Origin of the sequence: Actinoplanes aureus (assembly GCF_015704865.1) — a bacterium.
In the GTDB taxonomy this organism is placed as follows: domain Bacteria; phylum Actinomycetota; class Actinomycetes; order Mycobacteriales; family Micromonosporaceae; genus Actinoplanes; species Actinoplanes aureus.
Genome location: NZ_JADQTO010000039.1, coordinates 1 through 57671, shown reverse-complemented (window position 1 = coordinate 57671; position 57671 = coordinate 1). Strand labels below are relative to the sequence as shown.

Annotated in this window: 48 protein-coding genes (1 of these 48 running past the window's edge); 26 read left to right on the top strand and 22 right to left on the bottom strand. The window is 71.0% G+C overall.

Annotated elements, in window-relative coordinates:
- The 7 genes from I4J89_RS44510 to I4J89_RS44480 form a co-directional block, all read left to right on the top strand.
- Positions 1–86: the final stretch of a LacI family DNA-binding transcriptional regulator gene (locus tag I4J89_RS44510; protein WP_309238759.1), read on the top strand. 913 nt of this gene lie to the left of the window's left edge; the window shows 86 of its 999 coding nt (coding positions 914–999); its start codon lies beyond the left edge, outside the window; it ends in the stop codon at positions 84–86.
- Positions 87–185: 99 nt separating this feature from the next.
- The gene (locus I4J89_RS44505; protein WP_230860650.1) at positions 186–2312 is read left to right on the top strand and encodes a CBM35 domain-containing protein; all 2127 of its coding nucleotides are present in this window, start codon (positions 186–188) and stop codon (positions 2310–2312) included.
- An 11-nt stretch (positions 2313–2323) separates the two neighbouring features.
- Positions 2324–4417, top strand: a complete 2094-nt coding sequence (locus tag I4J89_RS44500; RefSeq protein WP_196420278.1) for a glycoside hydrolase family 36 protein — start codon at positions 2324–2326, stop codon at positions 4415–4417.
- An 11-nt stretch (positions 4418–4428) separates the two neighbouring features.
- Positions 4429–5730, top strand: coding sequence for an ABC transporter substrate-binding protein (locus tag I4J89_RS44495; protein WP_196420277.1), 1302 nt, complete (start codon positions 4429–4431; stop codon positions 5728–5730).
- Complete coding sequence (locus I4J89_RS44490) at positions 5727–6617, top strand: carbohydrate ABC transporter permease (protein WP_196420276.1); 891 nt, start codon at positions 5727–5729, stop codon at positions 6615–6617. Before I4J89_RS44495 ends, I4J89_RS44490 begins: the two co-directional genes overlap by 4 nt.
- Positions 6614–7423 carry a carbohydrate ABC transporter permease gene (locus I4J89_RS44485; protein WP_196420275.1) on the top strand — a complete coding sequence of 270 codons (810 nt, stop codon included), beginning with the start codon at positions 6614–6616 and terminating at the stop codon, positions 7421–7423. Before I4J89_RS44490 ends, I4J89_RS44485 begins: the two co-directional genes overlap by 4 nt.
- A 67-nt stretch (positions 7424–7490) precedes the next feature.
- Positions 7491–8852, top strand: a complete 1362-nt coding sequence (locus I4J89_RS44480) for a glycoside hydrolase family 6 protein (protein WP_196420274.1) — start codon at positions 7491–7493, stop codon at positions 8850–8852.
- Positions 8853–9121: 269 nt separating this feature from the next.
- Here the strand turns inward: I4J89_RS44480 and I4J89_RS44475 are convergent, their stop codons facing one another.
- A complete protein-coding gene (locus I4J89_RS44475; RefSeq protein ID WP_196420273.1) occupies positions 9122–9625 on the bottom strand; it encodes a zeta toxin family protein in 504 nt (167 codons plus the stop codon).
- 57 nt (positions 9626–9682) lie between these two features.
- Between I4J89_RS44475 and I4J89_RS44470 the strand changes: the two genes are divergently transcribed.
- Positions 9683–10006, top strand: a complete 324-nt coding sequence (locus tag I4J89_RS44470; protein ID WP_196420272.1) for a nuclear transport factor 2 family protein — start codon at positions 9683–9685, stop codon at positions 10004–10006.
- A 347-nt stretch (positions 10007–10353) separates the two neighbouring features.
- Here the strand turns inward: I4J89_RS44470 and map are convergent, their stop codons facing one another.
- Positions 10354–11172, bottom strand: coding sequence for a type I methionyl aminopeptidase (gene map / locus I4J89_RS44465; protein ID WP_196420271.1), 819 nt, complete (start codon positions 11170–11172; stop codon positions 10354–10356).
- Between the two features lie 90 nt (positions 11173–11262).
- Here map and I4J89_RS44460 point away from each other — a divergent pair, with 90 nt between their 5' ends.
- Entirely contained in the window at positions 11263–11529 is a 267-nt protein-coding gene (locus I4J89_RS44460) for a helix-turn-helix domain-containing protein (protein ID WP_196420270.1), read from the top strand.
- Positions 11530–11713: 184 nt separating this feature from the next.
- On the opposite strand, the gene I4J89_RS44455 is transcribed toward I4J89_RS44460, so the two are convergent.
- From I4J89_RS44455 to I4J89_RS44430, 6 genes are all read right to left on the bottom strand, one after another.
- Positions 11714–12478 (bottom strand): sulfite exporter TauE/SafE family protein, encoded by a 765-nt coding sequence (locus I4J89_RS44455; RefSeq protein ID WP_196420269.1) that lies wholly within the window; start codon positions 12476–12478, stop codon positions 11714–11716.
- 6 nt (positions 12479–12484) lie between these two features.
- A complete protein-coding gene (locus tag I4J89_RS44450; protein ID WP_196420268.1) occupies positions 12485–14176 on the bottom strand; it encodes an aldehyde dehydrogenase family protein in 1692 nt (563 codons plus the stop codon).
- The gene (locus tag I4J89_RS44445; RefSeq protein ID WP_196420267.1) at positions 14173–15300 is read right to left on the bottom strand and encodes an L-talarate/galactarate dehydratase; all 1128 of its coding nucleotides are present in this window, start codon (positions 15298–15300) and stop codon (positions 14173–14175) included. The genes I4J89_RS44450 and I4J89_RS44445 overlap by 4 nt, the downstream gene beginning before the upstream one ends.
- 5 nt (positions 15301–15305) lie before the next feature.
- Positions 15306–16628 (bottom strand): enolase C-terminal domain-like protein, encoded by a 1323-nt coding sequence (locus tag I4J89_RS44440; RefSeq protein WP_196420266.1) that lies wholly within the window; start codon positions 16626–16628, stop codon positions 15306–15308.
- Positions 16625–17542, bottom strand: a complete 918-nt coding sequence (gene kdgD / locus I4J89_RS44435) for a 5-dehydro-4-deoxyglucarate dehydratase (protein WP_196420265.1) — start codon at positions 17540–17542, stop codon at positions 16625–16627. The genes I4J89_RS44440 and kdgD overlap by 4 nt, the downstream gene beginning before the upstream one ends.
- Positions 17543–17605: 63 nt before the next feature.
- Positions 17606–18493, bottom strand: coding sequence for a LysR family transcriptional regulator (locus I4J89_RS44430; RefSeq protein WP_196420264.1), 888 nt, complete (start codon positions 18491–18493; stop codon positions 17606–17608).
- Positions 18494–18594: 101 nt separating this feature from the next.
- Between I4J89_RS44430 and I4J89_RS44425 the strand changes: the two genes are divergently transcribed.
- The 5 genes from I4J89_RS44425 to I4J89_RS44405 all read left to right on the top strand — a co-directional run bounded on the left by I4J89_RS44425 (position 18595) and on the right by I4J89_RS44405 (position 23096).
- A complete protein-coding gene (locus I4J89_RS44425) occupies positions 18595–19584 on the top strand; it encodes a Bug family tripartite tricarboxylate transporter substrate binding protein (protein WP_196420263.1) in 990 nt (329 codons plus the stop codon).
- The gene (locus tag I4J89_RS44420) at positions 19581–20051 is read left to right on the top strand and encodes a tripartite tricarboxylate transporter TctB family protein (RefSeq protein WP_309238758.1); all 471 of its coding nucleotides are present in this window, start codon (positions 19581–19583) and stop codon (positions 20049–20051) included. The genes I4J89_RS44425 and I4J89_RS44420 overlap by 4 nt, the downstream gene beginning before the upstream one ends.
- Positions 20052–20054: 3 nt before the next feature.
- Entirely contained in the window at positions 20055–21707 is a 1653-nt protein-coding gene (locus tag I4J89_RS44415) for a tripartite tricarboxylate transporter permease (RefSeq protein ID WP_196420261.1), read from the top strand.
- Positions 21708–21771: 64 nt separating this feature from the next.
- Positions 21772–22161: a universal stress protein gene (locus I4J89_RS44410; protein WP_196420260.1), complete on the top strand. Its 390-nt coding sequence runs from the start codon at positions 21772–21774 to the stop codon at positions 22159–22161.
- 470 nt (positions 22162–22631) lie between these two features.
- Positions 22632–23096: a hypothetical protein gene (locus I4J89_RS44405; RefSeq protein ID WP_196420259.1), complete on the top strand. Its 465-nt coding sequence runs from the start codon at positions 22632–22634 to the stop codon at positions 23094–23096.
- 11 nt (positions 23097–23107) lie between these two features.
- Here I4J89_RS44405 and I4J89_RS44400 read toward each other — a convergent pair whose 3' ends face one another.
- Positions 23108–24271: a winged helix DNA-binding domain-containing protein gene (locus I4J89_RS44400; RefSeq protein ID WP_196420294.1), complete on the bottom strand. Its 1164-nt coding sequence runs from the start codon at positions 24269–24271 to the stop codon at positions 23108–23110.
- A gap of 70 nt (positions 24272–24341) precedes the next feature.
- Between I4J89_RS44400 and I4J89_RS44395 the strand changes: the two genes are divergently transcribed.
- From I4J89_RS44395 to fxsT, 6 genes are all read left to right on the top strand, one after another.
- Positions 24342–25760 (top strand): protein adenylyltransferase SelO, encoded by a 1419-nt coding sequence (locus tag I4J89_RS44395; RefSeq protein ID WP_309238757.1) that lies wholly within the window; start codon positions 24342–24344, stop codon positions 25758–25760.
- Between the two features lie 349 nt (positions 25761–26109).
- Positions 26110–26295, top strand: coding sequence for a hypothetical protein (locus tag I4J89_RS44390; protein WP_196420257.1), 186 nt, complete (start codon positions 26110–26112; stop codon positions 26293–26295).
- Between the two features lie 57 nt (positions 26296–26352).
- A complete protein-coding gene (locus I4J89_RS51860) occupies positions 26353–28176 on the top strand; it encodes an HEXXH motif domain-containing protein (RefSeq protein WP_196420256.1) in 1824 nt (607 codons plus the stop codon).
- A gap of 99 nt (positions 28177–28275) precedes the next feature.
- The gene (locus tag I4J89_RS44380) at positions 28276–28875 is read left to right on the top strand and encodes a hypothetical protein (RefSeq protein ID WP_230860648.1); all 600 of its coding nucleotides are present in this window, start codon (positions 28276–28278) and stop codon (positions 28873–28875) included.
- The gene (locus tag I4J89_RS44375; protein ID WP_196420255.1) at positions 28835–30997 is read left to right on the top strand and encodes a VMAP-C domain-containing protein; all 2163 of its coding nucleotides are present in this window, start codon (positions 28835–28837) and stop codon (positions 30995–30997) included. Before I4J89_RS44380 ends, I4J89_RS44375 begins: the two co-directional genes overlap by 41 nt.
- Entirely contained in the window at positions 30994–34725 is a 3732-nt protein-coding gene (gene fxsT / locus I4J89_RS44370) for an FxSxx-COOH system tetratricopeptide repeat protein (RefSeq protein WP_196420254.1), read from the top strand. The genes I4J89_RS44375 and fxsT overlap by 4 nt, the downstream gene beginning before the upstream one ends.
- Positions 34726–34728: 3 nt before the next feature.
- Here fxsT and I4J89_RS44365 read toward each other — a convergent pair whose 3' ends face one another.
- The 8 genes from I4J89_RS44365 to I4J89_RS44330 form a co-directional block, all read right to left on the bottom strand.
- On the bottom strand, positions 34729–36003 hold the full coding sequence (locus I4J89_RS44365; protein ID WP_196420253.1) for an ABC transporter permease: 1275 nt from the start codon (positions 36001–36003) through the stop codon (positions 34729–34731).
- Positions 36000–36692 (bottom strand): ABC transporter ATP-binding protein, encoded by a 693-nt coding sequence (locus I4J89_RS44360; RefSeq protein WP_196420252.1) that lies wholly within the window; start codon positions 36690–36692, stop codon positions 36000–36002. The genes I4J89_RS44365 and I4J89_RS44360 overlap by 4 nt, the downstream gene beginning before the upstream one ends.
- Positions 36689–37684 carry an efflux RND transporter periplasmic adaptor subunit gene (locus I4J89_RS44355; protein ID WP_196420251.1) on the bottom strand — a complete coding sequence of 332 codons (996 nt, stop codon included), beginning with the start codon at positions 37682–37684 and terminating at the stop codon, positions 36689–36691. Before I4J89_RS44355 ends, I4J89_RS44360 begins: the two co-directional genes overlap by 4 nt.
- A gap of 105 nt (positions 37685–37789) precedes the next feature.
- Positions 37790–38557, bottom strand: a complete 768-nt coding sequence (locus I4J89_RS44350) for an NYN domain-containing protein (RefSeq protein WP_196420250.1) — start codon at positions 38555–38557, stop codon at positions 37790–37792.
- Between the two features lie 181 nt (positions 38558–38738).
- Complete coding sequence (locus I4J89_RS44345) at positions 38739–39047, bottom strand: hypothetical protein (protein WP_196420249.1); 309 nt, start codon at positions 39045–39047, stop codon at positions 38739–38741.
- A gap of 28 nt (positions 39048–39075) precedes the next feature.
- Positions 39076–39897, bottom strand: coding sequence for an NAD-dependent epimerase/dehydratase family protein (locus tag I4J89_RS44340; RefSeq protein WP_196420248.1), 822 nt, complete (start codon positions 39895–39897; stop codon positions 39076–39078).
- Between the two features lie 85 nt (positions 39898–39982).
- Complete coding sequence (locus tag I4J89_RS44335; protein ID WP_196420247.1) at positions 39983–40339, bottom strand: hypothetical protein; 357 nt, start codon at positions 40337–40339, stop codon at positions 39983–39985.
- Positions 40340–40358: 19 nt separating this feature from the next.
- The gene (locus I4J89_RS44330; protein ID WP_196420246.1) at positions 40359–46394 is read right to left on the bottom strand and encodes a polymorphic toxin-type HINT domain-containing protein; all 6036 of its coding nucleotides are present in this window, start codon (positions 46392–46394) and stop codon (positions 40359–40361) included.
- A gap of 167 nt (positions 46395–46561) precedes the next feature.
- Here I4J89_RS44330 and I4J89_RS44325 point away from each other — a divergent pair, with 167 nt between their 5' ends.
- A complete protein-coding gene (locus I4J89_RS44325; protein ID WP_196420245.1) occupies positions 46562–47734 on the top strand; it encodes a hypothetical protein in 1173 nt (390 codons plus the stop codon).
- Here I4J89_RS44325 and I4J89_RS44320 read toward each other — a convergent pair.
- The 5 genes from I4J89_RS44320 to I4J89_RS44300 form a co-directional block, all read right to left on the bottom strand.
- Positions 47620–48255, bottom strand: coding sequence for a hypothetical protein (locus I4J89_RS44320; RefSeq protein WP_196420244.1), 636 nt, complete (start codon positions 48253–48255; stop codon positions 47620–47622). The genes I4J89_RS44325 and I4J89_RS44320 overlap by 115 nt on opposite strands.
- Positions 48252–48860: an RNA polymerase sigma factor gene (locus I4J89_RS44315; protein WP_196420243.1), complete on the bottom strand. Its 609-nt coding sequence runs from the start codon at positions 48858–48860 to the stop codon at positions 48252–48254. Before I4J89_RS44315 ends, I4J89_RS44320 begins: the two co-directional genes overlap by 4 nt.
- Before the next feature lie 122 nt (positions 48861–48982).
- Entirely contained in the window at positions 48983–50410 is a 1428-nt protein-coding gene (locus tag I4J89_RS44310) for a hypothetical protein (RefSeq protein ID WP_196420242.1), read from the bottom strand.
- A gap of 233 nt (positions 50411–50643) precedes the next feature.
- The gene (locus I4J89_RS44305; protein WP_196420241.1) at positions 50644–53013 is read right to left on the bottom strand and encodes an ABC transporter permease; all 2370 of its coding nucleotides are present in this window, start codon (positions 53011–53013) and stop codon (positions 50644–50646) included.
- A gap of 52 nt (positions 53014–53065) precedes the next feature.
- On the bottom strand, positions 53066–53746 hold the full coding sequence (locus I4J89_RS44300; RefSeq protein ID WP_196420240.1) for an ABC transporter ATP-binding protein: 681 nt from the start codon (positions 53744–53746) through the stop codon (positions 53066–53068).
- A 132-nt stretch (positions 53747–53878) separates the two neighbouring features.
- Between I4J89_RS44300 and I4J89_RS50555 the strand changes: the two genes are divergently transcribed.
- From I4J89_RS50555 to I4J89_RS44275, 5 genes are read left to right on the top strand one after another with little or no spacing between them, the layout of a single operon-like run.
- A complete protein-coding gene (locus I4J89_RS50555; RefSeq protein ID WP_309238756.1) occupies positions 53879–55126 on the top strand; it encodes a sensor histidine kinase in 1248 nt (415 codons plus the stop codon).
- Complete coding sequence (locus I4J89_RS44290; protein WP_196420238.1) at positions 55123–55809, top strand: response regulator transcription factor; 687 nt, start codon at positions 55123–55125, stop codon at positions 55807–55809. Before I4J89_RS50555 ends, I4J89_RS44290 begins: the two co-directional genes overlap by 4 nt.
- Positions 55809–56372, top strand: coding sequence for a P-loop NTPase family protein (locus tag I4J89_RS44285; protein ID WP_196420237.1), 564 nt, complete (start codon positions 55809–55811; stop codon positions 56370–56372). The genes I4J89_RS44290 and I4J89_RS44285 overlap by 1 nt, the downstream gene beginning before the upstream one ends.
- Before the next feature lie 3 nt (positions 56373–56375).
- Positions 56376–56978 carry a hypothetical protein gene (locus tag I4J89_RS44280; RefSeq protein WP_196420236.1) on the top strand — a complete coding sequence of 201 codons (603 nt, stop codon included), beginning with the start codon at positions 56376–56378 and terminating at the stop codon, positions 56976–56978.
- Positions 56975–57508, top strand: coding sequence for an isochorismatase family protein (locus I4J89_RS44275; RefSeq protein ID WP_309238755.1), 534 nt, complete (start codon positions 56975–56977; stop codon positions 57506–57508). Before I4J89_RS44280 ends, I4J89_RS44275 begins: the two co-directional genes overlap by 4 nt.
- Positions 57509–57671 lie beyond the last annotated feature (163 nt).

Below are 57671 nucleotides of genomic sequence, written 5' to 3'. Positions count from 1 at the left end.
AGATCACCGGCGAGCCGCAGCCGCTGATCAGCCTGGAGGAACCGCAGCTGGTGATCCGGGAGTCGTCGGGCGCACCAGTCTTATAACAGAACGGTACCGGGGGCTCCCGGTACCTCCGTGTGACCGGTCACACTCGACCGAGCGTGTGACCGGTCACACGCCATCCCCCGGAGGTGATGCGCCACATGAGAGCTCCCCTCGCCGCACTGACCCTGCTCGCCGTCCTGGCACCGGCCGTCCCCGCGGCCGCCGCCGCGCCACAACTCGTCGCCGACCTGGCCGTCTCCACCGGCGCGCTCAGGTACGGCGCCACCGGCTTCCTCTACGGCCTCGGGGACGAGGGCATCCCCGACGAGACCATGCTCGCCGCCCTGAAGCCGCAGGTCACCGCGCAGAAGGCGCCGGACGGGCTGCAGCACCCGAACGGCGACGCCCTGAAGATCGCGCCGATGTTCAAGCGCACCGGCGGCCGCGACATCCAGATCTACATGCAGGACATCTACCAGCAGTGGCCGTACGAGAACCGCGGCCTCGCCGACTACCTGGCCAAGGTCGACACGATGACCCGCCAGGTGGTGGCCGACCCGTACCGCTCGTCGTACGTGTACGTGCCGTTCAACGAGCCCGACCTCATCTGGTACCAGAACAACCTCACCGGCCTGATCGCCGACTGGCGCACGGTCGTCCAGCGGATCCGCTCCATCGACCCGCGGGCCCGGGTCGCCGGGCCGAACTTCGCCAGCTACCGGGCCGCCGACATGCGCGCCTTCATGACCGCCGCCAGGAACAACGGGGTGCTGCCGGACGTCACCACCTGGCACGAGCTCGGCGACGACTTCTTCTCCGGCTGGTACGGCCACCACGACGACTACCGGGCGATCGAACGCGACCTCGGCATCAGCGCCCGCCCGATCAGCATCAACGAGTACGGCCGGTTCTCCGGGGACCTCGGCGTCCCCGGCAACCTGGTGCAATACGTGACCCGGTTCGAGAACAGCAAGGTGGACGGCTGCCTCGCCTACTGGACCACGGCCGGCGGGCTGAACGATCTGGTGACCCGCAACAACCAGGCCACCGGCGCGTGGTGGCTGTACAAGTGGTACGGCGACCTGACCGGCAACACCGTCGCGGTCACCCCGCCGGCCCGCAACGGCCCGCTGCAGGGTGTGGCCGCGCTGGATCCGGCGAAGAAGCAGGCCCGCCTGGTGTTCGGCGGCAACCTGGACGTGAACGGCACGTACGCCACCGACGTGGTGGTCAGGAACGTGACGTTCGGTTCCCGGGTGCACGTGACGGTGTGGGGCGTGGACAGTTCGGGGCTCAACCCGAACGGCGGGCCGTACCTGGTCACCGAGGGCGACTACACGGTCGGCGGCGGGCAGATCACCGTGCCGCTGAGCGGGCTGAAGGGCTCCTCGGCGTACCAGATGATCGTCACGCCGGACACCGACCGGACTACCGCCGCCCGATACGAGGCCGAGTACGCGGCCCTCGGCGGGACCGCCCGGGTCACCTACGGCAGCAACACCGGCTACTCCGGCACGTACTTCACCGAGGGGTACGGAGCGAGCACGAACGCGGCCACGAAGTTCGTGGTGACCGCCGCGAACGACGGCTACTACAACGTGGGCCTGCGGTACTCGGCGGGACCGTACTCCGGTGCCCCGGCCAACCGGTCGGCGCGCATCGCGCTGAACGGCACCACCCTGACCGACCTCGCGCTGCCCGGCACCGCCGACTGGAACACCTGGAACACCGCGACCGCCAGGGTGTTCCTCAAGGCCGGCATCAACCGGATCGACGTGAGCGCCTACGCCACCGACGACCGGGACGCGATAAACGTCGACTACCTGGACGTCACGCCGGCGACCGGCACGATCACCACCTACCAGGCCGAGGCCAGCGGCAACGTCCTGTCCGGCACCGCGGTCGCCGTCAACGACAGCGCCGCCGAGGGCGGCCGGTACGTCGGCTGGCTCGGCGCGGGCGCCGCCAACACGCTCACCTTCACCAACGTCGTGGTGCCCACCGCCGGCCGCTACCGCATGGTCGTCGGCTACGCGAACGGCGAGCTGGGCCCGGGCGCCACCAACTACAACTCCAACATCGTCGACCGGTACGCCGACCTCACGGTCAACGGCGTCAGCGCGGGCCGCACCTACTACCGCAACACGCTCGGCTGGTCGAACTACCGCACCCGGGTCGTCGACGTGACCCTCGCGGCCGGCGCCAACACCATCCGCTTCGGCAACGCCTCGGCCGGCTACGTGCCGAACCTCGACTACATCCGCATCGCCGCGCCAATCGTTTGAGGAGTCACCACTTGAGTACGCCAGAGAACGCCGTCACCTGGGGACATCGGGCGTTGCGGCTGGTCGTCGACGTGACCCCGGGCCGGCCGGTCACGGTGCGCGACCTCTCCCCCGGTGACGGCGCCGTGCCGCCGGCCCGGTCCGGGCAACCGCTCGTCGAGCTGCTCACCCCCGGCCACGGCCGGGCGCAGGTCTCGCAACGGTTCTCCGGCACCGCGGCCGGGCGGCGCCTGGCGTACGCCGGGCACCGCCGGCACCGCGACGGCGACTGGCACGAACTGCGCCTGGACCTGTACGACGCGGTCGCCGGCCTGGCCACCCGCACCACCTTCCGGTCCCGGGACGGCGTGCCCGCCTGCCAGGTGACGACGACGGTACGCAACGACAGCCCGGAACCCGTGCTGCTGCTCGGTGTCACCTCGTTCGCCATGGCCGTTCCCGGGCCGGCCGGAAGCCTGGACCTGCTGCACGCCGGCAGCGAATGGCTCGGCGAGGGCCGCTGGCGGCGGGAACGGCTCCGCGACAGCGCGGCCGTCGACCTGAACCTGCCGCTGCACGGGCAGGACGGCCGGGGCGGGTTCCGGGCGGTCAGCACCGGCACCTGGTCGACCGGCCGGCGACTGCCGACCGGCGGCCTGCTCGCCGACGACGGCCGGGGCTGGCTGTGGCAGGTGGAACACAACGGACCGTGGCGGTGGGAGACCGGCGAACAGCTGGGCGGCGTCTACTTCGCGCTGCTCGGGCCCACCGACGCCGACCACCAGTGGCGGCATCTGCTGGAGCCGGGTGGGGAGTTCGCCGGCGTACCGATCTCGATCTCGGTCAGCGCGAGCGGCGGCCTGGCCGGCGCCGCCGCCGCGATGACCGCACACCGCCGCGCCCTGGTCCGCGACCACCCGGACCGCCGGCGGCTGCCGGTGGTCTTCAACGACTACATGAACACGCTGATGGGCGATCCGACCACGGCGAAGCTGCTGCCGCTCATCGACGCCGCCGCGGACGCCGGCGCCGAGGTGTTCTGCGTCGACGCCGGCTGGTACGACAACGGCGACGACTGGTGGGACAGCGTCGGCGAGTGGCAGCCGTCGCAGAGCCGGTTCCCGCGCGGCATCGAGGAGGTGCTCACCCACATCCGCGACCGCGGCATGCGGCCCGGCCTCTGGCTGGAACCCGAGGTGATCGGCGTGCGCAGCCCGGCCGCCGACAAGCTGCCGGCCGAGGCGTTCCTGTGCCGCGACGGCGTCCGGATCGTCGAACACGACCGCTACCACCTGGACCTGCGGCACCCGGCGGCGGTCGCGCACCTGGACGAGGTGGTCGACCGGCTCGTCGAACAGCTCGGCGTCGGCTACCTCAAGCTCGACTACAACATCGACCCGGGACCGGGAACCGACCGCGACGCCGACGGTGCCGGCGCCGGCCTGCTCGGCCACAACCGGGCGCATCTGGCCTGGCTGGACGGCATCGCCGGACGGCACCCGGAGCTCACCCTGGAGAACTGCGCGTCCGGCGCGATGCGGATGGATTACGCGCTGCTCTCCCGCATGCAACTGCAATCCACCAGCGACCAGCAGGACTGGTGGCGCTATCCGCCGATCGCCGCGGCTGCGCCGCTGTCGATCCTGCCCGAACAAGCCGCCAGCTGGGCATATCCCCAGCCTGACATGACCGAAGAACAGATTGCGTACGCGCTGAGCACCGGAATGCTGGGCCGCCTCTACCTGTCCGGTCGCCTCGACGCGATGACCGCGAGCCAGCTGTCCTCGGTTCGCGCGGCGGTGGCGGCGTACCGGCGGATCCGCGCCGACCTGGCCCGGTCGGTGCCCGTGTGGCCCTCCGGCCTGCCGGGCTGGGACGACCCGTGGGTCAGCCTGGCCCTGGTCGCCGGCGACACCACCTATCTGGGGGCCTGGCACCGGGCCGGTCCGGCGTCCACCACACTCCTGCTGCCGCATCTGCGCGGTCACGACGTACGCCTCGATGTGCTCTATCCCGTCCACCTCCCGGCCTGGACCCTTCGCTGGGACCGCTCCACCGGCGTCCTCGACATCGGTGCCGCAGGCACCGAGCCGGCCGCCCGCATCCTCGCCCTGCACACCAGATAGGAGCCACCACCATGCGCAGATGGACCCGAGCCACCGCGGCAGCGGCGGCGTTGCTGCTCGGCCTGGCCGGTTGCAGCGACCCGTCCGCGGAAGGCCCCGCCGCCACCGCCACCACCTGGCCGCAGCCGACCGCCAGGCTGGACGGCGTGAACCTGACGATCTGGGCCGCGCAGAACAGCAACACGGTGCCCAAGCAGGTGATCACCGCCTTCCAGCAGGCGACCGGCGCGGCGGTTCAGGTCGTCACCATCCCGGACCCCTACGAGCAGGGCGTGCAGACGAAGGTGGCCACCGGCGACCGGCCGGACCTGGCGTTCTGGCAGCCCACCGCGTCGATGCTGACCGCGCTCAACGCGCGCACCAACCTGCAGCCGCTCACCGGCGCGCCGTGGCTGCCGCAGGTCGACCCGGCGCTGCGCGACATCACCGGCATCCTCGACGACACCCGGTACGCGGCGCTGATCACCAGCCCGGCGGTCGAGGGCGTCTACTACAACAAGGAGGTCTTCGCAGCGAACGGCATCACCGCTCCGCCGTCGTCCTTCGACGAGATGATCGAGGTGGCCCGGGGGCTGAAGAAGAAGGGCGTGACGCCGTTCTTCGAGATGGGCGGCGACCGCTGGGCCACCCAGTGGTGGGTGCAGGTGCAGCTCGCCGACGCCGCGAAGGCCGGACTCTGGGACCGGATCAACTCCGGCGCCGCGACGTTCGAGAGCCCGGAGGTCGTCGGCGCGATCCAGAAATACCAGGACCTCATCAAGGAGGGCCTGTTCAACAGCGACATCAAGACCGCCACCTTCGACGACCAGGGCGCCGCGCTGCTGGGCGGCAAGGCGGCGATGGCGATCCAGGTGAACTCGTTCTTCGGCCAGTTGCAGGCCAAGGCGGACACCGCCACGCTGGACGCGAAGATCGGGTTCTTCCCGATCGCGCCGTCCGGCAACGTCGGCACCTTCATCCCGGACCAGTCGAACGCCCTGGTCGCGTTCCGCACCGGCGACGAGAAGCGGGAGGCGGCCGCGCGGCAGCTGCTCGCGTTCTGGCTCGGCCCGAACTACGCGGCGTTCGTCGCCGACCGCAAGACCGTGTCGCTGCAGCCCGCCGTCCCGAACCCGGCCGGGGTGCCCAAGGCGCTCGTGGACGTGCACGCCGCCCTGCCCACCTCGGTCGGCTCGATGCAGGCCCTCGCCGTCGCCAACCCCGATCTGTACCTCAACCTGGCCGACATGATCAACGGAACCATGACGCCCGCGCAGGTCGCCGCCGCCACCCAGAAACAGTTCGCGCAGCTCGCCAAGGCCGCCGGATCATGACCGCTGTGCTGCAACGGCCGGCCCCGCCGGCCGTTCCGGCCACCAGGTCGCCCGCCCGCTCCATCGCGCGCCGCACCCATCCGCTCTGGTTCCTCATCCCGGCGTTCGTGCTGCTCGGCGTGTTCTTCCTGCTGCCGACGCTGTTCAACTTCATCTACGCGTTCACCGACTGGTCCAGCTTCAAGGCCGCGATCAATCCAGTGGGTTTCGACAACTTCAGCGACCTCGCGCTTCTGAGCGCGGTGCGCATCACCCTGGTGTACGCGGCGCTGGTCGCGATCTTCCAGAACGTCTTCGGGTTCGGGCTGGCCGTGCTGCTGGAACGCGACACCACGGTGAACCGGATCCTGCGGGTGGCCTTCCTGATCCCGGTCCTGATGTCCGCCCTCGCCGTCGGCTACGTCTTCCAGGCGCTGTTCAAGCCGGGCGCCGGGCTCGGCTTCGAGCACGCCTGGCTCGGTGACACCACGTGGACGATCGTGGTGGTCGCGCTGATCCACGCCTGGAAGTGGATGGGCCTGTCCATGCTCATCTACCTGGCCGGGCTGAAGACGATCCCGGCGGAGGTGATCGAGGCCGCTCACATCGACGGCGCGTCCCGCTGGCGATCGTTCTGGTCGGTGCGGTTCCCGCTGCTCGCGCCGGCGGTCACCTTCAACGTGGCGACGGCGCTGCTCGGGTCGATGAACGGTTTCGACATCGTGCAGGCGACCACCGGCGGCGGACCGGCCCGGACCACCGAGATCCTCAACATCTTCATCTACCGGACCTTCGGTCAAGGGCTGTTCGCCCAGGCCACCGCCATGAGCCTGGTGCTGTTCCTGCTGGTGGCGCTGCTCGCGTTCCCGGTCATCACTCTGCTGCGTCGCCGGGAGGAAGTGCTGTGACCCGTCTTCAGCCGTGGTTCGCGGTGCTCCTGGCCGCCGCCGTTCTCGGTTTTCCGCTCTGGCTCGTGGTAGCCACCGCCGGCAAGTCACAGAGCGAGGCGCTGACACCGGACCTGTCGCCGCCCTCCGACTGGCGGCTGGTGGAGAACCTCGGACAGGTGTGGACCCAGGGCCGGGTGCCGGCCGCCTTCCTCGGCAGCCTGCTGATCGTGGTGCCCACCGTGCTCGTCGCGCTGGTCGTCGGGTCGATGGCGGCGTGGATCCTGGCCCGGCGCAGCTCTCTCCTGATCGCCGGCTGCTACGCCTTCGCGATCAGCGGGATCGTCCTGCCGCCGGCCGTGGTCACCGTGGTACTGCTGCTGCGGCACCTCGGGCTGGCCGGGACGGCGGTCGGGATGATCGGGGTTTACCTCGGCATCTATCTGTCCACGGTGATCTTCTTCGTGACCGGGTTCGTGCGGACCGTACCCACCTCGATCGAGGAGGCCGCGCTGATCGACGGCGCCGGGCCGATGCTGGTGTTCCGCCGGGTGGTGCTGCCGATGCTGCGGCCGGTCCTCGCCACCGTCACCGTCCTGGTCTGTTTGTACGTGTGGAACGACGTGTTCTACGCGTTCTTCGTGGTGGGCGGGCGGATGGACACGCTGCCGCTGAACCTCTTCGAGGTGGCGAGCGCGGGCCTCTACCTCAACAACTGGCACCTGATCTTCGCGTACGTGATCCTGATGAGCCTGCCGCCGCTGGCCGTGCTCGCCGTCGCCCAACGGCAGCTGATCTCCGGCATCACCAGCGGGGCAGTCAAGTGAGGTTGCTCCCGGGCATCGATGAGGTTAACTTGGGAGCGCTCCCACTACCCGTCCCCAGGAGTAGCCCATGTCCCCAACCCGTTCCCTGGTCGCCGCCGCGGTCGCCGGTGCGACCGCGGCGGCCGCCGTCTGGTTCGCCGTCGGCACCGCCTCGGCCGGCACGATCAGCGGCACCCTCTACCGCTCAGCCGACACCGCAGTCGCCCGCTGGGTGCAGGCCAACCCCAACGACTCCCGCGCCGCGGTGATCCGCGACCGCATCGCCAGCCAGCCCGCCTCCCAATGGCTGTCCAACTTCAACCAGTCCACCATCCGCGGCGAGGTCTCGACCTACGTCAACGCCGCGAACGCCGCCGGGCAGATCCCGGTACTGACCGTCTACGGCATCACCAACCGTGACTGCGGTGGCGCCAGCTCCGGCGGGGCGCCCGACCTCGCGCAGTACCAGACCTGGGTCAACGGCATCGCCCAGTCACTCGGCAACAAGACCGTGATCCTGGTGCTGGAGCCCGACTCGATCGCCCTGCTCACCTGCCTGAACAGCTCGGAGATCGCGGCACGCAACCAGGCGCTGCGCACCGCCACGCAGACGCTGAAAGCGGCCAACCCGAACGCCAAGGTGTACCTCGACGCCGGGCACTCCGCCTGGAACAGCGCGGCGGAACAGGCATCCCGCCTGGCGGCGGCCGGAATCGCGGCCGCTGACGGGTTCTACACCAACGCCTCCAACTTCCAGCCGACCTCGGCCGAAGCGGCGTACGGCCGGTCGATCATCAGCGCCCTCAACGGTCAGGGCATCAGCGGGAAGCGGCAGGTCATCGACACCAGCCGTAATGGCGGGGCCAGCGGGGACTGGTGTGGTGACGACAACACCGACCGGCGGATCGGGCAATATCCGACCGTCAACACCGGCGACGCGAACATCGACGGGTATTTGTGGGTGAAGCCGCCTGGTGAGGCGGACGGATGCCGGTACTCGGCCGGGTCGTTCCAGCCGGACCTGGCGTACAGCCTGGCCAGCTCGGCTCCCAACCCGCCGTCGTCGCCGCCGCCGTCTTCTCCGTCGTCCTCGCCATCGTCCTCTCCGTCGTCCTCGCCGTCGCCGTCCGCTTCTAGCTCGGGGCCGGTTGTGACCGGGCCGTGTGCGGCCACCTACCGCACCGCCAGCTCGTGGCAGGGTGGTTTCCAGGGCGAGGTCACGGTGAAGGCGGGCAGCGGCACGCCTAGCGGGTGGACCGTGTCCTGGACCCTCGGGGCCGGGCAGTCGATCACTCAGGTTTGGAGCGGTGTGCTCAGCACGTCCGGGTCGACGGTCAGTGTGCGCAACGCCGCATGGAACGGGAATCTGCCGGCGGACGGTTCGACTACGTTCGGGTTCATCGGGTCTGGTGCTGTTGGTACGCCTACGCTGACCTGCACCAGCCCGTAGGCCGGGAGCCGGGCGCGGGGGTGTTCTCGCGTCCGGCTTTCCACCGCCTGGCGGGCCTCTTCGAGAGGCCACCTGGCCGGTTCGTCAGGTCGCCCAACAGGCCGCCTCGCCGCTTCACCAGACCACCGGGCCGGCCGCTCAACGGATCAAGAGCCACCTTGCCGGCGTTCTTCCGCTTGCCGGCGTTCTTCCGCTTGCCGGCGTTCTTCCGCTTGCCGGCGTTCTTCCGCTTGCCGGCGTTCTTCCGCTTGCCAGCGTGGGCGACCGGCCTACCAGCCGACGGCGCTGCTTACCGCTGCGGCCGCCTGCGACAAGGAGGCGGTCGTGGTGTCGACGACTACATCTTCGACCTTCTCCCGCTCCAGGATCCTGTCCAGCTCGGATGCCCTGTCCAGAAACCAGGGCTGGTCCGGATTGCGGCGGCGCAGGCGTTCGCGGACCACCGTAAGGTCGACGCGGAGGCGGCAGACCGTAAGCGGCATACTCAGCGCATCTTGATGGGCGTCGCGTTCCGCCCGGCTCTCGATCACCCCGGCCAGGATCAGTCGCCGCGCGCCGGCCACGACGAAGTTCTCGGCCATGGCCCGCAGGTTGCGCAGGGTGATGGCGCCGTTGAACGGGTCGCCAGGCGGTGCCGGCCACATGCACCGCAGCCAGTCGAGGTCGATGACGGCATGCGGCGTACCCCGCTCCGCCAGCAGATCCCCCAGCGCCTCCGCCACCGACGTCTTGCCCGCTCCCACCGTGCCGGTGATCAACAAGGCCTCGTTCATGCAGGCCACGGTAGCGATCTCCTGGAATTGTCATACCCCGTGCCTAGAGTGACGTGCATGACGGAGGCAGCGGCCCGAGCCCACATCACTCGCTTCAACAACGCGGTGACCAGCGGTGATTGGTCCCAGTTCATCGCCGCCCTGCACCCCGACGCGGTGATGACGTTCATCGGGCCACCCATCGGGCCGTTCCATGGCCGGGACGCCATCGCGCGGGCCTACGCCGCTGACCCACCCACCGACACCCTCAAGGTCGTCGACATCCGCTCCGAGAGCGAGACCGACCTGATCACGTTCGAGTGGTCTCGCGGCGGCACCGGGACGCTCACGCTGCATCACGCCGCCGGTCAGGTCAACGCCCTGACGATCCGCTTCGATTGACCCCGGCCGCCGCCCGGCGGGCCAGGCATGCGCAGGTGCCGCTCAGCGCCGGCCAGTTCCGGCCCGGCCCCGGCCGCCGCCCTGCCGGTGACCCGGGAGTTCACGGCCACTCGCACGATGATCCGCCAACTCAACCCCAGCCCGACCGGCGGCAAGTCAGCAATACACGACCACCCGCACGGTTCTCCGCTCAGGCCAGGCCGGGCCCGTCGCCTCAGGAGCGGAGGTCACGTCCACCTGCACGAAATCCGGCCACCACAACCCCAAGCCCGACCGACGGCAAATCAGCAACACCCGACCACCTGGACGGTCCTCCGCTCAGGTGAGGCCAGGCCGGGCGCGGCGGCTCAGGAGTTGGCGGCCGCCTGCTTGATTTGGCTGGCTGCGCCCTCGCCCGGCTCGGGGCGGCGGGTCAGCACTCGCGGCCCGGTCTCGGTGATGGCGATGGTGTGTTCGGAGTGGGCCGTGCGGGAGCCGTCCGCCGAGCGGATCGTCCAGCCGTCATTGTCGAACTTGATTTTGTCGGTGGTGGCGCAGAACCACGGCTCGATCGCGATGGTCAGGCCCGGCTCGAGCTTCATGCCCCGACCGGGACGGCCGTCGTTGTAGATATGCGGCGCCTCATGCATGGTGCGACCCAGGCCGTGCCCGCCGAACTCGCCGTTGACCTTGTAGCCATAGCGGCGGGCGACAGCACCGATCGCCGCGGAGATGTCGCCGAGGCGGTTGCCTGGCCGGCCGGCCTCGATGCCCGCCTCAAGCGCCACCTCGGTGGCCTCGATCAGCTTCAGGTCGGCCGGATCCGCGGTGCCGACCACGACCGACACAGCGGAGTCGGCCACCCAGCCGTCGATCCCGACGGCCATGTCGATGCTCAATAGATCGCCATCGCGCAGGACATAGTCGTGCGGCAGACCGTGCAGCACCGCGTCGTTGACCGACAGGCACAGGACATGGCGGAACGGACCGTTGCCGAACGACGGAGCGTAGTCCCAGTAACAAGACTCAGCACCGCGCTCCTTGATGCGCCGACGGGCGTGGTGTTCCAGGTCCATGAGATTGACTCCGACGGCCGCGACCCCGCTCAGCTCCCCGAGCAACCCTCCGACGAACTGGCCGGTCACGGCCATCCGCTCGATCTCCCCAGGCGACTTGAGCTCGATCACGACGACCCCTCCCTCTCCATGCGGTATTTTTATACCACGTCGGCCCGGTCGCGTTGCCGCGCAGGGAAGGCGGCTCCTAGACTGCTGGTCATGGTTCGCCGACCGCTCACTCCTGGACAGGTAGCAGCCGGTCAACGTCTGGGCGCCGCGTTGCGCGTAGCCCGGGGCGGCCGCAGCATCGTCGAGGTGGCCCTCGCCGCCGGGATCTCCCCAGAAACCCTGCGCAAAATCGAGGTCGGCCGCCTGCCTGCGCCAGCCTTCGGCACGGTGGTCTGCCTCAGCGAGGTCCTCGACGTCCCGCTGAGCGACCTGGCCGCGGTCTGGCTGGCCGCCACCCCCGCACGCGCCGCCTCCTGAGCACCCGGCACCGACCAGACCGAATGTCGCCCCCGGTATGCAGCAACCCGCATTCACCGGCCCGGCCCCTGGGTCTCCCGGCGGGTCAGCCTCACCCAAAGCCGCCCAGACTGCACGCACGGCCGGCATCAAGCGCCCAGTCGGCCGGACTCGCTCAAGGCCCGCCCAGACCGCACGGCCGGCATCAAGCGCCCGGCGGGCCGGGGCTGCCCAGGTCCTGCCAGAGGTAGACGGCGAGGGACAGCGCGGCGATCGCGATCGCCATTCGGAGCGGGCGTTCCGGGGTGCGGCGCACCAGGGCCGGGCCGAGCCAGCTTCCGAGCAGGCAACCGCCGGCAAGTAGGGCCGCGGCGCTCCAGTGCACGGGGGCGATCAGGGCGTACAGGATCGCGGCGGCCAGGTTGGCGGCGCCCAGGACGACGCTCTTGACGGCGTTGGTGATCGCCAAGGGTTCGGTGGCGGCCAGGGAGAGGGCGGCGAGCAGGAGTACGCCGGCCGCCGCGCCGAAGTAGCCGCCGTATATGGCGATCAGGAAGACCGCTACGCCCAGCGGTGGGCGGAAGCCGGGTTTCGCGTACCAGACTCGCAGCGGCTCCCGGAGCAGCAGCGTGACCGCGCCGAGGGCGATGAGCGCGGGGACGATCCGTTCGAACGCCGATGAGGGCGTGCTCATCAGCAGCACCGCTCCGGCCGTCCCGCCCATGGCGGCGATCCCGCTCAGCCGGAGGATCCGGCTGCCCTGCCCGCGCAGTTCGCGGCGGGAACCGGCGGCGGCTCCGGCCGCGCTCGACAGCAGCGCGACGGTGTTTGTCACGTTCGCGGCGACCGGCGGGATGCCGACGGCGAGCAGAACGGGGTAGCTGACGAGCGAGGCGAGTCCGGCCATTGATCCGGTCAGGCCGGAGCCGATGCCGCCGAGGACGAGCAGCACGGCGTGATCAGGAGTCACGCGGTGTCACGGTATCGGATGGAACCGGCCGTCGACCCGGCGTGGAATGCTGTCGAATTCGTCACGTAGCTCGGCGGGGAGCAAGTCGGCGGGTGCGTTCTGCCAGGTCACCGGGCGCAGGAAGCGGCGGATGGCGGACGTGCCAACCGAGGTGTGCTGTGTGTTGGTGGCGGGCCAGGGGCCGCCGTGGTGCTGTGCCCAGGAGACCGCCACGCCAGTCGGATAGCCGTCGTAGATGATGCGGCCGGCGTGCTGCCGCAGACGCCGGGTGATCTCGGCGGGCAGCGCGGTCTCGCCGGGGCCGCGGTGCACGGTGGCGGTGAGCGAGGACGGCAGGGTGCCGAAGGCGGCGAAAAGGTCGGCCTCGCCGGTGTAGCGGGCGATGATCGCGACCGGGCCGAAGCATTCCTCGGTCGCCTCGCGGGGCAGGTCCGCTGCGGTGGTGGTGAGCAGCGTTGGCGTGCCGCGGAAGCCGACGGTGGCAGCTTCGCCGAGCGAGGCGGGCTCAGCGGAGCCCGGCCGTGTTTCCAGAGGCCGGCCAGGCTCTGCCGAGCCCGAGTCGGCGCTAGCAGCCGGGCCGGCCACGGCGGACTGCCCCGCCGCGGCCGAGCCCGGGACGGCGCCGACAGGAGAGCCGGGCACCGCGCCCGGGGCAGCCTCCACAGCAGAGCCGGATGCGGCGAGTTCAAGGCCGGGTGTCGCTCTGAGGGCGGCGGTACCGCGATGATACGAAGCCGCGATACCGGCGTTCAGCAGGACCATCGGCTCAGTGGCGGCGATGGTTTCGCGCACGGCCGCCACCAGGGCGTCGCCGTCCGGTCCGGCCGGGATGAAGGCGAGTCCGGGCTTCGTGCAGAACTGCCCGGCTCCGAGGGTGAACGAGCCGGCGAGGTCAGCGCCGATCCCAGCGGCCCGGTCGGCGGCCGCCGCGGGCGTCACCACCACCGGGTTGAGGCTGCTCAGCTCGCCGTAGAACGGGATCGGGTCGGGTCGCTTCTCGATGATCGCGAGCAGGGCACGCGCCCCGCCGGTCGAGCCGGTGAACCCGACCGCCCGGATCGCCGGGTGCGCGACCAGGTCGGCCCCGGCCTGCTGACCGTGCACGATGCCGAGCGTGCCCTCCGGCGCGCCGGCCTTGCGGGCAGCCGCCACGAGCACGTCGAAGACCAGCTGCGACGTCGCCGGGTGCGAGCCGTGGGCCTTCACGACGACCGGGCAGCCGGCGGCTAGCGCCGAGGCGGTGTCACCGCCGGGAACGGAGAAGGCGAGCGGGAAGTTGCTCGCGCCGAAGACCGCGACCGGCCCGATCGGTACGAGCATCCGCCGCAAATCCGGCCGCGGCCCCATCGGCGTGTCCCCGGCATGGTCGATGGTGGCCTCGAGATATCCGCCGTCGGTCAGCACCTCGCCGAAGAGCCGCAGCTGATACGTGGTCCGGGTGAGCTCACCATTGAGCCTGGTCGTACCGAGCCCGGTCTCCCGGTCGGCGACCGCCACGATCTGTTCGCGGGCCTCCTCGAGAGCCTCGGCGAGGGCGGAGAGCAACGCGGCCCGCCCATCACGGCCCAGCCCCTCCAGCGGCTCCGCGGCGGACAGCGCGGCCCGACAGAGCCGGTCCACCTCGACAGTGGTCGTCTCCGGCGCCACGAGCTCCACAGTCTCGCCGGTACGCGGATCGATGCTGGGTACCTCGGTCATTGAGTGCCTCCGATGTCAGCGCGGTCGACGGTCCAATCGCGAACCCGGTCGCTGAGGGTCACGCCGAGCCCTGGCCGTGGCGAGAGGTGGATCCTCCCGTCGCGAATCTCCAGCCTCTCGTTGAAGAGCGGATGCAGCCAGTCGAAATGTTCGACCCACGGCTCGTGCGGGTACGCCGCCGCCAGGTGCACGTGGATCTCCATGGCGAAGTGCGGCGCGAGAATCAGGTTGCGGTGCTCGGCAAGCGTGGCCAGCCGCAGGAACTGGGTGATGCCGCCGATCCGGGGCGCGTCCGGCTGGATGACGTCGACCGACCCGTTCTCGATCAGCCGGTAGTGCTCGGCCACACTGGTGAGCATCTCCCCCGATGCGATCGCCGTGTCCAGGCTGCGGGCCAGCGCGGCGTGCCCCTCCGCGTCGTACGCGTCGAGGGGCTCCTCGATCCAGACCAGACCGAACTCCTCCAGAGCCCGCCCCACACGTTGCGCGGTGGGCCGGTCCCACTGCTGGTTGGCGTCCACCATGAGCGGCACGTCGTCGCCGAGGTGCTCTCGGACCGCCCGCACCCGCGCCAGGTCCACCGCCGCCGACGGATGCCCCACCTTGATCTTGATTCCGCCGATGCCCGCTTCGAGGGACGCGGTGGCGTTGGCCTTGATCTGCTCGACCGGCTCGTGCAGGAACCCGCCCGAGGTGTCGTAACAGCGGATCGCGTCCCGGTGGGCGCCGAGCAGCTTGGCCAGCGGCAGTTCGGCCCGTTTCGCCTTGAGGTCCCAGAGCGCCACGTCGATCGCCGCGATGGCCTGGGTGCTGGCACCGCTGCGGCCGACCGACGCGCCGGCCCACACCAGTTTGGTCCAGAGCCGGGCGATGTCGCTGGGGTCCTCACCGATCAGCTCGGGAGCGACCTCGCGGGCGTGGGCGAACTGGGCCGGCCCGCCGGCGCGTTTGCTGTAGCTGAATCCGACGCCTTCGTGGCCGCCCTCGGTGCGAATCTCGGCGAACAGGAACGCGACCTCGGTCATCGGACGCTGCCGCCCGGTGAGGACCTTGGCGTCGCTGATCGCGTTCTTCAGCGGCAGGGTGACCGAGGAGAGCGTGACCTCGGTAATGCGATCGGACATCGTGATCACCGCACCAGACAGGGGCGCTTGGGGTCGAAGCGCCAACCGGGAAAGAGGAATTGCATGGCGACCGTGTCGTCCCGGGCGCCGAGGCCGTGCTCCAGGTAGAGCTCGTGCGCGGCGGCGAGCGCGTCACGGTCGACCTCGACACCGAGGCCCGGCCTGGCCGGTACGGCGATCCGGCCGTCCCGGATCCGCAGCGGGTCACGAGTGAGCCGCTGCCCGTCCTGCCAGATCCAGTGCGTGTCCAGGGCGGTGATCTCTCCGGGCGCCGCCGCGCCGACGTGCGTGAACATGGCCAGGGAGATGTCGAAGTGGTTGTTCGAGTGGGAGCCCCAGGTCAGCCCGAAGTCGTGGCAGAGCTGCGCGACACGCACCGAGCCGCGCATGGTCCAGAAGTGCGGGTCGGCGAGGGGAATGTCGACGGCGTGCGAGCGTACGGCGTGGGCCATCTGCCGCCAGTCGGTGGCAATCATGTTGGTGGCCGTACGCAACCCGGTGGCGCGTCGGAACTCGGCCATGGTCTCCCGGCCGGACATGTCGCCCTCGGCACCGACCGGATCCTCCGCGTACGCCAGCACCCCGCCCAGGTCACGACAGAGGCGCACCGCGTCGGCGAGCAGCCAGCCGCCGTTGGGGTCGAGGGTGATCCGCGCCCGCGGGAACCGGGCGGCCAGCGCACGCACCGCCTCGATCTCCTGCTCACCGGCGAAGACACCGCCCTTGAGCTTGAAGTCGGTGAACCCGTACCGAGCCTGTGCGGCCTCGGCGAGCGCCACGATGGCGGACGGGGTGAGGGCCGGCTCGCGGCGCAGCCGCTCCCAGTCGTCGGCCGGATCCTTCTCCACGAGGTAGGGCAGGTCGGTCGCCGACCGGTCGCCGACGTAGAACAGATAGCCGAGCATCGGGACGCTGTCCCGCTGCTGTCCCTCACCGAGAAGCTCGGCGACCGGCACACCGAGGTGCTGGCCGAGCAGGTCCAGCAGCGCGGACTCCAGAGCGGTCACCGCATGGATCGTGACGCGCAGGTCGTACGTCTGCTGTCCACGCCCTGCGGCGTCCAGGTGAGCGTGGGTGGCGGCGATGCTGCGCAGCAGCGAGCCGTACTGGGCGATCGAGCGGCCCAGCAGGAATTCGCCCGCCGCCTCCAGCGTGCGCCGGATGGCCTCGCCGCCCGGCACCTCCCCCGCCCCGACGTTTCCGCTGCTGTCCGTGAGGATCACGACGGTACGGGTGAAGAACGGCCCGTGCGCGCCGCTGAGGTTGAGCAGCATGCTGTCGTGACCGGCGACCGGGACGACCTCGACCCGCTCGACGGTGGGCGTCATGACCGGACCTTGTCGATCAGCGCAGCGAGGGCCGCACGCTCGTCCGGCTGAAGCTCGGTCAGCGGAGGCCGCACCAGGCCGCCGTTGCGCCCGACCGCGTCGAGGCCGGCCTTGATGATGGAGACCGCGTAGCCGCGAGAACGGTCGCGGATGTCGAGGTACGGGATGACGAAGTCGTTGAGCATCCCGTAGACCGCGGCGCGGTCCTGCGCCCGGACCGCGGCGTAGAAGCGCAGCGCGAACTCGGGCAGGAAGTTGTAGAGCGCTGACGAATAGGTGCTGACGCCGAGCTGGAGCAGCGGCAGCGCGAACGTCTCGGCGGTCGGCAGCCCGCCGACGTAGATGAGCCGGTCGCCGACCTTGGCATAGGTGCGGGTCATCCGCTCGATGTCGCCGATGCCGTCCTTGAGGCCGATCAGGTTCGGGTTGCGCTCGGCGAGCTCGGCGACGGTCACGTCCTCGAGGACGGCGTTGGCCCGGCTGTAGACGACGACACCGAGGCTCGTGGCCCGGCAGACCGCGTCGACGTGCGCGATCAGGCCGGCCTGGCTCGCCTCGGTGAGATAAGGCGGGAACAGCAGGATCCCGGCGGCGCCCGCGTCCTCGGCGGCCCGGGCCTGCTCCACCGCCTGGGCGGTGCCGCCGGTGGCCGGCGCGACGACCGGAACCAGGTGGCCGACCTCGTTCACCGCGGTCCGCACCACGGTGTCGATCTCGGGTGTGGTGAGACTGAAGCCCTCTCCGGTCCCGCCGGCGGCGAACAGGCCGGCGACGCCGAAACTCGCCTGCCAGGCGAGGTGCTCACGGTAGCGGGACTCGTCGAAGTTCAGGTCGTCGTCGAAGTGGGTCACGGGGAACGACAGCAGTCCGGAGGCGAGCCGGGCGGCGAGGTCGGTCGGGGGAATCTGCGTCACCCGGCCACCGTAGGAACGTTCGGTGATGCCTGTCCAAGAGTGTTTCAGCATTGCTTGATACCTTCACGGCATCAGATGCTCGAGGGCCGCGAGAACCCGCGGGAGTGCGGGATTTCGCGACTGACGCGGCCAGAGCAGGTGCAGTTCGACCGGTTCCTCGATCGGGGTGAGGATCTCCAGGTAGGCGACATGAGGGACGCCGATCCGGGTAGCCGACGCCGGCACGAAGGCCACCCCGCGCCCGGCGGAGACCAAAGACAGCATGGTCATCACCTGGCTGACGGCGTGCACCACGTTGCCCTGATCCACCGGCACCATGCTGACGATCAGGTCGTAGAAGTATCGGGCCTTCTGCTGGGAGTGGAAGATCAACGGCTCCCGGATCAGGTCAGCGGCCACCAACGGCCGGTCCAAGCCGGCCAGCCAATGATCATCACGCACCGCCAGGAGCAGGGCTTCCCGGTGCAGCAGCCGGGATTCGAACAGCTCCGGGTCGAACGGCGGGCGGGCCAGGCCCAAGTCGAGGTCGCCGGCGGCGAGGGCCGCGACCTGCTCCCGGGTGACCATCTCGAACAGCTCGATGTGCACCTCGGGCAGCCGCGACTCCAGCTCGTTGAGCAGCCGGCCGAGGATTCCGAACGTGGAGGCCGAGGTGAACGCGAGCCGGACCAGTCCGTAGTAGCCGGACGACACACGCTGGGCCAGCTCCGGGGCCGACTCGGCGATCGCCAGCATGCGGCGCGCCTCGACGAGGAACGCCTCGCCCGCCGGCGTCAGGCTCACCCGCCGGTTGTCCCGGTCCAGCAGGTGCACGCCTACACCGGACTCGAGCTTCTGGATCTGCCGGCTCAGCGGAGGCTGGGTCATCCGTAACCGGGCCGCAGCACGACCGAAATGCAACTCCTCGGCCACGGCGACGAAGCCGCGCAGTTGTTCGAGCGTGTAGGCCATACCGAAAAGGTATCAGTCGATGCACGAATGGGCTTGGACATGCATAACAGGGCAGCCATAGGCTCGCCGCACCAGTGACCCCCCTCACAGCGGGAGACCGCATGAACAAGAAACTCCCCGCGCTCGGCCTGGCGACCGTGCTCGCCCTGGCCGGTTGCGGCGGCAACCTTGAATCCGACGACTCCGGCTCGGCGGCGGCGGCCTACCCCGAACGCGCCGTCACCATGCTGATCGGCCAGGACGCCGGCGGCAGCACCGACCTCATCGGCCGCGCTCTGGCCGACCCGGCCAGTGCCGACCTCAAGCAACCGATCACCGTGCAGAACCGGCCGGGTGCCAACGGCGCGGTCGCGGCCAAGGAGCTCGCCGCCGCCAAGCCGGACGGCTACACGATCATGGTGTTCGTGGGATCGCTCGCGTACATCACGCCGCTCGCCGTCCCGGCCGACCAGGCCGTCGACATCAACAACTACGAGGTCGTCACCGGTATCTCGCAGGACGACTACGTGCTGATCGCCAATCCGAAGACCGGCTTCAAGGACGTCCAGGGCATTGTCGCCGCCAAGCGGCCGATCAAGTACGCCACCACCGGCGTCGGCACCGGCAGCCAGCTCACCTCCAGCCTGCTCTTCGCCCAGGCCGGCGTCGACGCCACCGCGGTGCCGTTCAACGGTGGCGCGCCGGCGCTGACGGCGGTGCTCGGCGGTCAGGTCGACGTGGCCGCGGTGCAGCTCGGCGAGGCGAAGGAGCAGATCGAGGCCGGCAAGGCGGTCCCGATCGTCACGTTCGCCGAGAAGCGGCCGACCTACATGCCGGACACCCCGACCGCCGCCGAGGCCGGCTACAAGGTGCCGGTCCAGCAGTCCCGGGCCGTGGTGGCGCCGAAGGGCACCCCGGAGGAGGTCGTCGACCGGCTGCGTACCGCTTTCCAGAAGTCGTTCGGCGAGCAGGCGTACAAGGACTTCAACACCCAGCGGCTGCTCACCCCGAACGAGGTGGACGGCGCGACCCTGCTCCAGCAGTGGAACGGCTCGCTCCAGACCTACAAGGACCTGGTGGCGGAGCACAAGATCAACCTGAGTGGCAAGTGAGCACCGAACCCGTCGACGAGCGGCCGCCTTCCGCCGGACCGCTCAGCAACCTGATCGCCGCCGCCGTCGTGGTCATCCTCGGCGGCGCGGCGATCGCCGGCTCGCTCGCGCTCGGCGCCGGCAGCCCTTCCGAACCCGGTCCGGGCACCTGGCCGTTGATCATCGGGGCCGTTCTGGTGGTGCTCGGACTCGCCCTCGCCGTCCGTGCCCGGGACACCGGCGAGGCCGAACGCTTCACCCGCAGCGGGCTGCTCGTGGCCGCCGCCGTGGCCAGCATGATCGCGTTCGTCGCCGTGATCGCCACCATCGGCTTCGAGATCCCCACTCTGCTGCTGGCCTTCGTCTGGCTGCGGTTCCTCGGCCACGAGTCCTGGCGCACCTCGATCATCACCAGTGTCGGCATCGTCGTCGTCTTCTACGCCCTGTTCGTCGGCGCGCTCGACGTCACCATCCCCCACCTGTTCTGATCCATGGGAGGACCGTTGTCCTCGGTGCTCGACGGCTTCGCCGTCGTTCTCGAGCCGACGAATCTGCTCTACTGCCTCGTCGGCGTCGTCATCGGCATGCTCATCGGCGTCCTGCCCGGCCTGGGCCCCGCCGCCACCATCGCCATCCTGCTGCCGATCACTTTCGGCCTCGAGCCGGTCACCGCGATCATCATGCTGGCCGGCATCTTCTACGGCGCCCAGTACGGCGGCACCATCACCTCGGTCCTGCTGCGCCTGCCCGGCGAGGCATCGTCAGTGGTCACCGTCTTCGACGGGCACGCCCTCACCCGGCAGGGCCGGGCCGGCACCGCCCTCGGCATCGCGGCCATCGGCTCGTTCGTCGGCGGCACCCTCGCCATCATCGCGCTCACCTTCGTCGCCCCGCTCGTCGCCGACTTCGCCCTGGACTTCGGCCCACCGGAGTACACGGCGCTGGCTCTCCTCGGCATCCTGCTGGTGGCGACGATCAGCAGCGGCGGCCGGCTGCGCGCCCTCACCGCCGCGGCGATCGGTCTGCTGCTGGCCACCGTCGGCCGCGACGACTTCACCAGCGCGGAACGCTTCACCCTCGGCAACCTGAACCTCGCCGACGGGCTCGACTTCGTCCCGATCGCGATGGGCCTGTTCGGCCTCGGCGAGATCCTCTACAACCTGGAGGAACGCCACCGCAAGGTGCAGGCCCCGGCCACCGTGGCCAACGTCTGGCCCAGCCGCGCCGACCTGAGGCAGTCCAGTGGCGCCATCGGCCGCGGCTCGGTCCTCGGCTTCTTCCTCGGCATCCTGCCGGGCGGCGGCGCCGTGCTCGCCTCGCTGGCCGCGTACGCGCTGGAGAAACGGCGATCCAAGCACCCCGAACGGTTCGGCAAGGGCGCCATCGAAGGTGTCGCCGCACCCGAGACCGCCAACAACGCCGCCGCCACCTCGTCGTTCATCCCGCTGCTGTCGCTCGGCATCCCCGCCAACGCCACCATGGCCGTCATCTTCGGCGCCCTGCTCATCCAGGGCGTCACCCCCGGCCCGCAGCTGATCACCGAGAACCCCGAGCTGTTCTGGGGCGTCGTCAACTCGATGTACATCGGCAACATCCTGCTGCTGATCATGAGCATCCCGCTGGTCGGCCTCTTCGTCCGCATCCTGCGGGTCCGCGCCACCATCCTCGCGCCGATCACCGTCCTGATCACGCTGGTCGGCGCCTACACCGTCAACAACAGCGTCTTCGACATCGGCCTGGTCATCGCCTTCGGCGTCATCGGCTACCTGATGAAGAAGCTCGGTTTCGACCCAGGCCCGATGGTCCTCGCCTTCGTCCTCGGCAGCCTGCTCGAGACCTCACTGCGCCGCTCCCTGCTGCTCTTCGACGGCGACCCGACCGGCTTCTTCACCCGTCCCATCTCCGGCGTGCTGCTGGCCGCGCTGATCGCGGTCGCCCTGCTGCCCCTCGCTCAGCCACTGCTGCGGCGCCGCACACCCCTGGCCGCCGAGAAGGATCGCGGGGAGGAGGAAGTCGGTAGGGGGACGCCCGAGGCAAGGGATCCCGGGCCGAAGGAGCCGCAGGCAAAGCAGGCCGCGGCGGGAACGCCCGACTCGGGGGCCCCCGACCCGAACACCTCCGAGGAACGGAACTCAGCCACATGAGCACCCCGCACCGCCGGATCACCTCGATCGCGGAGACCGGACACGAGGAAAAGGAACTCGCCGCATGACCGTGCTCGTCGGATACCTCCCCACCGCCGAAGGGGAGGCCGCCTTCACCGCCGCCGTGGACGAGGCGAAACGCCGCGGCGAAGACCTCCTGGTGGTCAACTCGCCCCGCGGCGGGGCGCCGGTCAGCGCCGAAGCCGCCGACCCGGAACGCCTCGCCGCCCTCACCGCCGAGGCCGGGCGCTCCGGCGTCGCACTACGCCTGCGAACCACCCCGCACACCGGCGAACTCGCCGACGAACTTCTGCACGTCGCCGCGCAAGAGAGCGCCTCGGTCATCGTCATCGGCCTGCGCCGGCGCAGCCCGGTCGGCAAGCTCTTCCTCGGCAGCACGGCCCAGCGCATCCTGCTCACCGCCGACCGCCCGGTCCTCGCCGTCAAACCCTGAGGGTCCAGCCAGGCCCTTCCGCTCACGCTGCCTTTTTCGGTACGAGTCAACCGCCGTCCCCGAGACCAGCCCGGCCCGCGCCCGCCGGGCCGGGGCCGATGGTCAACGGTGCCATCCAGGAACCTCCGACCTGGCATCAGGCCCGGCCACGTTGGATCGCCTCCCGGGCGGCCCTCGCCTCGGCCGACGTAAGGCCCACCTCGCCCGACCCCATCTCGACGCCCGGCGCCATCCCGAAGCCCGGCCCCATCCCGAAGCCTGGCCCACTCTGGAGCCCGGCGGCATCTCGAACAGATCGGGCGTAGGCCCGCCCGGCCAAACTAAGCCGCCCAGGCGACCAACCGCCCACCATCGGCCGCCACGGGTCGACGCTAGAGAGCCTTCGTGGTCAGGGCCTTATCCGGCCCAACATGGGTGCTGTCTGGCGGCCGTTGAGACAGCAGTGAGCTTAGGCCAAGCAAGATCACCGCATGAGGAACCTGACCACGGAAGCGATTCTGCTGATGGTCGTCGCGGGTCTGGTGTGGGCGCCGAGCCCGGCCCAGGCCGAACCGGGCGTGGTCGTGCTCCAGCCCTACACCGTTCCCGGCGGCACGCCGCCGTGTCCTTACAAGTACTTCTGCGTCTACGAGAACGCGTTCAACGACAGCCGCGGCGCGGGCCGGGGACTGGCCTTCTACCGGTGCTACGTGCAGTACAACCTGGGCCACTACAGCTACCCGGACTTCATCCTGGTCGGCGAGCGGCCCGGCCCCGAGTGGAACGACCGGATCAGCTCGGTACGCAACAACCAGATTCCGGCCGCGGCGGACGGCATGCTGCTCGAGTGGTGGGATCGCTGGCGGATCGCCTTCCTCATCAACTCCGGCAACTCCGCGCCGCACCTGCGCGAATACGGCCTCAACGACGTCGTTGACGGAGTGATGGCCTGCTAAAGGCCGGTGGATCAGGCGTGCGGGCCGACCGTGACCGGGCCGAGGGTCAGCACCGGACGGCCCTCCAGGATCTCGCCGAGCCGCTGCACCTGGTGATCCAGTTCGGCCAACCGCGCCGGGCTGAGCGGGTCGAGCGGCTCGACGGTCACCGCGATCCGGGTCCCGGAGCGGCGCTGGTGCCACACCCCCGCCACTACCCCGTCGACCAGCAGCACCGGGTAGTTCCCAGCCTGCCCACCGGCGAGCGCCCGCTTCGCCGCCGGGCCGGGGAACAGCAGCTCGCGGGGGCGGCCGCCGACCGCGTACCCGTCGAAGTACGGCAGCAGCCGCACGCCCGCCGGCGGCGGGAGGGCCGGCGGGCCGGGATCGTCGGCGTTCTCCCAGGCGGTCACGCCCTGCACCGTCACCGGGCGCAGGGCGTCGCCGAGAGAGGTGAACAGCGAGGCCGCCCAAGCCGGTGGCGCCGCGAGCCACTGGGCGAAGTTCGGTGCGGTCGCCGGCCCGTACGCATGCAGGTATTGCCGGACCAGCCAGCCGAGCGCGGCCTCACCGCCCGCCGGGCGGAAGCCCGGCAGCCAGCGGCCCGGGCCGGTGTAGGTGACCTTGCGGCCCCGGCCCGGCCCGAAGCACATGGCCCCGCGGTGCATCGCCACGTCCATCGCGTGGTACCAGCGCGGCCACACCGTCTGGAAGCCCTCCATCACCGGGTCGGCCGCCCAGCCACCGACCCGGTCGGCGAGGGCCGCGGTGAGCTCGTCGGCGGTCAGCTCCGCGTCCTCGAGGACGGCCGCGATGCCGGCGACGACCTGGTCGGCCTGTTCGACGTCCAGTCCAGCCGGGTCTGCCCGGGTGAACCGGCCGGTCGGCACCGCCGACAGCGCGCCGCACCACAGCGGCAGGTCCGCGGCGGGAAGCAGATGGACGGTGCCGCGTACGCCGCGCGTCTTGATCAGGCTCTTCTCGGTCCAGACCGCGTCCCGGACGGTGGAGCGGGTGGCGGCCGCGGTGCGCATCGCGATGGAGATCTCGGCCGCGGACATCACCTGGGCGTGCGCTCCGCACATGACGCGGGCGGCATCGACCGGGCGGGCGTCCGGGTCCGGAACGGCGAGCAGATGCCGGGCCAGCCGCCGGGCGCACACCGCGTTCCAGGACAGCCGGGCGGGCGCGCTCACGCGGCCGAGCCTATCGGCACCGGGCGGCGGGCGAACCGGGGAACGACGGGCGCCGCGTAGTCTGGGGCGGGTGGACATCGCAGCGCCGCCGATCACCTTCGGCAACCGTTTCGCCCAGGAGCTCCCCGAGCTGACGGTCTCCTGGCGGGCCGAGAAGTTCCCCGAACCCCGCCTCCTGGTCCTGGACGAGACGCTCGCCCGGGACCTCGGCCTCGATCCCGGCTGGCTCGCGAGCGCGGAGGGCGTACGTCTGCTGATCGGAGAAAGCGTGCCGCCCGGCGCGCAGCCGGTGGCGCAGGCCTACGCCGGGCATCAGTTCGGCGGCTACTCACCGCGGCTCGGTGACGGGCGCGCGCTGCTGCTCGGCGAACTCACCGACAGTGCCGGCGGGCTGCGCGACGTGCACCTCAAGGGTTCCGGCCGCACGCCGTTCGCGCGTGGCGGCGACGGGCTGGCCGCGGTCGGGCCGATGCTGCGGGAGTACGTGATCAGCCGCGCCATGCACGCTCTCGGCATCCCCACCACCCGGTCGCTCGCGGTAATCGGCACCGGCGGCACGGTGTACCGGGAGACGGCGCTGCCCGGCGCCGTGCTGGTCCGGGTCGCCGCCAGTCACCTGCGGGTCGGCAGCTTCCAGTACGCGCGGGCGATCGGCGACCCGGACCTGCTGCGGCGCCTCGCCGACCACGCGATCGCCCGGCATCACCCGGACGCGGACTCCTACCTGGGATTGTTCGAGGCGGTCGTGACCGCGCAGGCGTCGCTGATCGCCCGGTGGATGCTGGTCGGCTTCATCCACGGCGTGATGAACACCGACAACATGACCATCTCGGGCGAGACCATCGACTACGGTCCGTGCGCGTTCCTCGACGCCTTCGACCCGGCGACGGTGTACAGCTCGATCGACCACGCGGGACGGTACTCGTATCGCAACCAGCCGATCATCGCGGAGTGGAACCTGGCTCGCCTCGCCGAGGCGCTGCTACCGCTGATCCACGACGACAAGGAGCAGGCGGTCGCGCTGGCGACCTCGGCGCTGGAGCGGTTCCGGCCGCAATACCAGCAGGCCTGGGTGTCGGGGATGCTCGCCAAGCTCGGCCTGCCCGCGGACGCGGACGGCGGGGAGCTGATCGACGAGATGGTCGCCGCGATGCAGGCGGCGAAGGTCGATCACACGTCGTTCTTCCGAGAGCTCGCGGCCGCTGGTCGCGGTTCGGCGCCCGCACCGATGGCTGACGGCTGGATGGCACGCTGGCGGGCGCTCGGCCCGGACCTGGACGCGATGGACCGGGTGAACCCGATCTTCATTCCGCGCAACCATCTCGTCGAGGAGGCGCTGGCCGCCGCCACCGCCGGCGACCTCGAGCCGGTGAACCGGCTGGTCGAGGTGGTGAGCGCGCCGTTCAGCGAGCGGCCGGGCCTGGAGCGCTATGCCGAGCCCGCTCCGCGCGAGTTCTGCGACGGCTTCCAGACCTTCTGCGGGACCTGACCCGGACCCGATGCGGAGTGATCCTTTGCGATTTTTGTCCCACTTGCGTGGGATAAACCGAAGGGCTAATTGCGCATCGTGCTGAAAACGGGACTTCGGAGACTCGTCCCGGTCGATCAAAAACCGGCTCCGACCTGGGCATGATCATCCATGAGGGCCGTCCACAGACCATGGTGAGCGCGCGATGCATGCCCCTGCGGCCGGTATAACCTACCCCGGCGACCGGCGCGGATTGACCGAGAAGGCACGGCCGTCAGCAAACCCGCGCACTAGCAAGAGTGAATACATCGTCCGATCTTGACCGGAATCCACTACGGTCCATAGGCATACGACTAGCCGAGGTTCTCCATTGATCACGCCGCACCGCGCCACCGACAACGAGACCGAGCTGATCTCGTTGGCCGGTTACAGCCTCGGCGACCTTCGAGCGGACCGGAGCCGCGAACTCGCCGCCGCGGTCCGCGTCGTCCTCCACCAGGTCGAACGCCCACGGACCAACCTCGGCGGCGGGGGTCCGCCCGGGCGCGCCGACTGAAGTCTCCTGATCCCGCAACCGCACGTCCCGCCACCTAACCAGGAGCAACCGACACTCGTGGTCCCCACCGACGACGACTTGGTCAACAGGCCCCGGCACATCACTCTGCCCGACAGTGCTTTCGCGGAACTCGCCTCCGGCGGCGGCTCCGCCGAGGTGGTCCGGTCGTTGTGGGCGAGCGAGCACAGCCGGCGGCTGGTCATGCTGCGCGCGTTCCTCGATGCGGTCGACGAGGATCCGAGAACGACGACCGGCCCGCTCACTCCGATCGGCGAGGCGTGGCAGGCGTTGGAGCGCGCGGAGCAACGCGACCCGGACGCGGTGGCCGCGGTGCTGAGGCATCCACAGGTCGGTTCCTGGCTCGCCTACACGCTGCGACGCCATCGCGGCGGCGCTCCCGGGTCGGCTCCGGCCTATCAGGACTTCGGGCAGCTTCACGCGCTCGCCCTCGCGGCGTCCGCGGCCACCCGGCAGCCCTACACCACCACCGTTCCACTGCGGTCCGGGCGCGTCATGGTGCCGCTGTTCGGCATGGCCAGGTTCGACGACTGCGACGAGTGGGCGACCGCCGAGGCCGGCACCGAGGACGGCCGCATCTGGCTGCGCCGCGACGGCCGGACCATCTCCGTCCCGGCTCCCGGCGTCGACGGCGAGGGCTGGTGGGCGCTGCGGCAGCTGACCGTCGGTGACGACGTCCGCCTCACCGTCTGGCTCGACGATCTCGACCCGATGCGTGATCTCGCCGATCCGGTGCCCCCGGCGCGGCTCGGCCCGGTCGCGTTCCAGCGCTGGGCAGACCTGCTGCGGGACGCCTGGGCCGTACTGGTGGAGCATCACCGGCCGCTCGCCGAGGCGCTCGCCGCCGGGGTGACCTCGCTGGTGCCCCTCCCGGTCGGCGACGGCTGGGACACGCGGAGCGCTTCGACCGGTGACGCCTTCGGCGCGATCATGTGTTCGCCGCCGCCCGACCCGGTCACCCTGGCCGTCTCCCTCGCGCACGAGTTCATGCACATCAAGCTCGGCGGCCTGATGCACCTCTTCACCATGACCCACGGCTCCGGTCAGCCCCGCCTGTACGCACCGTGGCGCGACGACCCTCGCCCGGCGGGCGGCCTGCTCCAGGGGATCTACGCGTTCTTCGGCATCGCCGAGTTCTGGCGTGCACAGCGGTCGGTCACCGGCGGTCCGCTCAGCGACTTCGAGTACGCGTACGCCGCGGGCCAGACCGCCGAAGGGCTCCGCACCGCCCTGGACGCCGGCGATCTGACCGAGCACGGCCGCCGCGTCGCCGAGACGCTCGCCGGGCGGCTGCGCGACTGGTCCGGTGACGAACTCGACGAGGACGCCCGGCGGATCGCGCGACTGGTCGCGGACGGGCACCGGGCCGGCTGGCGGATCCGGCACTGCCACCCCCGACCGGCCGACGTCGAAGCCCTGGTCACCGCCTGGGAGACCGGTTCCGGTGAGCAGCTGGACCTCGGCCCGTCCGATGTCCAGCCCGACCCGGAGATGCGGCACTGGTCGGCCGCCCGCCTCGGCCTGGGCCGCCGCCGCCTGATCGCCCCGGACTGTTACGCGCAGGCTCGCGAGGAGGACTGGGGTGCGGCGCTGACCGACGCCGACCTCGCGCTCTTCGCGGGTGATCCGGCCAAGGCCGCCACCGGCTTCGCCGAGGAGATCGACCGCGATCCCGAGTCCACCGACGCCTGGACCGGTCTCGGTCTGGCGCTGCAAGCGGACGCGATGGCGCCGGCCCGGGCCGCCACCGCCCTGCTGGAGCGGCCCGAGGTGGTGCTCGCCGTCTACCGCAACGTCCGCAGCGATCGTTCGCCGACCGAGGTCGCCTCCTGGGTGGGCATGCACTTGTCCCAAGATCGGTAGCATTTCCGCGAATTCGCCCGCCCCGCGCCCACTATCCGTGGATATACCGATTCAGCGATACTGACGTCACCGTTTGTTCACGGCCGGACGGAGCGGGGCGTGTTGAAGTGGGATGACGCCGGCGAGGGTCTGCCATTGATCACCGAGTATCAACAACTCAAGATCGAACAGGCACACCGGATAGGTACGCGCGACAATCTCATGTACGCGACCCTGGCATCCATAGCGGCCGTGGCAGTCGGCGCATATCAGGCACGCATCGCCGATCTTCTTCTGCTGCTGCCTCCGGGCTGCGTGATCCTGGGCTGGACCTACCTGGTCAACGATCAGAAGATCTCGGCGATCGGCCGGTACATCCGGCTCGACCTGGGGCCGCGCGTGACGGAATTGGTGGGCAGCAAGACACCGGTCTTCGGATGGGAGAGCAACCATCGTTCCGACCGCCGGCGGCGAAGCCGGAAGATCATCCAACTCGGCGCCGACCTGATGACATTCTGTGTTCCCGGTTTGATCGCCATTGCCGCCCGATTGACGATCGCATCCAGCTCGATCTTGACAATGGTAATAGTGGCGGTCGAGATTACGCTGGTGGTAATCCTCGGGACCCAGATCGTCGTCAATGCCGATCTCGCCCGGGACCGACCATGGAGTGCAGCCGATGACGACCTCCTCCCCGCCACACGAGACGCTGCCCGCTGATCGGGACGTGCGGCCGCACGAGGTGACCGTCGGCATCCTCACCGCACTCCCGACCGAATTGCACGCCATGGCCGCCCTCATCGACGAGGTGCGGCGCCACCGTGAGCCCGGCGACCCCAACCTCTACCGGGTGGGCACCCTGCCGAGCAGTGATCCGCGCCGCCCGCACCGGGTCGCGCTGCTGGCGCTGCCCCGCGACGGCACCCAGCGAGCCGCCACGCACTGCGCCAACATGCTGCGCACCTTCCCGAACCTGCAGACCGTGATCATGACCGGGATCGCCGGTGGCATCCCGCGGCGCAACCAGCCGGGGCGACACGTACGGCTCGGCGACATCGTGGTGGCCTTCGACGGCATCGTGAACTACCGCAGCGTCCGGCAGGAGGACGGCACCACCCGGCTGCGTGGCCGGCAGGGCGCCGGGCTGATCTCCAACTGGCTGCTGCAGGCGGCCGGCGAGCTGCGAGTCGAGGAGGAGGACGGTGACCGCCGGTGGGAACGCTGGCTGGACCCGGATCGTACGGAACAGGCCCGCGCGTTCCCCCGTCCCCCGGCGGACTCGGACGTCCTCTACGTTCGCCGCACCCCCACCGAACACCCGCCCCGCCCGCGCTCCGGTCCGCCCGACGACAGGCCGCGCGTCCACTACGGAGTGATCGGCTCCGGCGACGTCCTCATGGTCGACGAGGACTTCCGCGACGAGCTGGCCCAGGAATACCCGGACATGCGTGCCATCGAGATGGAGGGCTCCGGGATCGCCACCAGCACGGCGGCGATCGACAAGACCTGGTTCATGGTTCGCGGCGTGGTCGACTACTGCGAGCTGACCGGCAAGAACGACGTGTGGCACGCGTATGCCGCCTATGCGGCGGCGTCCTACGTCCGGACGCTGCTCGAGACAGCGCCACCGGTGGGCAACGCCGCGCCGGTGATCAGCCCGCGGCCCCTGGTGGGTGCCGACGAGCAGAAGCGACTGGACAGCCTGCTCGGCCGGGTACCGCCCGAGCTGGAGGTGGGACCGGTGTGGCAGGCGGCCGTGCCGCACATGCCGGAGGCGCCGGCCGAGGTGCTGAACACCCCGGCGCAGGGCTTCCACAGCCTCGCCCGGCTCAACGCGGACCCGTCGTCGGGCCTGCACCCGGCGATGCTCTTCCTCGCGCGCCTGAGCCAGACCCTGCGCGACAGCGATCCCGGGCTCGCCGCCGAGCTGTGGGACTGGGTCATCGGGCGTACCGACGCGACCGCCAGCAGCGAGGCCCTGCGCTCGCGGCTGAGTCCCGGGTCCGGTCCACCGGCGCACCGCCCCCGGACCGGACCCTTGTTGCTCATCGAGATGGACGTCGACGGGATCGACCGGAACCTGTGCCGGATCACGCCGTACCTGCAAGGGATGGCCGGCCACTGGGGGCCGCGGCCGGAGAAGGACACTCAGGTGCCGCTTCGTGACGCCGAGGCGGTCGCCGCCGCGGTGAGTGAGATGGTCGCCGACGCCGAGCGGGTCTGGGCCGAGGCGGGATCGTCGGGTTCCGCCGGCATCGAGTTCGTCCTGCCCGCCGGCCTGCTCAACCTCCCGGTGCAGTGGTACCCCGCATCGCCCCGGTTGGGCCAGGTGCAGCCGCTCTGCATCCGGTACCCGGTGGCCGTCCGCAGCCTGGAACGGATGCGCGAGCCCGGCGGCACCCGCTTCGAGTGGGTCAACCGCTGGGAGCGCCTGGATCGGCAGCCGTTCACCGGCGAGGTGCTCTGGGGTGTCCGCTACCAGGACAAACCCACGACACCGGAGGCCTGGTCGGCGGGTCTGAGCGGCGACGACCGGTACGTCGTGGTGGTGCTGAGCGAGTCACCGGACACCGAGCTGGGCCGCCAGGAGCTGTTCGCCGCCCTCGCCGCCGGTGTTCCGGTGATCCTCTGGGACCAGCGGCTGCGGCAACCGCCCGACGGCGTCACCGACGGCCTGCGCCGGCTCATCGCCGAGCCGCCGCTGCTGCCGACGCAGACCCGGGCGATCCGCGTCGAGGCGCAGCGTCTGGCGGCGGAGAAGCCGGACCACTACGGCCGCACCGTCGCGCTTCTGTGGGACGACCCGAACCGGGTGGTCCCGGCGGGGAGGGCAGGATCATGACAGATGAGCTCGCGGCCGAACTCCGGCGTCTCGCGGAACCCGCCGGGACCCTGGCGCTGGTGGTGGACGACAGCCGGCCCATGCGCGTGTGGACGCCTACCGTGACCGCCTTCCGTGACCTGGCGGACCGTGCCTTCACGGAGGTCAGCTCCTACAGCCTGGCGCTCTTCCGGGGCGCCGGTGGCCTCGGCCGGCCGGACGGCGAACTGATCATCCTGCTCACCGACGGCCTCGACGTCTTCTGGACCGAGCGCGGCGCCGCCATGCTGCTCCAAGCCTGGGGCCGCGCGGTGCCGGTGGCCATCGTCGACCCGTATCCCCAGGAGCGCTGGCACCGCAGCCACCTGACCCACCGCCTGCTCCAGCTGTCCACGCCGCGGCCGATGGCACCCAACGCGGAGCTGCGGATCCGCGAACCCGCGAAGTGGACTAGCCCGTTCGACGATCCGCTCCGGGACACCGCGGTGGCGATACCCCTGCTCGAGATGACGCCGCGATGGCTGCGCTGGTGGGCCGCGCTGGTGGCGGGCGACACGCCGGACTGGCTCGACGCCGTGGTGCACATCCCGGACCCGGAGCGATCCCCCGGCACCGCGCGGCCGCCCACGATCGATCCGCTGGACGCGGACCCGCAGGACCTGGTCTCCCGGTTCCGCGCCGAGGCGTCGGCGCAGGCGTTCCGCCTCGCCACCCACGTCGCCGCGGCGCCGCTCGATCTGGACGCGCTGCGCGCGGTGCAGTCCGGGCTCGCACCCGACTCCCAGCCGGCACACCTGGCCGAGGTGGTGACCAGTCCCCTGCTCGTGGCGCCGGGCGTCGGCGACGAGCTGCACTTCCGCAGCGGGGTACGGGAGGCGCTGCTGGCCTGCGCGGCCCGGGCCGACACGGTACGCGTGATCGAAGCGCTGGCCGGCTTCTACGGCGAGCGTTCGCCCGAGACCCGGAACCTGCTGCACGCCCTCGCCGACCCGGACCGGGCCGGCGACACGGCGGTGACTGCCGCGACGCTCCCCTTCGCCGAACTCGAGCTCTCCGTGCTCCGTGCCCTGTCCGGGCCGTACGCGTCGCGCGCCGTCCGCCTCCAGGAACGGATCGACCAGCTCACCGCGACCACACCGGTGGAACACGAGATGCCGCCGACGGCCACGCCGTTGCCGCCACGGGCGACGCTGCGGCGCCTGTCGCCGGTGCCCGGCGACTCCGGCCTCCCGGCCTCGATCGACGCGCTGTTGCAGCCGGAGGCGGAGGCGGCGATCTGGGGCAATCTGCCGCCCCGCAACGGCGACTTCACCGGCCGCGACGAGCTGCTCGAGTCGCTGGACCGGCGCCTGCGGCAACAGCAGGTCACCGCGGTGCTCCCGCAGGCGCTGCACGGCATGGGCGGTGTCGGCAAGTCGCAGATCGCCACCGAGTACGCGTACCGCCACCGGGCCGACTACGACGTGGTCTGGTTCGTGCCGGCCGAACAGCCGACCCAGATCCTGCGAGCGCTGATCGAGCTCGGCGGCCGGCTGGGCCTGGACATCGGTCAGGAGGCGAACACCGCCGTACCGGCCGTGCAGCAGGCGTTGCAGGCGGGTGTGCCGTACCCGAACTGGCTTTTGATCTTTGACAACGCCGAGACCATCGACACCGTGCGGCCCTACCTGCCGCAGGGCGGCACCGGCAAGGTGCTGGTCACCTCCCGCAACGAGGAGTGGACCCGGATCGCGGACTCGCTGGAGATCGGCGTCTTCAGCCGGGACGAGAGCGTCACTCTGCTGCGCAAGCGCAACCCGGATCTGTCCGACGCCGAGGCCGACCGGCTCGCCGGCGTTCTCGACGACCTGCCCCTGGCCATCGGCCAGGCCGCGGCCTGGCTCGCCACCACCGGTATGCCGGTCGACGAGTACGTCCACCTGCTGATCAGCAAACGCGCCGAACTGTCCGCGCTGGAGCACCCCGCCGAGTACGAGGTGACCGTCGCGGCCGCCTGGACCGTGGCCCTCGAGCGGCTGAGCGTGGAGAACCCGGTGGCCCTGCAACTGTTGCAGGCCTGCTCGTTCATGGCACCGGAGCCGATCTCCCGTGAGCTCTTCCTCGGCCCGCGGAACGTGAACATCTCGCCGGAGATGGACGCCACGCTGCAGAACCCGAACCGCCTGAACCGCGCCCTGCGCGAGATCGAACGGTACGGCCTGGCCCGGATGGACTACCGGGAGCAGACGATCCAGCTGCACCGGCTGGTCCGGACCGTGGTGATCGACCAGCTCTCCGCCGCGGAGCAGGAGACCATGCGGCACGCCGCGCACCTGCTGCTGGCCGGCGGCAACCCGGGCAACCCGAGCGGCGCGGCACAGTGGCCGCGTTTCCACGCGCTGCTCCCGCACGTCCTCGCCACCGACATCATCGGTTGCGAGGACGACTGGGCCCGGCAGCTCGCCATCGACATCATCGAGTTCCAGTACTTCTGGGGCGATCAGAACGGCTGCCGGGAGCTGGCGTCCGAGGTGGTCGGTAGGTGGACCGAGATGCTGCACCCCGAGGATCCGCAGATCCTCAAGGCCGCCCGCTGGCTAGGGCACGTCGTCTGGGTGTCGGGCGGCTTCGAGGAGGCCGCGAAGATCAACGCCGACTGCCTCACCAAGCTCCGCCGGGCCAACGGCCCGGATGACGAGGACACCCTGGACGCGATGAGTCTGGTGGCCGCCGACCTCCGGGCGGCCGGCGAGTTCTCCGCCGCGGTCGAGCTGGACCGGGAGGCGTACGAGATCTCCCTGCGCGTCTTCGGGCCGGACTACCCGCACACGCTGAGCGCGGCGCACGCCCTCGGCGTCAGCCTCCGCGCCCACGGTGACTTCCAGGCCGCCCTGCGGCGCGACGTCGACACCGTCCGGCGCCGTGTCGAGGTCCTCGGCGCGGATCACGCCCTCACCCTGCTCACCCAGAACGGCCTCACCCTCGACCTGCGCGAATGCGGCGAGTATCTGGAGGCCAACCGGCAGCAGGAGATCCTCTACGAGCGGATCCACCGCATCCTCGGCAACAGCCATCACTACACCCTCATGGCGGCCCGCAACCTGGCCGTCTCAAGGCGGCGCGCGGGTGAGCACGACAGAGCCCGCAAGCTCGCCCTGGACACCCTGAACGAGCTGCGTCGGCGCTTCGGCGAGCTGAACCCGGAGACCATCGCCTGCGCCCTCAACTACGCCGTCGACCTGCGCGAGAACGATCAGCTGGCCGAGTCGTACGAGCTGGCCGAGCAGACCTGGCGGGAGTACCGCGAGACGCTCGGCCCGGAGCACCCCTACACGCTCTACGCCCGGACGAACCTGGGCATCGTGCTCCGCCTGCTGGGACAGGTCAGCACTGCTCGCGATCACGACGAGACCGCCTATCAGGGGCTGCGGGGCCGGCTGGGCGAGGAGCACGTACTGACCCTCACCTGCGCCACCAACCTGGCCAGCGACCTGGCGGCGCAGGGTGACCACGCCACCGCCCACGTTCTCGACGCCGACACCCTGCATCGCTCGGAACGTCTGCTCGGCGGTGATCACCCGTCCACGCTCGCCTGTTCGCTCAACCTCGCCTTCGACCTGATCGCTCTCGGCCGCACGCGGGACGGGCAACAGCGCTTCGACTCGGTCGTCGACGCGTACCGCCGCGTGCTCGGCTCCGACCATCCGGCGATCGTCGCGGCGCTCGCCGGTGAGCGCGCGAACTGCGACGTCGACCCCATGCCGCTGTAAACCTCAGGCGCGCATCACCGTGGCGATCGGAATACCCGCCGCGCGCAACGCCGGGATGAAGCCACCGAGCACGCCCGCGACGATGCCCGCGATGATGCCGGCCACCCCCGCGTCCCACGGGAACTGCACGCCCTGCAACAGCGGCTCCCGGCTGCCGAGCACCATCGAGACGACCTTGAGGCCGGCGACGCCCACCCCGATCGCGGCGGCCGCGGTGAGCAGCCCGGTCAGCATCGTCTCGGCGAGCACGATGCCGGCCAGCAGCAACCTCGGGGTGCCGACCGCGCGGCGCAGCGCGAACTCCTCGACCCGCTCGCCGACCGTGGCCAGGCCGACGTTGAGGATGCCGGCGACACCGATCAGCAGGACCAGCCCGGCCATCGAGAGGAAGACCAGGCGCATCAGCTTGAGCTGGTCCTCCATCTGCTTGCGGGACTCGGTCAGGTTGGCGTACGACTCGATGCCGGCGCCGCGCAGCTTGGCGGTGAGCACCTGCTCGACCGCACTGCCCTTGGTGGTCATGACCTGGAGCGGCATGCCCATGTTCGGATCGCTCATGCTGGCGGCCGGCAGCCAGTTGGTCAGCTCGTCGTGCCGGACGTAGGCGCGCGGCTGCACGTCCCCGTCGTTGACCACGCCGACGATCTGCGGGGTCATGTTCGCCTTCGCGCCGTTGACCCGCATCTCAGCCGGGACCTGGTGGTTCTGGAAGCCCTTCGCGGCCTCCTCGTTGATCACCAGGCGCGGTGACATCGAGGGAACCGTGGAGAAGTCGAGCCACGCCCCGGAGACGTGCCGCAGCGGGCGGTACGTCATCAGATCGCCGGTGACCGCGGTCAACGCCACCTCGATGGCCTCACCGGTCGGCGGCCCGGGCACGCAGTTGCCGCTGTCGTCGCAGATGTCCGTGGTGCCCCAGCTGCCCTGGTCGAACGGCGCGGCCCCGGGGTTGATCGGGCTGACCCCGGGCTCACCGATGATCGCCTGGGTGGCGATCAGGGCGACCGCGTCGCTGCCCTTCACCGTCTCGGTGACGATGGCCGGGGACTTCTCGTGCGGCATCACGTCGATGATCAGGGTGCCGTCGTACCCGGAACGCAGCTCGAGGTCGGACATCAGGGCGCGTTCGGCGATGCTTGCGCCGGCCTGGACGGTGACCACGGCGAGCACACCGAGAAAAAGGCTGATCATGGAGAGCAGGGTGCGCAGCTTGCGGGCCCGGATGCCCTGGACGCCGATGATCAGCGCGGACCGGTAACTGCCGGAAAGCCTTCTCATACCGGCACCCGCTCGGTCAGCACCCCGTCGACGAGGCTCATCGTGCGGCCCATCCGGGCGGCGTGGTCCCGGTCGTGGGTGACCAGCACCAGGCTGCACCCGCGGTGCGTCGCGGAGAGCAGGGCCTCGATCACCGCGGTGCCGGTCTCGGTGTCCAGGGCGCCGGTCGGTTCGTCGGCGAGAAGGATCCGCGGGTCGCGTACGAGCGCCCGGGCGATCGCCACCCGCTGCTGCTCGCCGCCGGACATCCGGGTCGGCCGGTTCTTCGCCAGGTGAGCGATGCCGACCTGGTCGAGGGCTTCCAGGACGCGGGCGCGCCGCTGCCGGCGGGGCAGCCAGCCCTGGCCGTTGACCAGCGCCATCGCCACGTTCTGCGCCGCGGTCAGGTGCTTGAGCAGGAAGAACCGCTGGAACACGAACCCGAAGTGCGAGCTGCGCAGCTTGGCCGCCTTGCGTTCCGGCAGCCGGCTGATGTCCTGCCCGTCCAGCACGTAGGTGCCCTGGTCCGGGCGGTCGAACAGGCCGAGGATGCTGAGCAGGGTGCTCTTGCCGGAGCCGGAGCGGCCGACGATCGCCACGCTCTGCCCGGGGTGCACGGTGAGGTCGACGCCGTCCAGGATCGTCCGGGGCTCCTCCTGCCCCTTCAGGATCCGGGTGATGCCGGCGAGTTCGATGATCGGCTGGGTCATCCGTTGGACCCCGGCTGCGGCTCCTTCGCCGGGTCGGCGGCCGGCAGGTTCGGGCCCGGTACGGCGATGGACTCGTCGCCGGTCAGCCCCTTCTTGATCTGGACGACCTTGCCGTCGGTCAGCCCGAGCACCACGTCCACCGTCTTGCGGGTCTGGTCCGGGCCGACCACGTCGACCTTGCCCTTGCCCTGGGTGCCGGCGACCGCCTCGACCGGCAGCACCAGCACGTCGTCGGCCTTGTCGGTGATGACGTCCAGGGTGACCGCCGCCCCGTTGATCAGCTTGACGTTCTTCGGGGCCGTGCAGACCAGCTGAATCCCAGTCGCCTCGGAGCCCTCGGGAACGGACTGCGGCTGCTCCTCCGGCGTCTTCGGCTGCACCGGGGCGCCGGACGCCCCGGCGGCCGGGGACGGCGGGGGCGGCTCCGGGATGGTCCCGGCCGGCAGGGCGGCGATGGTGCCGCGCGCCTTGCACTTGAACGGCCCCGGCCCGTTCTTGATCTGAGCCTGCACCGACGTGACCGCGCCGGAGATCCGGTACGCCTGGGCGCTGTCGATGTCGGCCACGATCGCGTAGCCGGCGTGCCGGGCGGACACGATCGGCATGCCCTCGGTGACGGTCGCCCGGTCGTTCATCAGCCGGCCGGCCATCGTCGAGTTCTTCGGGATGGTCACCTCGTGCGGGTGGCCGTCCTGCCACACCGTGGCCACCCACACCGGCTCGGACGCGGGCGACGTCGACGGCTGCCGCTGCACGTAGCGCACCTCGCCGTCGACCGGCGAGACGATCCCGAACACCGGGTTGATCTCCACCTTGCCGCTGAGGCTGATCTGGTTGCTCAGATCCTGCCGGGTGGGCTTCACGGTGGTCAGCACCGTGCCGCGCTCCCCCAGCTCCGGCGTCTCCACCTTCTCGTCGCTGGAGCCGCAGCCGGCCAGCAGTACGGCCGCTGATATCACCGCCCCGGCCCGGACCAGCCTGCGTCGATTCACGGTTACCTCTTCCCCGTCACGTCACGAAACCGCCCGGACACGCAGAGATGATCTCGAATGGCCGGTGCGGCGGAGGAGACGGTACAGGTTCGGCGCAACCCCGTCCTAGTCGGCGGTCACTCTCTTCTCCGGGCGCCGCCGGCGGTCCCGGACCCAGATGACGGCCGGCTTGCCGTCGCCCGTGTCGCGCCGTTCGATCTCGAACAGGCCGATGGCGGTGACCAGGCCGCCCAGCTTCGGATAGCCGTAGTTGCGCGGGTCGAAGTCGGACCGCTGCTTGGTGATGATGTGCCCGACCGCGGCCAGCGGCGCCCACCCGTCGTCGCCGGAGGCCGCCTCCACCGCGGTCCGGATCAGGTTCATCAGGCTGGTGTCGCCGCGCAGCTGGCTCGGGCTCGGCACCGGGCTCTCCACCGGCGCGATCTCGACCGGCTCGGCCAGGTTCTCGGTGTAGATGAACTTGTCGCACGCGGCTACGAACGGTTTGGGGGTCTTGCGCTCGCCGAACCCGTAGACGGTCAGCCCGGACTCCCGGATCCGCGACGCCAGCCGGGTGAAGTCACTGTCGCTGGAGACGATGCAGAACCCGTCGAACCGCCCGGTGTACAGCAGATCCATCGCGTCGATGATCATCGCCGCGTCGGTCGCGTTCTTCCCCACGGTGTAGGAGAACTGCTGGATCGGCTGGATCGACTGCGCCAGCAGCTGCTCCTTCCAGGAGCGCAGACTCGTCCCGGTCCAGTCCCCGTAGGCCCGTTTGACGTGCGCGGTCCCGAACTTGGCCACCTCCGCGAGCAGGCCTTCCACGATCGCCGCCTGGGCGTTGTCCGCGTCGATCAGGACGGCGAGCTTCGCCGAGATGTCGTTTGCCATCGGGACATTATCTGGGCACGTCCCCGGCCGGGCGAGCCGGTCACCCTCCGGCTCGGCTTCGAACCCCTTCCCGGTACGCGTACCGGCCGCCCCCGAACCAGCGGCCGTCCCGCCGCGACAGCGCGGCCAGCGCACGTTCCAGGCCCCAGCGCGACCGCCGGGAAACAGCGACCGGAGAGCTTCAGCCGGCCCGGAGGCGACGGACCCGCTGCCAGCCCCAGAAGATCAGGCCGTGGATGGCCACGTTCACGACCGTGGCCATCACGAGCCAGCCCTCGGAGAAGTCGACGGCCGGGTCGGTGAGTGCGGGCAGGCTCCACGGCAGGCTCAGGAACAGCAGCGGAATGAGCACCGGAAGCATGAGGACCCCGTCCTCCGGCCCGTCCGCGACCGCGGTGAACTCCCGCCGCACCACCACGAAGAGGATCACGGCAACCAGGGCCACGACGGCGTGGGTGACGACGAGCCACCATCCGAGAGTCTTCCGCACGCCGGCATCGTAAGGGTTCGATCCGGCGTCATGGCGACCCGAGCAGTTGCCGGATCCCGTGGAGCGGCCGATAGCCGAGGGCCTCCCCGGCGGCGCTCGAGTCGTAGACGCGGTCGAGGGCTCGGGGCAACGGCAGGCCGCGGTCGCGGAAGGCGGCGACCAGCTCCGGGGCGCGCCTGGCGAGCAGGGCGGGCGCATCCCGATGTACGGCCACGCAGTCGTCCCGGGTGAACGGGTACGGCCCGGCGATGTTGAAGGTGCCGGCGCCCCGGGAGACGGCGAGCACCGCGGCCGCCGCGACGTCGGACAGCGCCACCGCGCGATGCAACAGGTGTGCGGCGAGCACCGGCAGCGGTTCCGGGAAGCAGCGGGCGATCCGCAGCGTGACACCGCGCCCGGCGACCAGTTCCTCGGCGGCCAGTTTCGTCTCGTCGTAGATGTCCCTCGGCCGCGGCTCGACCGTCTCGTCCACCCACACCGCCCGGTCGACCGGCACGAGCGCGTGGCCGTACACGCTGGTGCTGCTGATGTAGACGAAGCGAGCCGCCGGAGCCTCCCGCAGGAGAGCCCCGGTCACGTCCACGTTGACCGCCCGGAACTCCTCGTCCGGAACCCGGCCCACGTGCGGCGCGTGCAGCGCGGCGGAGTGCACCACCACGCCGGCGCCGCGCAGCAGCTCCCGCCGCACCGCCGGATCACGCAGATCACCGACGACCGTCGTCCATCGGCCCGGCACGCGGTCGGCGCCGCGCACCACCCGGCCGGCGTCGTGCAGGGCCGCCGCGATCGCCGCGCCGACCAGCCCGGACGTGCCGGTGACGGCGACTAAGGATCGGTTTTCCTCGTCCACGCCGAGGTATCCTCCCAGCCCATCCGGTCGATCTGCGACCAGTTATCGGACCGGGTCAACCTGAGGTGAAGGTTGAGGCTCAACCTCAAGTCGAGGTTGAGGGTCGGCCGCCGGCGGCCCCGATGGGGGCGTCGGCGACACCGCTGTACCCGCTCAGTCCGTGCTCCTCGGCGATGGCCAGGATGTCCGGCAGATGGTCGAGGAACCGCACCGGGAGGGTCAGCAGCACATACTTCGCGATGTCTTCGGGCTGCTCGTCCAGGTCGTACGGTGACGGCTCCAGGACGTCCACGATGTCCGGCCACCGCTCGATCAGCACCTCCCGGAACCTGCGGACCGCGTCGCTCGGCTCGAGTGCCGTGGTGTCGCCCTCGGCGAGCGCGTCGAAGATCTCCCCCGGCTCGCCGGCGGCACCCGCCCAGAAGGCGAAGTCACTGCTCATTGCCTGCGTCCCTTCCTGACTACGGGCAGATCGGGCAGGGCGTGTCCCGCCGGATGACGAGCGTGTCGAACCCGAAGGTCTTCTTGATCCACTCGTCCTTCCGCCGCTGACTGCGCGTGTAGTTGGATCGTCCGGTCTTCACCTCGAACAGCAGCAGGTTCCCGTCCTCCTTGCGGATCGCGATGTCGACCTCCCGCTTACCGTACGGGGTCTGGAAGACGAACCCGTTGCCGTACGTCTCGCTCCACACGTTCTCCTTGCCGACCATGTCCTCGAGCGTCTTGGTCATCTCGTCGACGCCGGCCGCACCGCGCGCCTTGTCGTGGGACCGGTTCCCGCAGTTGTGGACCAGGACCTCGTCGTCGCCGGCGAGCACGTAGTACGTTTGCGTGTCGTTGACGGTCAGGTTGTAGACGGTGGTGATCGCCGAACGCTCCGCCGCCCCGGCGATGGTGACCTCAGCACCGGAGGAGTCCCGTAGCCGCTCACCGGTCTTCAGCGCCGCGGCCGGGATCCAGCCCCGGTCGAGGCTGTAGAACTTGTGGCCCGCGGTGGCGGTGACGGCCGCGCCACCGGCCAGCTGGAGGTCCACCAGCTGCTTGTCGCCGGTGCCCTGGACCGCCGCGGTCACCTGCTGCGGTTCGGTACGCCCGGTGACCGGATCGGTCGCGGCGACCGTGTCCCCCGGTTCCAGCTTCTCGATCGCCCTGGTGCTGCCGTCGGCGAGCAGGACCGCCGTGCCCGCGGCGAACGAGTTCGACAGCAGCCGGTTCTGGTTGCCCTGGGCGTACTTGCAGCTCTCGCCGGTCGTGGTCTCCTTGGGCTTGTCCCGCTTGGCGTTGTCGGCGGCCTTCTGCGAGGTGGCTTTCGCCTTGCCACCGGCGTCCTTGGCGCCCTGCGCCGCCTTGGCCGCCTCGTCCGCGTACTTCTTGCTGTCGGCGGCCTCGTCGGCGGACTGTGTCGCCTTCTTGATGTAGCGCGGGATGCTGGCCAGGGCGTTCTTCGCCGATTTGAGGCGGCTGTAGGCATCGATCAGCCGGCGGCCCACGCCGATCGCCTTGATCGCGACCTTGGCTGCCTTGAACATCTTGCCCCACGGCACGGCCTGCAACGCTGTGGAGACGCAGGCGACGATGTCGCCCTCGGTGATGCACGCCTTGGCGTCGTTGAAGCCGACCAGGTCGAGGATGAGATTGACGATCTCGTCGCCGATCTGCTTCACGAAGCCCTCGGCCTCGTCGACGATCTTCTTGGCGTTCAGCCAGTCCGGGTTGTCGGTCTCGGTCTCGCCGGCCGGGGTGTTCGCGTCGGCCGACGACGCGCAGGCGTCCGGGTTGTTCAGGCACGCCATCGACCGGTAGTAATCGACGTACGTGTCGGTCATCCCGTTGCCGTCCGGGTCCTCGCCGCTCGGGTCGGTCAGCACGGTCGGCCGGGCGTTGGTGTACGAGTACGTCGACACGGCCTGATCGGTCTCCGGCTGGGTGACCGGGTCCTGCGCGGCGAACCGGCCGGTGCCCGGGTCGTAGCTGCGGGCCCCCATCGCGTACCGGTCACCCTGGGTGACGTCCTGATAGGTCCCCGCGTACTGCATCGGGTTGTCCGGGGCGTCGTCGGCGAGCTCGGCGCTGTCCCGGGTGACACCGAACGCGTCGTAGTCGTAGGTCCGCTCCGGTGCGCCGGAGGGCGACACCATGCCGGCCACACCGCCGAGCCAGTCCCGCAGGTACGAGTGCGCGGTCAGGGTGTCCCCGGAGGGCACGAGCAGCGCCAGCGGCTGTCCGGACGGGTCGTACAGGTAGTCGCGGTCGACGGTGCCCCGCTCCTGGGCCAGCAGCGCCCGCGGCCCGTTGACGTCCCAGCGGAAGGTCTGGGTCTCCGTTCCGGACACCGCGGAGACCCGGTTGCCGGTGGCGTCGTAGGAGTAGTTCGTGGTCCGCCCGCCCACGGTGGCCGACGTCATGGTGTGGTCGAGGGCGTAGGTGAACCGGTCCGCGCCGGCCTCGGTCTGGTTGCCCTCCAGGTCGTACGCGAAGGACCGGGTGCTGGTCCGGGTGCCGGTGACGTTCTCCCGGGTCAGCTGGTCCGCGCCGTCGTACGTGTAGCTGGTCGTGGTGTTCTCGCCCGGCGCGACCCGCTTCATCGTCGTCCGGTTGCCGACCAGGTCGTACGTGTAGTCGGTGCGCTCCGCGCTCGCCCCGTCGCAGCTCTGCGCGCCGAAGCACTCCGCGGTGAGCCGGTTCGCCGCGTCGTACCGGTACGCCGTCGCCTCGGTGGACGTCGGCTGGCCCGGTTCGCCGGTGGTCTCCACGATCCGGGTCGGGTTGCCCACCTTGTCGCGCGTCAGGTCGAACGCGGACAGCGTGGTCTCGCCCTTCGTGGCGGCGATCCGGGTCATCCGGCCGGCCCGGTCGAACTCCCGGCTCTCGGTGATGCCGGTGGACTCCGGGTAGGTGATGCCGGTCAGGTGGTCGGCGACGTCGTAGGAGAACCCGTATTCGGCGCTGACCCCGCCGCGCGAGGCGGTGAGCGTACGGACCCGGTCGCCGTCGTCGTAGGTGGCGCCGATCCGGGTGCCGTCCGGGTAGGCCCGCTCGGTGATCCGGTCGGTGCTGTCGTAGGAGTAACCGAACGTGTCCGTGCCGCGGGTGAACTCGGTGAGGCGGTCCGTGGTGTCGTACTCGTACGACTGCGTTCCGGCCGGGTCGGCGGCGCTGACCAGGCGATTCTTGGCGTCGTAGCCGAACGAGTAGGTGACGCCGCCAGAACCGAGCTGCTTGCTGATCAGCCGGCCCACGTTGTCGTAGCCGTAGAAGACGGTGCGGGCCGGCCGGTTCGGGTCGGGGCGGCCCTCCTCGACGATCCGGGCCGTGACCTCCTGGACCAGGTTGGAGTCGGCGTCGTAGACGTACTCGCGGCGGCGGCCGATCGGATCGGTGGTGACCGTGGTGCGGCCGGCCCGGTCGTACTCGGTGGAGGAGACCCGGCCGAGCGGGTCGGTCCGCTTGATCACCTGGCCGGCGGCGTCGTATCCGTAGACCAGCGACTGGCCGCCGGGTGCGTCCGGCCCGGTCACCTTGGCGAGCCGGTCCGCGTCGTCGTACGCGAAGCGGGTGGTGTTGCCCAGCGCGTCGGCCTGAGAGGTGGTCCGGTTCAGCGCGTCGTGGGTGAGCCGGGTGACGTTGCCGAGCGGGTCGGTCACCGACGCCGGGTTGCCGGCCTGGTCGTACGCGTACCGGGTGGTGTAGTCGTCCGGGTCGGCGCCGGTCACGTTGCCGCGCGGCTCGGTGACGGCCACGATCCGGCCGTCGTCGTCGTACTTCGTGGTGACCACCCCGCCGGTCGGGGAGGTCTGCCGGACCGGGTTGCCGGCCTCGTCGTACTCGATGCCGGCCGCGCCCGCGCCCGGCCCCGCGCTGCCGGTCCGCCGGTTCGCCTCGTCGAAGGTGCTGGTGAGCGTCTCGCCGCGCTCGTTGGTCATCTCGACGACGTTGCCGTTGTTGTCGTAGCCGACCGTCGTGCCCTGCTTGAACTGGTCACGCTGCCCGGTCGGCCGGTCGAGCGCGTCGAAGGCGGTGTCCACCTCGACGCGCTCCCCACCCGAGCCGTACGGCCGGTCGGTGCGGATCAGGTTGCCGTTGTAGTCGTAGTGGAACGTCGCGGTGTACAGGGCGGCGTTCCCCGGGTCGGCGTTGCCGCGCGGCGAGGTCTCGGTCGCCACCCGGCCGTTGCGGTCGTACGTCCAGCTGGTGGTGTTGTTCTCACCGTCGCTCAGCGACGCCCGCCGCCCGCCGGGCGTGTACCTCGCCGAGTTGACGTTGCCGATCGGGTCCTTCACCTCGATCAGCCGGCTGGCCTTGTCGTACGTGTACCGGGTGGAGTTGCTCAGCGGGTCGGTGCGGACCACCACGTTGCCCAGCTCGTCGTACGTGGTGCGGGTCGGCTGTGCCTTGCCCGGCTGCCAGACCTCGGTGAGCTTGTTCTGCTGGTCGTGGACGTACCGGGTGCGGTAGGCGTCCTTGTTCCCGCCGCTCACCGTGCCGCGCGGGTCGACCAGCGAGGCGAGCCGGCCGGTGCTGTCGTAGGTCATCTCGGTGCGCCGGCCGGTCGGGGAGACCTCCGCGGTGCGGTTGCCGTGGGTGTCGTACTCGTACCGGGTGACCTTGCCGCGCGGGTCGGTCCGGGTGGTCAGCCGGCCCTTGTCGTCGTACCCGTACCGGTAGCCGGTCCCCTGTTTCGGATCCCGCTGCGAGGTCATCTCGTTGAACTCGTTGTACTCGTACTTCCAGGTGTTGCCCCGGCCGTCCTGGAACGACGTCAGGTTGGTCCGGTTGTCGAAGGTGCTGGTCTCGGTGAAGGCGAACGGCTCCGGCGCGGTCCGGGCGACCGGGTCGCCGTTCTCGTCGAACCGGGTCTCCTCCTGATTGCCCTTCGGGTCGACCAGGAGGCTCTTGTTCAGCCGGCCGGTGTAGCGGTGGTTGACCGTGTCGTTGCCGCCGTTGCGGCTGTACAGAAGGACGTTGTTCTTGTAACCGTCGGTCACCACCACACCGTCCGGGTCGGTGGTGGTGGCGACCTGCTCGCCCGCGTCCCAGGCGAAGGTCGTCTTACCGCCCTCGGGGTCGAGCTGCTCGGCGACCCGGCCGTTCGCGCCGTAGCTGTTGCGGATCAGCTTGTTGCCCCGGGCGTCGGTGATCTCGGCGAGCCGGCCCACCGCGTCATAGCCGTAGCTGGTCACGAAGTTGCGCGGATCCTGCACCTTGAGCAGGCGCCCGTCCTGGTAGTCGAACTGCGTGGAGCGCCCGTCCGGCAGCGTGATCTTCGTGACCAGGCGCAGGTCGGCCCGGGACTCGAAGCGGGCCACCCGGCCGCTCGCGTCGGTCACGGTGCTGAGCAGGCCGCCGGACGTGTAACCGAGGGTCACGCCCAGGCCGCGCGCGTTCTTGACGGAGACCAGCTGGCCACCGGCGGTGAAGCGGAGCACCCGCCGGTCCGGCGGGACCAGCTGCCAGCCGCCGTCGATTTTGGAGAGCTGTGCGCGTACGCCCGCCGGTTTTTCATATGTGCCGTCGTCGTTGGCGGTGTAGACCGCCTCGGAACCGTCCTCGGCCCGGACCCGGACCGCGCCGTTGTCGGCGGCGATCACCCGGATGTCGTAGGAAGACGTCCAGCCCGCCCCGAACATGCCGGTCGCGGTGTTGCCGGAGGAGTAGTAGCGGGCGTGGTTGAAACCGATGCCGTAGGACGGCATCGCGAAATCCTTCTCCACCCGCAGGTAGGCGCCGGTCGCCGTGTTCACGGTGGCCCCGCGCAGCGCCTGCGCGATCACTGTCGGGCCGAGCACCGTCGCGCAGCCACACCCGGCTGCCTGCCCGGCCGGCAGCGCCGGCACGTCCTCCGTCGTGCGCGGCTTGGCGGGCGCGCTCGCCGCGCTGGTCAGCTCGGTGCCGTCGGCCGCGATCTCGGTGACCGTGACGGTGTAGGTCCGCGCCGGGTCGAGCACCCAGCCGTCGGCCGCGCCGAAGCTGCGACAGAGCAGCGCCGGGCTGAAGCACCGGCTCAGGTCCTTCTGCGCCAGCACGGCGGAGCGCTGCTCGGCGCCGGACCCGGTGTCGGTCACGGTCGCGAACCAGCGCCCCCACGAGTTCGGGTCGCCCTCGTTGACCTCGGCGTCCCAGTAGACGACCAGCGAGGTGTCACCGAGCAGGAAGCCGGGCCGCGCGATCGGCCGGCCGGGCAACCCGGCCGCCTGCGCGGAGACCAGCTTCGCGGCGGCGATCGCTTCGCTCTCGCGCCGCGCCTTCTCGGCGGCGGACGGCACGCCGGGCTTCCCACCGGCCTGCACCGCCGGGGGTACGGGTGGGGCCGCCTGCCCCTCGGGAAGACCGTGGTTCGGGGTGGCCGTCGAGGGCAGCGGGCTGTTCACCGGCGCGGCACCTGGCGTAGCCACCGGCGCCGCGGCGGCCGGCGACAGTGGCTGGGCGACGAGGAACATCCCCAGCAACACCGCGACCAGAAAATTACAGAGCAGCCTGAATTGACTCGACACGCGCATCGTCACTCCCCCGTGAATGGCGCAGCAGTCCGCGAAGGACCCTTCCGCATCGAAGGTCATCAACCCATCCCCTGAAGAGCGGATTGACTTTTATCCATGGGAGCGCTCCCGAAAGTCATTCATGAAGGGTGATCTCAGGAGGAGCGGGATCTGTCAGCATGACGGGTATGGGCACGCTGCTGTTCCTGGTCGTGGTCGGCGGGCGCTTCGTCATACCGCTGTTCATCCCGCGGTTCCCGCTGCCGGCGCTGGTGGCGGCCCTCGTCCTGGACGGCGTCGACCAGACGATCTTCCAGGCGTTCGGGTACGACCCACCCGGCTACCAGAGCTACGACAAGGCGATGGACATGTTCTACCTGTCCGTCGCGTACCTCTCGGCCCTGCGGAACTGGACCAGCCGGCCCGCGTTGCAGGTGGTCCGGTTCCTGTTCTTCTACCGGCTGGCCGGCGTGGTGCTGTTCGAGCTCACCGAGTGGCGGGCAGTCCTGCTGATCTTCCCGAACACCTTCGAGTACTTCTTCATCGCGTACGAGATCGTGCGTCTCGGCTGGGACCCGGCGCGGGTGAGCCTGCGCCGGTGGGTGCTCACCGCGGCCGCCATCTGGATCTTCATAAAGCTGCCGCAGGAGTGGTGGATCCACGTCGCGCAGCTCGACGTGACCGACACCCTCGCGGCGTACCCCTGGCTGATCCCGATCCTGGTGCTGGTCGTCGCCGGCCTGGCCCTGGGAATCCGGTTCTGGCTGTGGCCGCGGCTACCGCAACGGGCCTGGAGCTGGCACGTCGCGGCGGATCCGCTGCCCACCGAGATGGACACCGCGGCGGAGCGGGACGCCTGGGTGTCCGCGCACTGGCGGGTGCTGTCCGCGGCGACCGTCGAGAAGGTCATGCTGATCGGGCTGCTCTGCCTCATCTACGGGTACGTGCTGCCCGGCCGCCGGTCGAGCGATCTCGAGCTGTTCGTCGGTGTCGCGGCGTTCGTGGTGATCAACGTGATGATCAGCCTCGCGGTCGCGCGCCGCACCGCCAGCCTGGAGTCGGCGCTGGCGGCGTTCGGGGTGCGCGTGCTGCTCAACGCCGGGCTGCTGCTAGCCGCCGACTGGCTGCTGCGCCGCTTCGGCGGTGACATCAACACCGGGATCGCGCAGTTCTTCGGTGTGCTGCTCAGCCTGCTGATCACGCTGGACGACCGGTTCCGGCCGGTGTCGCAGGTGCGGATGGCCGCTCAATCACGGCCGGATCCTCCGGCCGTGCGGCCGGTATTCCCGGGCCCGGCGGGCGCGACCGCGGGTGACTCCGGGCCCGGAGCGGACGGCACCCCGGCCAAGGATGTGCAGTAGGCGTTGACCCGGTCGGCACCGCCCGCCGCGGTCGCCAAGGCGGCGAAGGCGGACGTGCTGTTCCGCTCGCCGGGCGGCTGGGCGAGCCACGCCGTGCAGAGGTCCAGCAGTGACGGTGCCGGTTTGCGCCTGGGCGTGACGCTCGAGGTCTCCGGGGGATGCGGTGATCCGGGCGTCTCGTACACCGGGCCCGGTCCCGGCAACGTGCCGGCGAACGCGGCCACCCCGACGCCCGCCACACCCAGGGTCGCGGCGGCGGCCAGGCGTACCGGCAGCGGGCCGGCCAGGCGGGACCGCGGCAGCGGGAGCGGCTCGGGGAAGACCGCCGGGCTCGGGTGGTGACAGCGGAAGGCGTCCACCACGGCACCCTCGCCGGCCAGCTCGGCCTTCCGCGCCGGCGCCGCGGCCGCGGCGAGCAGGCCGAGCAGGCGCGGATCCGCGGTGCTGGGCCAGGCCGGCCGGCCGGCGAGCAGTTGCTCGGCGACGGCCCGGTCCAGGCCGTACCGGTGCGACGGGTTCATCCGATGTCCTTCAGAGTCGTGGATCGCGCCGGGGTGCCGCCGGTATCCAGCGGCAGCGTCCAGGTCACCGGGGTGTCCGAGTGGGTGAGGTGGTCGGCCAGGCGGCGCAGGCCGCGGTACGCGGCCGTCCGCACCGCTCCGGCACGTTTGCCGAGCACACGCCCGGCCGCCGGGGCGTCCAGGCCCATGACGACGCGCAGCAGCACCGCCTCGGCCTGGTCACGGGGCAGCGCGGTGATCATCGCCAGCGCGGCGTCGGTGCCGACCGAGGTGAGCGCGCGGTCGGCGGCGTCCTCGGCCGACGGTGTCTCGCCGTCCGCGACGGCGACGCTGACCGGCCGGCGGCGCATCCGGCGCAGGTGGTCCATCGCCCGGTGCCGGCCCACGGTGGCGATCCAGCAGCGCAGGGCGTCCCCGCCGCCGTGGAAGCCGCCGATGTCGCGGGCGATCTGCAACCAGGTGTCGGCGGCCACGTCCTCGGCGTCGTCGGCGACCAGAGCGCGCAGGTAGCGCAGGAGCCCAGGCTGCACCGCGCGATACAGGATGGCGAAGGACAGCTCGTCGCCGCGCTTCGCCCGGATCAGTGCGTCCCGGAGATCGTTCACGGGCGCACCACGGGGGTGGGAGGTCGTTTATTCATCTCAGGTGGCAAAGCGCCCGGCGGCGGGCAGGTGTCACACCCGCCCGCCGCCGGTCACCCGCAGGGATGAACGAACCCCCGGTGGTGCTACTTCTTCACGAGGGGCCGCAGGGCGACGATCGCGGCGCGGTCACTCACCTCGGCGTAGATCTTCTTGTCCGGGCCGACGTACACCACGTACGGGCACTGCTTGTCGTCGCCGGTCAGGTTCTTCTCCAGCAGCGTCTTGCCCGTCGCCACCTCGACCACCCGCAGCTTCCAGGTCGCCTTCATCAGCGACACGTTCAGCGGCTTCGGGTCGTCGTACTTGCAGGTACGGATCTTCGCGCCGGTCTTGACCCGGTCCAGACAGGCGACCATCTGCACCTTGCCGGGCTTGTCGGCCGCCCAGATGTTCTTCACCGAGTCGGACAGGCCCTCGTCGAAGTAGTACGTACCGTCCTTGCTCCGGATGCCGTCACCGTCATCGACGAGCAGCACCACCGGGTGCGGCGCCTTACCGGCGCGCTTGGGCGACTCCGGGTAGAAGACGTTCTCGTCGCACACCCGGTACAGGTCGTCGATCTTCTCGGCCGGGTACGCACTGGCCTCCGGGCCCTGCTGGGCGTCCTCGGTCGGGTCCGGCTCGGCGCCCGGGTCGGTGCCGAGGCTGGGGTCGGACCCGGGGGTCGGCGGCGCCGTCGGCTGCTTCGACGAGGTGGACGAGTTGTCGTCCGACTTGAACAGGAAGTAGCTGCCGACGCTGCCGCCACCCGCGATGACCAGCAGGATGGCCACCACCACGGCGGCCAGCAGCCCGTTACGGCTGCGGCGCGGCGGCTGCGCGGCGAACGGCGCCCCGAAGGGCTGCCCCGGAGGAGGCGGGCCGAACGGCGGCTGACCAGGCTGACCGGGCGGCCCGGAGACCGGCGGACCGTACTGCGGCTGGCCGGAGACCGGCTGACCGTACGGCGCGGGGAACGGCGGGGGCGCGTCGTGGCCCGGCGCGGCGGCCGCGAACGGCGGCGGGAAGGCCGGCATCGGCTCGGACTTCGGCTGTCCGTACGCGGACGGCGTGCCCGGCGGGACCGGCGCGGCACCAGAGGTCGGCGGCGGCGCCCAGAACGGTGCCGTCGGCTCCATTCCCGGCGCCGGCGGCTGAGCCCCGGGCACCGGCGGCTGGGCCGCGAACGGTGTGGTGGACTCGGCGCCGGAGTCCGGGCCCTGTGCCCAGAACGGCGCGGCCGGCTGCGCTCCGGCGGCCGGCTGCTGGTCCCAGAACGGCGCACCGGGACCCGCGCCGGAAGCCGGCTGTGCCCAGAACGGCGCGCCCGGAGCCGGCGGCTGCGGCGGCATCGGCGTGGTGGGATCCGCACCGGACACCGGCGGCTGTGCCGCCATCGGCCAGGTGGGATCCGGTGCGGCCGGCTCGCCGGAAGCCGGCGGCGCGGTGGGCTCCGCGGTCGGATCCGCGCCGTGCGCCTGTGCGGCGCCGGACACCGGATCCTGACCCGGCTCCTCCCCCGTCGCAGTCATGTCTGTGTTCCTCCCCGTCAGCGGCGAGGCCCGACTCTATCGAAAGCGGCCACATCAGCCGTGATCAGGTACCACAACGACGCGGAACCGTTGCGTGAATCGCCCAAAGCCGATGCAACGCCGTGGGCCAGCACAAACGTGACACGCCCCGGCGGGCAGGCCCGCCGGGGCGATACATCATGCGTGTCGGATCGAACATAACCAAATGCTGGCCCTGATGGGCCAGATTCCCGCTATTCCGCCCGCAAGGCGGCAGCGGCACGTGCTCGAGCCGCCCAGCCCGCCGGCAATAGCGCGCCGAGCACCGCGAGCAGCACACCGGCGGAGGCGAGTGCCGCGAGCAGGGCGGGCGAGTAGACCGCGAGGATGTCCGAGGGCAGCGACACGCCGGCGGCGCCGGCCATCACCGGCAGGGCCCAGCCGTGCAGAAGCCAACCCAGGGGTACGGCGAGCAGCCCTCCGATCGCGCCGATCACCAGCATCGAGCTGATCACCATGAGGCGGACCTGGCCCGGGGTCATCCCGACCGACTTGAGCACGCCGATCTCGTGGGTGCGCTCCCGCGTGTTCAGCACGACCGTGTTGAGGACGCCGAGGCCGGCCACCGCGGTGAGCAGCAGCGTCAGCGTGACGATCAGCCCGATCATGACCGCGATCACCTCGTTCTCCTGCGTCTCGGCGCTGAGTTCGGCGGCCGCGGTCAGGTTGCCGAGCGCGCCGGTGAGGGTGTCGACGTACGCGTGCGGATCGGTGCCCCCGGTCAGGCCGACCTCGAGATTGCGTGGCGACAGCCGCTCGAACAGGCCGCCGAACTCGGTCACGTTCGTGATCAGTACCGGGTCCGAGCCGTTGCTGAACGCCTCGCCGACGATCGTGACGGTGCGACGGCCCAGGTCGGTGCTGATCGTGAGGGTGTCCCCGATCTCCGCACCGGTGTAGCGGAGCAGCCGGCCACCGGCCACCGCCTCACCCGCCGCCCGGTACCAGCGTCCGGAGATCATCGGGTAGCCGGTCCACGAGGAGTCCCCGTCGTACCCGCGGACCTCGATGGGGTCGGCGGATCCGGCGATGTTGACGTCCGCCTCGGTGATCGCGGTGACGTGGGCGGTACCGGGCTGCGCCTCGACGATGGCGCGGACCTGGGCCAGGTCCGCCGGGGTGCCTCCGGTGCCGGGCGGGGGTGCCATCCGCGCCCCGCCTTCCGGCCCCATCTCGCCCGGGACCGTTACCAGTACCGGCACCGCTTCGGTTCGGTTGCCGGCTTCGGCGATCCGGGTCAGCGACGCCGACAGCCCGACGGCGAACACCACCGTGGTCACGCCGAGCAGCACGGCGACGACGGTCACCGCGGCGCGGGCCGGCCGGGTGAACGGGGTGGCCAGGCCGAAGCTGACCGGCCGGGGCAACGCGGTACGGGCCAGGGCACGCCGGATCCAGAAGCCACGGCCGCTGCGCGGGGCCCGGCCGACCGCGATCGCCTGGGCGGCGGAGAACCGGCCGGCGCGGACGGCGGGTCCGGCGGCGGCCAGCACGAGCAGGACCACCGCGCCCGCCACCACGGTGAGGTCGACCCAGATCGGCACCGACGGTTTCGCGTTCGTGGCGTACGCCCGCTCGGCCTGTCCGAGCAGCGGCATCGAGACGAGCCGGCCGGCGAGCACCCCGAGCAGGCAGGCGGGGACGCCGACGAGCAGGACCTGTCCGGCGTACGCGGCCACCACCTGGCCCGGAGTCAGGCCGAGCGCCTTCTGCACACCGATCGTGCGGAACCCGGCGACCACCGCCCCGGCGACCACGTTCACCACGATGAGCACCGACATGACCAGGCCGAGCCCGGCGAACGCCACCACGAACGGCACCATCACCTTGATCCGGCCTTCCAGCTCCAGCTTCACGGCCAGGTAGGAGGTGGACCCGGTGGCGGCGTCCGCGGGCAGCCCGGCGGTCGCGGTGTCCAGCGCCGAGGAGACCTCGGCGTCGCTGCCCGCCTCGGCGAACCGGTAGAGCATCTGCCGCCCGGTCGCGGCTCCGCCGGCGTGCAGGACGTCGTTCTGCTCCGGCCACACCCAGGCGGCGGCGGTGTCGGTGGGCGACGAGGCGATCCCGACGACCGTCAACGCCGGGCCGTCGTTCACGGTGACCCGGTCCCCGACCTTCCAGCCGTGGCCGCCCGGCCCGGCCGTCTCCGGTGAGAGCACGATCTGGCCGGTGCCGGTGAGCCAGGCCCCGTCGGAGATCTCCAGCCGGTCCACCGGGGTGTCGGCCTCGGCCCGGCCCGCGACGGTGCCCGGCGGGCGCATCTGCCGGTCGCCGGTGAGTTTGCCCTCGACCGTCTCGTACGGGCCGGCCGCCGCGGTGACACCGGGACGGGACGCCGTGGCCGCCAGCTGGGCGGCGCTCACCTTGGCGGCGTCGAAGCCGGCCGTGACGTGCGCGCCGTTCTGGCTCTTGAACGCCCGGTCGAACGGCGCGCTCGACCCGGCCAGCAGGCCGAGGGCGAGCACGGCGGTCGCGCTGGAGAGCAGGACCACCGCGAAGACGACGAGGCTCTGCAACCGGCGGTGGCGCGCGGCCGTCCAGGCGGTCTTCAGTACGGCTCGCACGCTGTGCCCTCCTTCGGCATGCTCGTCCGGCCCTCGCCCGCCGGTGCGGCTCTCATGCCCCCACCTTCTCGGCGAGGCGGCCGTCGCGTACCTCGACGGTCCGGGAGGCGCAGCGGTGCGCGAGGTCCGGGTCGTGCGTGACCAGCAGGATGGTCTGGCCGCCGCGGCTCAGGTCGCGCAGGATCTGCATGATCTGCTCGCCGGCCGCGGCGTCGACGGCACCGGTCGGCTCGTCGGCGAGCAGCAGCGGCGGTTCGTTGATCAGTGCCCGGGCCACCGCCACCCGCTGCCGCTCCCCGCCGGACAGCCGCGCCGGGTACGAGTTCACCCGGGCGGCCAGGCCGAGGCTGTCGAGCAGTTCGTCGGCCCGGGCCTGCGCGGCCCGCCGGGAGGCGCCGATCAGCTGGGCGGGAAAAAGCACGTTGTCCCGGACGGTCAGGTCGTCGAGCAGGTGGAAGAACTGGAAGACGATGCCGATGCCGGCCCGCCGGAACCGGGCCAGCGCCTTCTCGGAGAGCCGGTTCAGAACGGTTCCGGCCACCTCGACCTCGCCGGAGGTCGGCCGGTCCAGGCCGGCGATCAGGTTGAGCAGTGTGGACTTGCCGCTGCCGGACGGTCCCATCACCGCGACCGCCTCGCCGGGCGAGACGGTCAGGTCCACCCGGTCCAGGGCCGGGGGCCCGGCCGACTCGTACTGTTTGCCGACGGCTCGTAGCCGTACCAGGTCACTCATGGCTGTGGACGCTAGGGCGGCGGAACGGTGGCGGTCGTCGGCCACGGGTCGGGACCGGCGGGCCGAGGTCATCCGTGAGATGTAGACGCCACGATGGATGTCCGGCACCGGACCGGGCGGCAGAATGGGGCCGTGTTCCCGTCGCTGCGCACCCGCCTCACCGCGAGCTGGCGCGCCGGTGAGCTGACGGTGTGGGGCGACCTCGCCCTGGTGGTGTTGCTGACGGTGCTGTCCGTCGCGCTGACCGTCGAGCGCGGCGACGCGCCACACCCCGACTCCATGGTCTTCTGGCCGGGCCCGCAGGACTTCCCCACCGGCGAACGCATCAGGTTCGAGGAGGAGCCGTCGACGGCCTCCGTGCTGGCGACGAATCTGCTGGCCACGGCACCGTTGCTGGGGCGGCGGCGGTGGCCGCTGCTGTGCTTCGCCGCCCAGGTGACCGTGCTCGGCGGACTCGACGTGGAAGCCAACCTGGCGAACCTCGCCGCCGTGCTGATCGGCACCTACGCGCTCGCCCTGCACGGCCGGTCGGTGCCGGTCGCGATGGGTGCGCTGCTGGCCACGTGCGTACTGATCGCGGCCACCTCGGACGACACCTGGCCGCAGCTGCCGGAATGGGCCGGCGGATTCTTCATCCTGGTACCGATCGGGCTGCTGGGGGTCACCGTCCGGGCGGCACGCAGCCGGGCCCTCGCGTCCGAGCAGCGGGCCGAGGCCCTGGAACGGGAGCAGCAGGCCGCCACCCGGCTGGCCGTCGCCGAGGAACGGGCCCGGATCGCCCGCGAGCTGCACGACGTCGTCAGCCACCACGTCAGCGTGATGACCATCCAGGCCGGCGCCGCCGGGAAGGTGATGGACGCGCGCCCGGACATGGCCCGTGAGGCGTTGTCGGCGGTTGAGGCGAGCGGGCGGGAGACGATGGCCGAGCTGCGGCACCTGATGGGTGTGCTGGCCCCCGGCCCGGACGACGACCTGCTGCGCCCGCAGCCGGGCCTGGACCAGCTGGCGGCGCTGGTGGAGAACGTGCGGCGGGCCGGGCAGCCGGTGACCCTGCACGCGACGCCGGTGTCGCTGCCGCACGGGCTGGACCTGGCGGCGTACCGGGTGGTGCAGGAGGCACTGACCAACGCGCTGCGGCACGCGCCGGGAGCGCCGACCGAGGTCACCGTCACCGCCGACGGCGACGACCTGGTGATCTCCGTGGAGAACGACGCGCCACCACCGCGGGCCCGCCCGGCGGCGAGCACCGGTTCCGGCGCCGGCCTGCTCGGGCTGACCGAACGACTCCGGCTCTACGAGGGCACTCTGGAAGCCGGGCGCCGGGTCGGCGGCGGCTTCCAGGTGCGTGCCCGGATCCCACTGAACGGACGTGCCTCATGACACGGGTAGTGATCGCGGACGATCAGGCGCTGGTGCGCACCGGGTTCACGATGATCCTGGCCGCCGAGGGCATCGAGGTGGTCGGGCACGCGGCGACCGGTGTGGAGGCGGTGGCCGCGACGCGGCGGTCGCGGCCGGACGTCGTACTGATGGACATCCGCATGCCGGAGATGGACGGCCTGGAGGCCACCCGGCGCATCCTGGCGGACGCGCCGGCGACCGCCGGCGGCGATCCGGTCCGGGTGGTCATTCTCACCACCTTCGATCTTGATCAGTACGTGTACGCGGCGCTCGCCGCCGGTGCCAGCGGGTTCCTGCTGAAGGATGTGACGCCGGACCACCTGATCCACGCGGTCCGGCTGGTCCGCGACGGGGACGCGCTGCTGGCACCGGCGATCACCCGGCGGCTGGTCGAGCGGTTCACCCGGCCCGACCCGGAACGGGCCACCACCCTGCACCGCGACCTGGCCACGCTGACGCCCCGCGAGCTGGAAGTGCTGACGCTGCTCGCCGGCGGGCTGAGCAACCTGGAACTGGCGGCCGCCCTCCAGCTCAGCGAGGCGACCGTGAAGACCCATGTGACCCGGATCCTGACCAAGCTTCAGCTGCGCGACCGGGTGCAGGCGGTAGTCGTCGCCTACGAGACGGGACTGGTGACTCCGACCGCCCGCCGGCCCGGCTGATGGCGGTACCACGCCGGATCCTCGTCTACGGCGTCACCGGCTCGGGCAAGTCCACGCTGGCCCGCCGGATCGGTTCGCGCCTGGGTCTGCCGTACCACTCGATCGATGATCTGACCTGGGAGCCGGGCTGGGTGCCGGTGCCGATCGAGGAGCAGCGGCGCCGCATCGCGGCGCTCTGCGCCGAGGAGACCTGGGTGATCGACGCCGCCTATGGTGCCTGGACCGACCTCGCGCTTGCGCGCGCCGAGCTGGTGGTCGGCCTCGACTTCCCGCGATGGGTCTCCCTGAGCCGGCTGATCCGCCGCACGGTCGTCGGGCTGATCCGGCGCACCCGGATCTGCAACGACAACGTGGAATCGCTGCGGATACTGCTGTCGAAGGACTCCCCCGTGCTGTTCCACTTCCAGTCGTTCCCCCGCAAACGGGAACGGATGCGCCGCTGGCAGGCCGACCCCGCGCTGCCGCCGGTGCTGCTGTTCCGCTCCCCCGCCGCGGCCGAACGCTGGCTGGACATCGCCCACTACAGTGCACGCGACCGAAGATCATCGTCGGAGGACCGGTAGAGCGTGCGCAAGACACTCGGGACACTCGCCGTCGCCGTGCTGCTGACCTTCGCCATCTACATGGCGGTCTTCGGCCGCGGCTGGGGCCCGCGCCAGCCGGCGACGACCGTGGCCGCCGTGCCGTCGCCCAGTCAGAGCTGGCTCGTGGCGGCCGCCCTGCCCGGCGTCACGGCGACCGCGATCCGGCGGGCCTGGGAGCGGCGCTGGGACGCGCCCGCCAAGGACACCGGCCCGCAGACCGTCCTGCGGACCGGCTACCCGGGCGACGGCAGCGAGCTGCTGCTGACGCTGACCCGCGTCCCGGAGGACCAGGAGGCGGTCTGGGGCGTGTCCTGCGTCCGGGACGGCAAGCCGGCGCCGTACAGCAAGGCCGAACTGACCGACCTGCTCGACTTCTGCCTGCCGCCGGAGGTGGCCGGCGCACACCGGCGGGAGATCGTCGACTGGCTGACACCGTTCGACGACAACACCTGGCGGGTGCACCGGCAGTTCGCCGGGTTCACCGCGGTGGTGAAGCACTTCCAGCCGCGGGACGCGGCGCCGGCCGACGATCAGGAACCCACCCTGCAGCTGTCGCTGACCGGCGGCACATACTTTCCGGTGTGAGCTTCGACCCCGCGCGCAGCGCGCTGATCGTCATCGACCTGATGCCCCGCATCGTCGAGCTGAATCTAGGCCCGCACCCGGGCGCCGACGTGGTGACCCGGGCGGTGCGGCTGGCCGACGCTTGGCGCGCGGCAGGCGGGACGGTGGTGCTGGTACGCGTGAACCGGCCGAACGTCACCGAACAGCCGCCGGGCAGCGGTTTCGTGCCGGAACTGGAGCCGCGGGACGGCGACGTGGTCGTGGTGAAGCAGACGGTCGGCGCCTTCTACGGCACCGATCTGGCCGGTCGGTTGCGTGAACGCGGCGTCGACACCGTGGTGATGGCCGGCTTGGCCACGACAATGGGCGTCGAATCGACGGCGCGGGCCGCTTCGGACCACGGGTTCGAGGTGCTGTTCGCGGCGGACGCGATGAGCGGGATGACGGCTGAGGAGCATGAGCATGCGCTCGGGGTGGTGCTTCCTCGGTTTGGGGAGGTGCTCTCTACCGAGGATCTGCTGAGCCGGGTTTCTACTCCCGGTCTGAGCTGAGTCGCTCTCCTGATCTGGGCCGGGTTTCCTTCCTAGCGGTAGTTTGTCGTCTTCGTAACCTTCTTGTGGTGTGTGGCGTTGTGTTCGGCAGGTGTTCTGTCGAGCGTTGGGGTGCTGGGTGGTTCGTGCGGTGTGTCCGCCGGCTGCGGGTCCGTTGGAGGAC

Coding starts and splice junctions, on each gene's coding strand:
- I4J89_RS44490 (WP_196420276.1), top strand. CDS start 5,727: ATGACCGCTGTGCTGCAACGGCCGGCCCCGCCGGCCGTTCCGGCCACC.
- I4J89_RS44505 (WP_230860650.1), top strand. CDS start 186: ATGAGAGCTCCCCTCGCCGCACTGACCCTGCTCGCCGTCCTGGCACCG.
- I4J89_RS44375 (WP_196420255.1), top strand. CDS start 28,835: ATGACGACCTCCTCCCCGCCACACGAGACGCTGCCCGCTGATCGGGAC.
- I4J89_RS44350 (WP_196420250.1), bottom strand. CDS start 38,557: ATGGCAAACGACATCTCGGCGAAGCTCGCCGTCCTGATCGACGCGGAC.
- I4J89_RS44290 (WP_196420238.1), top strand. CDS start 55,123: ATGACACGGGTAGTGATCGCGGACGATCAGGCGCTGGTGCGCACCGGG.
- I4J89_RS44410 (WP_196420260.1), top strand. CDS start 21,772: ATGACCGTGCTCGTCGGATACCTCCCCACCGCCGAAGGGGAGGCCGCC.
- I4J89_RS44300 (WP_196420240.1), bottom strand. CDS start 53,746: ATGAGTGACCTGGTACGGCTACGAGCCGTCGGCAAACAGTACGAGTCG.
- I4J89_RS44310 (WP_196420242.1), bottom strand. CDS start 50,410: ATGACTGCGACGGGGGAGGAGCCGGGTCAGGATCCGGTGTCCGGCGCC.
- I4J89_RS44360 (WP_196420252.1), bottom strand. CDS start 36,692: ATGACCCAGCCGATCATCGAACTCGCCGGCATCACCCGGATCCTGAAG.
- I4J89_RS44285 (WP_196420237.1), top strand. CDS start 55,809: ATGGCGGTACCACGCCGGATCCTCGTCTACGGCGTCACCGGCTCGGGC.
- I4J89_RS44365 (WP_196420253.1), bottom strand. CDS start 36,003: ATGAGAAGGCTTTCCGGCAGTTACCGGTCCGCGCTGATCATCGGCGTC.
- I4J89_RS44495 (WP_196420277.1), top strand. CDS start 4,429: ATGCGCAGATGGACCCGAGCCACCGCGGCAGCGGCGGCGTTGCTGCTC.
- I4J89_RS44330 (WP_196420246.1), bottom strand. CDS start 46,394: ATGCGCGTGTCGAGTCAATTCAGGCTGCTCTGTAATTTTCTGGTCGCG.
- I4J89_RS44475 (WP_196420273.1), bottom strand. CDS start 9,625: ATGAACGAGGCCTTGTTGATCACCGGCACGGTGGGAGCGGGCAAGACG.
- I4J89_RS44430 (WP_196420264.1), bottom strand. CDS start 18,493: ATGGCCTACACGCTCGAACAACTGCGCGGCTTCGTCGCCGTGGCCGAG.
- fxsT (WP_196420254.1), top strand. CDS start 30,994: ATGACAGATGAGCTCGCGGCCGAACTCCGGCGTCTCGCGGAACCCGCC.
- I4J89_RS44415 (WP_196420261.1), top strand. CDS start 20,055: ATGGGAGGACCGTTGTCCTCGGTGCTCGACGGCTTCGCCGTCGTTCTC.
- I4J89_RS44445 (WP_196420267.1), bottom strand. CDS start 15,300: ATGTCCGATCGCATTACCGAGGTCACGCTCTCCTCGGTCACCCTGCCG.
- I4J89_RS44405 (WP_196420259.1), top strand. CDS start 22,632: ATGAGGAACCTGACCACGGAAGCGATTCTGCTGATGGTCGTCGCGGGT.
- I4J89_RS44425 (WP_196420263.1), top strand. CDS start 18,595: ATGAACAAGAAACTCCCCGCGCTCGGCCTGGCGACCGTGCTCGCCCTG.
- I4J89_RS44440 (WP_196420266.1), bottom strand. CDS start 16,628: ATGACGCCCACCGTCGAGCGGGTCGAGGTCGTCCCGGTCGCCGGTCAC.
- I4J89_RS44450 (WP_196420268.1), bottom strand. CDS start 14,176: ATGACCGAGGTACCCAGCATCGATCCGCGTACCGGCGAGACTGTGGAG.
- I4J89_RS44325 (WP_196420245.1), top strand. CDS start 46,562: ATGGGCACGCTGCTGTTCCTGGTCGTGGTCGGCGGGCGCTTCGTCATA.
- I4J89_RS44335 (WP_196420247.1), bottom strand. CDS start 40,339: ATGAGCAGTGACTTCGCCTTCTGGGCGGGTGCCGCCGGCGAGCCGGGG.
- I4J89_RS44320 (WP_196420244.1), bottom strand. CDS start 48,255: ATGAACCCGTCGCACCGGTACGGCCTGGACCGGGCCGTCGCCGAGCAA.
- I4J89_RS44480 (WP_196420274.1), top strand. CDS start 7,491: ATGTCCCCAACCCGTTCCCTGGTCGCCGCCGCGGTCGCCGGTGCGACC.
- I4J89_RS44470 (WP_196420272.1), top strand. CDS start 9,683: ATGACGGAGGCAGCGGCCCGAGCCCACATCACTCGCTTCAACAACGCG.
- I4J89_RS44460 (WP_196420270.1), top strand. CDS start 11,263: ATGGTTCGCCGACCGCTCACTCCTGGACAGGTAGCAGCCGGTCAACGT.